Raw genomic sequence first — 43317 nt, 5'->3', positions numbered from 1 at the left:
TGCCGGACGGCGCGATCGAATGCCTGGGACGGATGGATCACCAAGTCAAGATCCGCGGCTTTCGCATCGAGTTGGGCGAAATCGAAACGGCGCTGGCGGCGCAAGATGGCGTGCGCGAAGCGGTGGTGTTGGCGCGCGAGGATGCGCCGGGCGAGCAGCGGCTGGTGGCGTATCTGGTCACGCACGAGGACATGCTAGATAGCGTGGCGGACACGGCGCGGCTGCGCGCCGCGCTGGCGCACACCTTGCCGGACTACATGATTCCGGCGCATTTCGTGCTGTTGCCGCGGATGCCGCTGACGCCGAACGGCAAGGTCGAGCGCAAGGCGCTGCCGGCGCCGGACCTCGCGTCCAGCGAGCTTGCCTATGTCGGCCCGCGCACGCCCGAAGAGGAAATCCTGGCCGGGATCTGGGCCGAGGTATTGCAACGCGGCGAGCACGAACAGATCGGCGTGCACGAACACTTCTTCCACATCGGCGGCCATTCGCTGCTGGCCACGCAAGTGATGGCCAAGCTGCGCGCCGCCTTCCAGCTGGAACTACCGCTGCGCGCGCTGTTCGACGCCACCACCATTGAAACGCTGGCGCAACGCATCGTGCAAGCGCGCCGGGAACAAGGCGCCGGCGGCGTTCCCGCCATCGCGCCGGCCGATCGGAACGCCCCGCTGGCGTTGTCGTTCGGCCAGCAACGCCTGTGGTTCCTCGACCAGTTCGAATCCGGCAGCGCGCTCTACAACCTGCCCGCCGCGGTGCGTCTGAGCGGCAGCCTCGATGGCGACGCGCTGGAACGCAGCCTCAACGAGATTGTGCGGCGCCACGAAGCGCTGCGCACCCGTTTCGCCAGCGTCGACGGCAACCTGCGGCAAATAATCGCCGCCGGCGCCTGCGCGCTGGCGCACACCGACCTGAGGGGCCTGCCGCACGCCGAACGCGAGGCCAAGGCCCGCTGGCTGGCGCAGGACGAGGCGCAAACGCCGTTCGACCTGGACGGCGGCGCGCTGCTGCGCGCCCGCCTGATCCGGCTGGAGCCGGCGCAACATATTGTGCTGCTGACGATGCACCACATCGCCTCCGACGGCTGGTCGCTGGGCGTCCTGGTGCGCGAACTGGTCGCGCTGTACACGGCCTACTCGCAGCAGCAGGCGTCGCCGCTGCCGGAACTGGCGATCCAGTACGCCGACTTCGCGCAGTGGCAGCGGCAATACCTGCAAGGCGAGGCGCTGGAACAGCAAGTGTCCTACTGGAAAAACCAACTGGGCGGCGCGCCGACCCTGCTAACGCTGCCGACCGACCGTGCGCGTCCGGCATCGCAAAGCTATCGCGGCGCTAGCCTGCCGTTCGTCATTTCGCAAGCGACCACGGCGGGCCTGCACGCGCTCAGCCGGCAGGCGCGGGCGACGCTGTTCATGACCCTGGCTGCGGCCTTCAATGTGTTGCTGGCCCGCCATGCCGGGCAAAGCGACATCTGCATCGGCACGCCGATCGCCAATCGCCAACGGGCCGAACTGGAGCCGCTGATCGGCTTCTTCGTCAACACGCTGGTGCTGCGCACCCAGGTTGACGGCAACGCCGCGTTCAGCGAGCTGCTGCAACAAGTGCGCGCCACCGCGCTGGGCGCGTACGCGCACCAGGACCTGCCGTTCGAGCAACTGGTCGAGGCCTTGAACCCCGAGCGCCACGCCAGCCATGCGCCGCTGTTCCAGGTGATGCTGGTGTTGCAAAACGCACCGTTGAGCGGACTGGCGCTGCCGGGCCTGACCCTCGAAGCGTTGCCAGCCGCGGAGGCGCCGGCCAAGTTCGACCTGACCTGGAATGTGCGGGAAGAGGGCGGGCAATTGCTGAGCGCGTTCGAATACAGCACCGACCTGTTCGACGCGACAACGATAGAAAGGATGGCGGGGCGTTTGACGCGCCTGCTGGACGCGGTCGTGGCCGAGCCGGACATGCGCGTGGCCGACCTGCCGCTGCTGCCGGACGCCGAGCGGCGCCAGTTGCTGGTGGATTGGAACGACACGGCGCGCGTCTATCCCCGGGATACGCTGCAGGGCATGGTCGAAGCCCAAGCGGCGCGCACGCCGGACCGGGTGGCCGTGGCGTTCGAAGGGCGGGAACTCAGTTATGCCGAACTGAACGGGCGCGCCAACCGCCTGGCACATTACCTGCGCGAGCAGGGCGTCGGCCCGGACCGCCTGGTGGGCATCTGCGCCGAGCGCTCGCTGGACATGGTGACCGGTTTGCTGGCGATCCTGAAAGCCGGCGGCGCCTATGTGCCGCTGGACCCGGGGTATCCCACCGAACGCCTCGCCACTATCCTGAAAGACGCCGCTCCAGTGGTGCTGCTGGGTGAGCGGCGGGTGCTGGAACGCCTGGCGCATGCCGGCCCGGCTTTCTGTCTCGACACCCAGGACACCGCGCTGGCCGCCTATCCGGCCGAGAATCCGCCGGCGCGCGCGCTGCCGCGCAACCTCGCATATGTAATCTACACCTCCGGCTCGACCGGCAAACCGAAGGGCGTCGGCATCGACCAGGCCGGTATCGTCAACCGCTTGCAATGGATGCAGGAAGCCTACGCCTTGACGGCGGCCGACCGGGTCTTGCAAAAGACACCATTCAGTTTCGACGTCTCGGTCTGGGAATTCTTCTGGCCGCTGGCCCATGGCGCCACGCTGGTCGTGGCGAAACCGGGCGGACACCAGGAGCCGGCCTATCTGGCCGAACTGATCGAGGCACAAGGCGTCACGACGCTGCACTTCGTACCGCCGATGCTCGACGTGTTCCTGCAAACACTGGCAACGCCGACGCAGGCGGCGCGTTGTCGCAGCCTGCGCCTGCTCATTTGCAGCGGCCAAGCCTTGCCGCTGGCCTTGCAACAGCGTTGCCTGGCGCAACTGCCCCAGGCCGCCCTGCACAATCTGTACGGCCCGACCGAAGCCTCGGTCGACGTCACGTTCTGGCGTTGCCGGGACGATGCGGAACTGGCCTGCGTACCCATCGGCGCGCCGATCGCCAACACCCAGATCTATATCCTGGACCGGCAATTGAATCCGGTGCCGGCCGGCGTGGCGGGCGAGCTGCACATCGGCGGCGTCGGGCTGGCGCGCGGCTACCTCAATCGCCCCGACCTGACGGCCGCGCAATTCATTCCGCACCCGTTCAGCGCGCAGCCCGGCGCGCGGCTGTACAAGTCGGGCGACCTGGCGCGCTACCTGCCCGACGGGCAGATCGAGTACCTGGGCCGGCTCGACCACCAGGTCAAGCTGCGTGGCTTGCGCATCGAATTGGGCGAAATCGAAGCGGCGCTGACGGCGCAAGACGGCGTGCGCGAAGCGGTGGTGCTGGCGCGCGAGGATGCGCCGGGCGAGCAGCGGCTGGTGGCGTATCTGGTCGCGCACGAGGACAGGCCAGGGGCGGACGTGGCGGACACGGCGCGGCTGCGCGCCGCGCTGGCGCGGACCTTGCCGGACTATATGATTCCGGCGCACTTCGTGCTGTTGCCGCGGATGCCGCTGACGCCGAACGGCAAGGTCGAGCGCAAGGCGCTGCCGGCGCCGGACCTCGCTTCCAGCGAGCTTGCCTATGTCGGCCCGCGCACGCCCGAGGAGGAAATCCTGGCCGGCATCTGGGCCGAGGTATTGCAACGCGGCGAGCACGAACAGATCGGCGTGCACGAACACTTCTTCCATATCGGCGGCCATTCGCTGCTGGCCACGCAAGTGGTGTCGAAGCTGCGCGCCGCCTTCCAGCTGGAACTGCCGCTACGCGCGCTGTTCGACGCCACCACCATTGAAACGCTGGCGCAACGCATCGTGCAAGCGCGCCGGGAACAAGGCGCCGGCGTTCCCGCCATTGCGCCGGCCGATCGGAACGCCCCGCTGGCGTTGTCGTTCGGCCAGCAACGCCTGTGGTTCCTCGACCAGTTCGAGTCTGGCGGCGCGGTCTACAACGTGCCCGCCGCGGTGCGTCTGAGCGGCAGCCTCGATGGCGACGCGCTGGAACGCAGCCTCAACGAGATTGTGCGGCGCCACGAAGCGCTGCGCACCCGTTTCGCCAGCGTCGACGGCAACCCGCGGCAAATAATCGCCGCCGCCGCCGCCTGCGCGCTGGCGCACACCGACCTGAGCGGCCTGCCGCACGCCGAACGCGAAGCCAAGGCCGGCTGGCTGGCGCAGGACGAGGCGCAAACCCCGTTCGACCTGGACGGCGGCGCGCTGCTGCGCGCCCGCCTGATCCGGTTGGAGCCGGAGCAACATATTGTACTGCTGACGATGCACCACATCGCCTCCGACGGCTGGTCGCTGGGCGTCCTGGTGCGCGAACTGGTCGCGCTGTACACGGCCTACTCGCAACAGCGGGCGTCGCCGCTGCCGGAACTGGCGATCCAGTACGCCGACTTCGCGCAGTGGCAGCGGCAATGGCTGCAAGGCGAGGCGCTGGAACAGCAAGTGTCCTACTGGAAAAACCAACTGGGCGGCGCGCCGACCCTGCTAACGCTGCCGACCGACCGTGCGCGTCCGGCATCGCAAAGCTATCGCGGCGCCAGCCTGCCGTTCGTCATTTCGCAAGCGACCACGGCGGGCCTGCACGCGCTCAGCCGGCAGGCGCGGGCGACGCTGTTCATGACCCTGGCGGCGGCCTTCAATGTGTTGCTGGCCCGCCATGCCGGGCAAAGCGACATCTGCATCGGCACGCCGATCGCCAATCGCCAACGGGCCGAACTGGAGCCGCTGATCGGCTTCTTCGTCAACACGCTGGTGCTGCGCACCCAGGTTGACGGCGATGCCGCGTTCAGCGACTTGCTGCAACAAGTGCGCGCCACCGCGCTGGGCGCGTACGCGCACCAGGACCTGCCGTTCGAGCAGCTAGTCGAGGCGCTGAACCCGGAGCGCCACGCCAGCCATGCGCCGCTGTTCCAGGTGATGCTGGCGTTGCAGAACGCACCGATGAGCGGGCTGGCACTGCCGGGCTTGACCATCGAAGTACTGCCCGGTGCGGAGGCGCCGGCCAAGTTCGACCTGACCTGGAATGTGCGGGAAGAGGGTGGGCAATTGCTCAACACCTTCGAATACAGCACCGACCTGTTCGACGCGGCGACGATGCAGCGTATGGCGGGGCATTTGACGCGCCTGCTGGAAGCGGTGGTGGCCGAACCCGGCACGCGCGTGGCCGACCTGCCGCTGCTGCGGGACGCCGAGCGGGACCAGTTGCTGGTGGCGTGGAACCAGACCGGACAAGCGTATCCGACCGAACTGTGCGTCGAGCAGCTGTTCGAGGCGCAAGTGGCGCGCACACCGGAGCGGGTGGCGCTCAGCTGCGCCGGCGTGGAACTCAGCTACGCGCAATTGAACCAGCGCGCCAACCGCGTCGCCCACCTGCTGCGCCGCCGGGGCATCGGCCCGGGCGCGGTGGTCGGGGTGTGCCTGGAACGCAACGCGGACCTGATCGTCGCCCTGCTGGCGGTACTCAAAGCCGGCGCCGCGTACCTGCCGCTGGACCCGGACTACCCGCGCGAACGCATCGCCTTCATGCTCGACGACGCCGGCGTGGCGCTGGTGCTGGCGCATGCGCGCTTCCAGGACTTGCTGAGTACCTGCCAGGCGCCCATCGCCCTGGTCGACGAGCAGCTCGGCCAGGCGGAAGCGGGCGACAACCCGGCGCCGCTGGCCGGCGCGCGCGACCTGGCCTACGTCATCTACACTTCCGGCTCGACCGGCCAGCCGAAGGGCGTGGCCATCGAACACCGCGCCACCGTCACGCTGCTGCACTGGGCGCGCGACACCTTCACGCCGGAGCAACGCGCCGGCATGCTGGCCTCGACCTCGGTCTGCTTCGACCTGTCGGTCTTCGAGATTTTCGTCCCGCTCAGCTGGGGCGGGCGCATCTTGCTGATTGAAAACGCCCTGCACCTGCCGGCGCTGCAAGACAAGAGCGCCCTGACCTTCATCAACACCGTGCCCTCGGCGATGACCGAACTGGTGCGCATGGGCCAGGTGCCGGCCAGCGTCAAGGTGGTCGGCCTGGCCGGCGAACCGCTGCAAAACGCGCTGGTGCAAAGCATTTACCAGGCCGGCGTGGACAGTGTTTACAACCTCTACGGCCCGTCCGAAGACACCACCTATTCGACCTTCGTGCGGCTGGAGCGGGGCAGTACGCAAGCGGTCTCGATCGGCCGGCCGATCGCCAACACCCGCTTGTATATCCTCGACGCGCGCATGGAGCCGGTGCCGCTGGGCGTGGCGGGCGAACTCTACATCGGCGGCGACGGGCTGGCGCGCGGCTATCTGCACCGCGCCGAGCTGACGCGCGAGAAATTCATCGCCGACCCGTTCAGCGCCGACCCCGCCGCGCGCCTCTACAAGACCGGCGACCTGGTGCGCTACCGCGCCGACGGGCAGGTCGACTTCCTCGGCCGGCTCGACCACCAGGTCAAGCTGCGCGGCTACCGCATCGAGCTGGGCGACATCGAAGCGGCGCTGCTGGCGCACGGGCAGGTGCGCGAAGCGGTGCTGCAGGTGCGCGAGGACCAGCCGGGCGACCGGCGTCTGGTGGCCTACTTGGTGGCGGCGACGGCGGAGGCGCCGGGCGCGGCCGAGCTGCGCGCCTTCCTGCAGGACAAGCTGCCGGGCTACATGATCCCGTCGGCCTTCGTGCCGCTGCCGCGGATGCCGCTGACGCCGAACGGCAAGATCGACCGCAAGGCCTTGCCGGCGCCGCAAGGCGCGGCGCTGGCCAGCGCCGCGCAGTACCTGGCGCCGGCCAGCGCCACCGAAAAGCAGGTGGCGGCGGTCTGGCAAACGGTGCTGGGGGTGGAGCGGGTTGGCGTACACGACAACTTCTTCGACCTCGGCGGCCATTCGCTGCTGGCGATTCAGCTGGTGGCGCGCCTGCGCGACGCGGTGTCCATCGACATACCGTTGCATACGCTGTTCCAGGCGCCCGGCCTGGCTGAATTCAGCCAGCGCATCGACACCTTGCGCGCCCAGGCGGGCGGGCGGGTATCCGCTATCCCCCGGGTTTCCCGCGACGCGCCGCTGCCGCTGTCTTTTGCCCAGCAGGGTGTGTGGTTCATGCATCGCTTCGAAGGCGCCAATCCGGCCTATAGCATGCCGGCGGCGATCCGGCTGGAAGGCCACCTCGACACGGCGCTGCTGCAACTGGCCTTCAATGAAATCATCCGGCGCCACGAAGTGTTGCGTACCACCTTCCCCGAGGTGGACGGCCAGGCGACGCAAAAAGTGGGCGTGGCGTTCAACCTGGACATCCCACTCGTCGACCTGAGCGGCCGGCACGTCGATGCCGCCCAGGACGCCATGCGCCAGGCGATGAAGCAACTGGCGCTGCACCGATTCGACCTGGCCACGGGGCCATTAATCCAAGTCGCCTTGTTCCGCCTGGGAGCGCGCGAGCATGTGCTGTTCTTGAATCCCCATCACATTGTTTTCGATGGATGGTCGATGCACATCCTGATTCGAGAGATGGGCGCGCTGTACCAGGCATTGCTGGAAAACAAAGCATCGCCGTTGCCCGAGTTGCCCATCCAGTATGGGGATTTTGCACATTGGCAGCGGACCTGCTTACAGGGGGAGGAGTGGGCCTCGCAGTTGCAATATTGGCAGCGGCAACTGGCACACGCGCCGGTGCTGTTGGCGCTGCCGACCGACCGGCCGCGGCCCGAGGTGCAAACCTTCGAGTCCAGCATGGTGCATTTCGAAGTCAGCGCGGAACTGTTGACGCGCCTCAAGCATATTTCACAACAAGCCGGGGTGACGCTGTTTATGACCCTGCTGTCGGCCTTCGGCACGCTGCTCTCGGTCTACAGTCGCCAGAGCGACATCGTGATTGGTTCGCCGATCGCCAACCGGGTCCGCACCGAGGTGGAGTCGCTGATTGGATTCTTCGTCAATACCCTGGTGTTGCGCATCGATCTGGCCGGCGATCCGCTCTTTATGACGCTGCTCGAACGTGTCAAACGGGTCACGCTGGAGGCCTATGCGCATCAGGACGTGCCGTTTGAAAAGCTGGTCGACGTGCTGCGGCCGCAACGTAGCGTCAGCCATACGCCTATTTTCCAGGTCTGGTTCAATTATCAGAGCAACGTCGACGTCAATTTGACATTGCCGGATCTCCAGATGACCCCGCTGTACCTGGACGAGACCGTTGCGAAGTTCGATGTGATGTTGAATCTAACGGAAACCGGGTCGACGTTGGCGGGTTCGCTGGCATGTAACGCGCAGCTGTTCGATGCCTACACGGTCACGCAGTTGAGTGTCATGTTCGGCATTTCGCTGGAAGAAATTGCCAACCGGACCGAGCTTGCCGTCAGCGAGTTGGGAGCCGCGCTCGACAACAAAATGAGGGTAATCAATGCGGAGAAAAATACCCAACTTGCCAGCGCCGACAGAGAGCTACTGCATGGCTTGATCAATAAACGAAGGAACAAGCAAACTGTTGTTAAAAAATAATGATATTACACAATTGATATCAATGTAATAATATGCAACATTGATTTTCAGGGAACAGCGAGACTGCCGCGGCTGCGCAATTTCAGCGCCAGGCACCTCAAGAACAATATCCGTACTAGAGGGTTTGGCCGATGATTGATAAGAAAATGGACGATATTCAAGAGGCGGGGGAGCTGTACGCCCTCTCTCCTCAACAAAAACATCTGTGGTCGATACAAGAAAATGGCAGTCCGGCCTATCGTTCCCAATGTGCGATCGAAGTCAGCGGCGCGGTCGATAAAGATCGGCTAAGGAAGGCGGTGCGCGACGTGGTCAGTCGCCATGAGGTGTTGCGCACCCGCTTCATCGCCTCATCCGGTACGCGGTTTCCGCGCCAGATGGTGGCGGACGAGGCGGCGTTTGTCGCGCAGGAATACGACTTTTCGCTCGATCTCCCATCTACCGCGCCCAGCCTGGAGGCGCTGTGGCAGGAAATGGCAACGCTGCATGTCGACCTTGTGGACGGGCCGGCCCTGCACTATGCGATCGCCATATTGTCCGAACACAAGAGCTTGTTCTTGCTGTGCCTACCGGCCCTGTATAGCGACAAAACCGGGTTGGAAACATTGGCCCGTGAAATTTGGCATTCCTACGCGTCGCTGTCGCAAGGCGCGCGGCGGCCCGACGAGCCGGTTCAGTATGTCGACCTGTCCGAATGGCTGAACACGTTGCTGGAGTCGGATGAACGGGCGGCCGGCCGCGGATATTGGGCGAAACAGGGACAGTATGTCGACCTTCCCTTGCCGCTCGATCGGACGCCGTATGCGGCGGCGGCGTTTCAGCCCCGCGGCGTCGACTTTGCCATTGACGCGTCCTTGATGGCACGCATTGACGACATCGTCGGCGAAAAGAACACTTCCGTGGAGGCGTTTCTATTCGCGTGCTGGCAGTGCCTGGTCGCACGCCTGACGCTGTCGCAGCATATTCCAATCCGGCTGGGATCGAACGGCCGGCGGCACGCCGAAGTGGCGGAAGCGGTGGGCTTGCTTGGCAAATATGTGCCGGTCCATGCGCTGGTCGAATTTGATCAGCCGTTTTTGACGGTACTGATGGCGACGGCGCAGTCCTGTCGCGACGCCCACGAGTGGCAAGAGTATTTTCACGCCGCCGATGCCGCGCCGGGCGGCCGGACCTATCCGCTCTTCTTTGAGTTGACGACGTGGCCGCAAGACTTTCATGCCGCCGATCTGTCTTTTTCGTTTAAAAAACACTTCGCGTGTATCGACAGATTTAAAATCCTGCTGTCCTGTGCGCGTGCCGGGAAGCAGGTGAACGCGCAATTGGCCTACGATGCGCAGGCGTTTTCCGAGGATTACGTCAAAATTCTTACGAAACAATACCTGGCCCTGCTGGCGAGCGCGCTCCAAGATCCGCATGCGCCGGTATCGACACTGGTGGTAGTCGGGGAGGATGAGAAGCGCAGCTTGCTGGTCGATTTTAACGATACGGATCGCGACTATCCAAGCGGACCATGCCTTCATCAGCTATTTGAAGAACAAGCCGGCAGAACCCCGGCCAAGATCGCGGTTAGTTGCGGCGACCAGCAGCTCAGCTATGCCGAACTGAATGGGCGCGCCAATCAACTGGCCGGCCATCTGCGCGGCATCGGCGTCACGACGGAAACCCTGGTCGGCGTGTGCCTGGAGCGTTCGCTCGACCTGGTGGTCGCGCTGCTGGGCATCTTGAAGGCCGGCGGCGCCTATGTGCCGCTGGACCCGGCCTATCCGAGCGCCCGGCTGGCGTATATGCTGGAGCACGCGCGGCCGCGCGTATTGCTCACCCAGGACAGCCTGCTCAAGGGCTTGCCGGCCTGTTCGGCCCAGCTGTTTTGCATGGACCGCGACTGGCCGATGGCGGCGCGGCATGCCGGCGGCAATCCAGAGTATCCGGTCGAGGGCGAGCACATCGCGTATGTTATTTACACCTCGGGTTCGACCGGCAAGCCCAAGGGGGTGCAGGTGCCGCACCGCGGCGTCGTCAACTTCCTGCACACCATGCGGGAAACGCCCGGCGTCGCCGCCGACGACGTGGTGCTGAACGTCACCTCGCTGTCTTTCGATATCGCCGTGCTGGAAGTGTTTTTGCCGCTGGTGAGCGGCGCCCGCACCGTGCTGTGCCCCGGCGCCGTGGCGAACGACCCGCAACAGCTCGCCGCGCTGATCGAACGCGCGCAGGTCACGGTCATGCAGGCCACGCCAGTCACTTGGCGCATGCTGGCCGAGCATGGCTGGCCGCGGCAGGGACACCAGCTGAAGGTATTGTGCGGCGGCGAAGCCTTGCCGATCGATCTGGCCCGCCAACTGCTGACGCATGTGCCGGCCGTCTGGAATATGTACGGCCCCACCGAAACGACGGTATGGTCGACGCTGCATTGCTTCGAACAGAACGCGGCAAGCCTGTCGATCGGCCGTCCCGTCGCCAACACGCGCACTTATGTGCTCGACGAGCACCTCAACCCGGTGCCGATTGGCGTGACGGGCGAATTGCACATCGCCGGCGAGGGGGTGGCGCGCGGATATTTGAACCGTCCCGACCTCACCGGCGAACGTTTTATACCGGACCCGTTTTCCGCCACCGGCGGCCGCATGTACAAGACCGGCGATTTGGCCAGGTATTTGCCGGACGGCGCGATCGAATGCCTGGGACGGATGGACCACCAGGTCAAGATCCGCGGTTTTCGCATCGAGTTGGAGGAGATTGAAACCGCGCTGGCGCAGCACGCCGGCGTGCGCGAAGCGGTGGTGCTGGCGCGCGAGGACGCGCCGGGCGACAAGCGCCTGGTGGCCTATGTCGTGCCGCACACCGGCGATATGGCGGCGCCGGTGGCGGCCGACGACATCAGCTTCAGCCTGTTTTACTTCGGCGCGGATACCTATGCCGAGGACAATAAGTACCAACTGTATCTGGAGTCCGCTAAATTTGCCGACGAGCATGGGTTTGAAGCGCTCTGGACGCCGGAGCGGCATTTCCATCAAGTCGGCAGTCTGTACCCCAATCCGTCCGTGCTGAACGCGGCGCTGGCAGTGCTGACCAAGAACGTTAAGCTGCGCGCCGGCAGCGTGGTATTGCCATTGCACCATCCGGCCCGGGTGGCCGAAGAATGGGCGGTGGTGGATAACCTGTCGCACGGACGGGTGGGGCTGGCGATTGCCGCCGGATGGCACCCGCGCGACTTCGTCCTGGCGCCGGGGAATTTTGCACCGGCCGCGCGTCTGGCGGCCGTGCGCGACGGTATTCAAACGCTGCAAGCGTTGTGGGCGGGCGAGGCGGTGACGCTGGCCGACGGCGCCGGGAAATTCTCCGAGGTGCGGGTCTTCCCCCGTCCGGTGCAGCCGGAACTGCCGCTGTGGATTACCGCGGCCGGCAACATCGAGACCTTTCTGTATGCGGCCCAGATCGGCGCGAATGTCCTGACCCATTTGCTTGGCCAGACGGTGGAGGAAGTGGCCGAGAAAATCAAGCTTTACCGCACGGCCCTGCTGGCGCACGGGCACGACCCGGCCACCCGCACGGTGACGCTGATGGTGCACACCTTTGTCGGCGGCGACTTCGAGAGCACGCTGCGGCAGGCGCGCGGGCCGTTCATGAATTACATGCGCGCCCACTTGGGACTGATGGAGTCCCTGGTCAAGAGCTTGAATATTTCAATCGACAATCCTAGCGCGCAGGATCTCGAACATGCGGTTGAATTCGCTTTTGAACGCTACTCCAGGAGCGCGTCGCTGATCGGCACGCCTGAGACTTGTCTGCCAGTGGTGCACCGGCTCAAGGATATCGGCGTCGACGAGATCGCCTGCATGGTCGACTGGATGGATACGCCCGATGTGCTGGCCGGCCTGGCGTCGCTGCAAGTGCTGCGCGAGCGGGCCCGCATGGCGCGCCCGGTGAGCGCGGGCGCCCTGCAGCGGCACTGCCGCAACAGCTTGCCGGACTACATGGTGCCAAGTGCCGTGGTCTTGCTCGACCAATTGCCGCTGACGCAAAACGGCAAGATCGACCGCAAGGCGCTGCCGGCTCCCGAGGTGGACGGCGGCGACGTCGAGTACCTTGCCCCGCGCACTGCATTGGAGGAAAACCTGGCCTTGATCTGGCGGCAGGTATTGAAATGCCAGCGCGTCGGCATCCTGGACAATTTCTTCCATATCGGCGGCGATTCGATCCTGGCCATTCAAGTCATCGCCAGGTCGCGACAGGGCGGCTTGCATTTCACGCCCAAGCAGTTGTTCCAGCATCCGACCATTTTCGAACTGGCGCCGGTCGTGGAATTTGCCGCCGTTATCTCGGCGGACCAGGGCCGGGTGGACGGCGCCGCTCCTTTGACGCCGATCCAACACTGGTTCTTCGCGCAGGACCTTGCCGCGGTGGAACACTTCAACCAATCGCTGTTTTTCACGGTGCGGCAGCGCCTCGATGTGGCCGTGCTCAAGGAGGCCTTGGAGGCCCTGGTCGCGCAGCACGACGCCCTGCGGCTCGGCTTCGCCCGCAGCGGCGACGGGTGGCGCCAGGCGCACCAGGACAGCGTGGCGGACAAATTGCTCACCAGCGTAGACCTGGCGCATTTGAATTCGGCCGATCAATTGCTGGCCATGCAGGCCGGCGCGCAGCAAATGCAGGCCGAGTGCGACCTGGCCGCCGGCCCCTTGTTCCGGGTCGGCTATTTCCAATTGGGCGGGCAGGGCAGCCGCCTGTTATTGGTATGCCACCACTTGATCATCGACGGTATTTCCTGGCGCATTCTGCTGGAAGACCTCCAGACGGCGTATCTGCAACGATTGAAGGGGCAGCCTATCGCCTTGCCTTTGAAGACCTCGTCGTTCAAGGAGTGGGGCGAGCGCCTGACGGCCTATGCGGCCTCGGCCGCCTTGGCCGGCGAGGTCGACTTCTGGGCGGCGGCGTCAGCGCACACCGCGCTGCCGGCCGACGCCCTGGCCGACGCTCTGGCCGACGCTCCGGCCGAGGTCGCCGCCGCCGGGTCCAGCCGAACGCTGTCGGTGGAATTGAACGAACACGACACCGCGCTGCTTTTGAGCAGCGTGCCGGCGGCGTACCGCACCCAGATCAACGACGTGCTGTTGACGGCCCTGGCGCTGGCAATGACCGATTGGCTGGGGGGAAACGCGATCACCATCAGCGTGGAAGGGCACGGTCGCGAAGATCTGTTCCCGGATGCCGACTTCGGCCGCACCGTCGGCTGGTTTACCTCGCTGTTTCCGGTACGCCTGGAGCTTGGCGGCGGGCGCGATTACGGCACCGCCCTGAAAGCCGTCAAGGAACAACTACGCGCGCTGCCCAACAAGGGCATCGGTTATGGACTGTTGCGCTACCTGGCCAATGAACCGGCGTTGAGCGGCCAGCCGGCCGGCTCCCTGTGCTTCAATTACCTGGGCCAAACCGGCCAGGAATTGGACGAGGCGGCGCTGTTCGAGCCGGCGTCGGAGCCGCACGGGTCGGAGCGCGCGCGGGCGAACCGCGCACCGCACGATATGGAAGTGAATGCAATCGTGGTCCAGGGACGCTTGAGCGTGGGCTGGGACTATCGCGGCGAGCGTTTTGCGGCCGCCACCGTGGCGGCGCTTGCCCAGAACTATTTGGCGCATCTGCAAGGCTTGATCCGCCACTGCACCGAAGGCGCCGGCGGCTATACCCCTTCCGATTTCCCGCTGGTCAAACTGAAGCAGTCCTGGCTCGATGCGCGGCACGCGCAACACGACGCGCTGGAAGACATGTATCCGCTCACGTCGATGCAGCAGGGCGTGCTGTTTCACGCCATGATGGCGCCGGAATCGGGCGTCTACGTCCAGCAAATGCGCTGCACGCTGGACGCGTCGATGGATCTGCACGCGTTCGAGCAGGCGCTGCAGACCATGGTTGACCGGCACGCCGCCTTGCGTGCGGCCGTGATCTGGCAAGACGTCGACGTGCCGATGACGGTGGTGCATGCCAAACGCGGCATCGCCATCGCCCGGCAGGATTGGCGCGGGCTGTCCGACGGCGACAGGCAATTGCAGATGGAGCGCTTCCTGGCCGACGACCGGCGTCAAGGCTTCGACCTGAGCCAGGCGCCGCTGCAACGCTTCGCCCTGATCCGCCTGGAGGACGAGGCCTACCACTTTGTCTGGACGTGCCATTATCTGTTGTTCGATGGCTGGTCATTTGCCGCGCTGCTGCAGGAACTGCTGGCCAATTACACCGGCCTGGTGGAAGGGCGGCCTCACACCCGGGAGCCGGTACGCCCGTTCCGCGACTATGTCGCCTGGCTGCAGCAGCAAGACCTCGCCAAGGCGGAAGACTATTGGCGCGCCGCCTTGGCCGGATTCGCCGCGCCGACGCCGCTGTCGATAGAGCGCCGCAACCCGCAGCGCTCCGGCTACGCCGAGCGCCAGCACAGCTTTGGCGCGGCCTTGACCCAATCGCTGTCCGCCCTGGTGCAGGGCCATGGCATTACGATGAACACCTTCACCCAGGGTGTGTGGGCCATTCTATTGAGCCGCTACAGCCAGCAAGACGATGTCGTGTTCGGTAGTACCGTGTCCGGGCGTCCGGCCGAGATTCACGGCATCGAGTCGATGATCGGGCTGTTTATCAATAGTTTGCCGGTGCGAACACGGGTGCCGCGCGAGGCCAATTTCATCGACTGGCTGAAACAGCTGCAAGTCCAGAACGTTGAAATGCGCCAATTCGAGTTCGCGCCGTTGACGCGGATTCAGTCGTGGAGCGAGATCCCATCCGGCCTGGCCTTGTTCGACAGCCTGTTCGTGTTCGAGAATTTCCCGGTCGACGAATCGCTGGCCCGGGCCGGCCACAAGCTGGCGATCAGCCAGGTGCGGGTGTCCGAGCAAACCAATTTTCCGCTGACCCTGACGGTGGTTGGCGGCGCCCGGCTGTCCGTCAGCTTCAGCTACGACCGCGGTCGCTTCGACGATGCGGCAATCGAACGCCTGGTCGAAAATTTCAAGACCCTGGTCGAGAGTATCGCCGCCTTGCCCAACGCGCGCATCGAAGAGTTCACGGTGTTGTCGCCGGCCGAGCGGGACCAGTTGCTGGTGGCGTGGAACCAGACCGGGCAAGCGTACCCGACCGAACTGTGCATCCAGCAGCTGTTCGAGGCGCAAGTGGCGCGTACACCGGAGCGGGTGGCGCTCAGCTGCGCCGGCGTGGAACTCAGCTACGCGCAATTGAACCAGCGCGCCAACCGCGTCGCCCACCTGCTGCGCCGCCAGGGCATCGGCCCCGGCGCGGTGGTCGGGGTGTGCCTGGAACGCAACGCGGACCTGATTGTCGCCTTGCTGGCGGTACTCAAAGCCGGCGCCGCGTATCTGCCGCTGGACCCGGACTACCCGCGCGAACGCATCGCCTTCATGCTCGACGACGCCGGCGTGGCGCTGGTGCTGGCGCATGCGCGCTTCCAGGACTTGCTGAGTACCTGCCAGGCGCCCATCGCCCTGGTCGACGAGCAGCTCGGCCAGGCGGAAGCGGGCGACAACCCGGCGCCGCTGGCCGGCGCGCGCGACCTGGCCTACGTCATCTACACCTCCGGTTCGACCGGCCAGCCGAAGGGCGTGGCCATCGAGCACCGCGCCACCGTCACGCTGCTGCACTGGGCGCGCGACACCTTCACGCCGGAGCAACGCGCCGGCATGCTGGCCTCGACCTCGGTCTGCTTCGACCTGTCGGTCTTCGAGATCTTCGTTCCGCTCAGCTGGGGCGGGCGCATCCTGCTGATTGAAAACGCCCTGCACCTGCCGGCGCTGCAAGACAAGAGCGCCCTGACCTTCATCAACACCGTTCCCTCGGCGATGACCGAACTGGTGCGCATGGGCCAGGTACCGGCCAGCGTCCAGGTGGTCGGCCTGGCCGGCGAACCGCTGCAAAACGCGCTGGTGCAAAGCATTTACCAGGCCGGCGTGGACAGTGTCTACAACCTCTACGGCCCATCCGAAGACACCACCTACTCGACCTTCGTGCGGCTAGAGCGGGGCAGTACGCAAGCGGTGTCGATCGGCCGGCCGATCGCCAACACCCGCTTGTATATCCTCGACGCGCGGATGGAGCCGGTGCCGCTGGGCGTGGCGGGCGAACTCTACATCGGCGGCGACGGGCTGGCGCGCGGCTATCTGCACCGGGCCGAGCTGACGCGCGAAAAATTCATCGCCGACCCGTTCAGCGGCGACCCCGCCGCGCGCCTCTACAAGACCGGCGACCTGGCGCGCTACCGCGCCGACGGGCAGGTCGACTTCCTCGGCCGGCTCGACCACCAGGTCAAGCTGCGCGGCTACCGCATCGAGCTGGGCGACATCGAAGCGGCGCTGTTGGCGCACGGCCAGGTGCGCGAAGCGGTGCTGCAGGTGCGCGAGGACCAGCCGGGCGACCGGCGTCTGGTGGCCTACCTGGTGGCGGCGACGGCGGAGGCGCCGGGCGCGGCCGAACTGCGCGCCTTCCTGCGGGACAAGCTGCCTGGCTACATGATCCCGTCGGCCTTCGTGCCGCTGCCGCGGATGCCGCTGACGCCGAACGGCAAGATCGACCGCAAGGCCTTGCCGGCGCCGCAAGGCGCGGCGCTGGCTAGCGCCGCGCAGTACCTGGCGCCGGCCAGCGCCACCGAGAAGCAGGTGGCGGCGGTCTGGCGAACGGTGCTGGGGGTGGAGCGGGTTGGCGTGCACGACAACTTCTTCGACCTCGGCGGCCATTCGCTGCTGCTGTTGCAGGCGTACAGCAAATTCGGCGAACTGGCGAAGAACGGCGCGACGCTTTCCCTGGTCGACCTGTTCGCCTATCCGACAGTCAGGGCGCTGGCCGATCACATCGACCAAAACCAGGGCGGCCGGCAAGTGACGGCGGAAAAAATCCAGCAGCAAGCGGCGAAGCAAAAGCAATCCTTGAGAAAAAATAGAGAAAAACACAATGGATCACACAATGTTCGATAAAAACACAGACATGGAAACGCCGGCCGACGCGATTGCGATCATCGGTCTCAGCGGCCGCTTTCCGGGCGCCGCCAATGTGCGGCAATTTTGGGAAAACCTGCGCGCAGGCAAGGAGTCGATTCGCTTCTTCAGCGACCGCGACATGGCCGAGGCGGGCGTCGACGCGGCCCTGCTCCAGGACCCCGGGTATGTCAAGGCGGGCGCCGCGCTCGATGGCGCCGAGGATTTCGCCGCGTCCTTTTTCGGTTTCACGCCCAAGGAAGCCGAACTGACCGATCCGCAGCACCGCGTTTTCATCGAATGCGCGTGGGAAGCGATGGAGGACGCCGGCTATGTCGCCGAGCATTTCCAGGGCCGCATCGGCGTCTACGCCGGCACGGGGCTGAACACCTATATGATCGCGAACCTGTTGCCGAACTACCGTTTGCTGGAATCGATGGGCGTACTGCAATTGGTGATCGGAAACAAAGCCGATTTCATGCCGACCAAGGTGTCCTACAAGCTGAACCTGAACGGCGCCAGCGTAAATGTGAACACCGCCTGTTCCACCTCGCTGGTGGCGGTCCACATGGCTTGCCGCAGCCTGCTCAACTACGAATGCGACATGGTGTTGGCGGGCGGCGTGACCATCGAAGTGCCGCAGCAGAAGGGCTATCTGTACCAGCAAGGCGGCGTCTTGTCGCCGGACGGCCATTGCCGTGCCTTCGACGCGAAGGCGCAGGGCACGGTCAGCGGCAGCGGCGCCGGCGTGGTGCTGCTCAAGCGCCTGGAAGAGGCGCTGCAGGATGGCGACCATATTTACGCGGTGATCCGCGGCTCGGCGATCAACAACGACGGCGCGCAAAAAATCGGCTATACCGCGCCCAGCGTCGAAGGCCAGAAGGAGGTCATCGCGCTGGCGCTGGCCATGGCCGAAGTCGAGCCGGACAGCATCAGTTACGTGGAAGCGCACGGCACCGGCACCGCGCTGGGCGATCCGATCGAAGTGAGCGCCTTGACGCAAGCGTTCCGCATGGGTACCGATCAAAGCAATTTTTGCGCGATCGGCTCGGTGAAAACGAATATCGGCCACTTGGACGCGGCCGCCGGCATCGCCAGCCTGATCAAGACCGCGCTGTGCCTGGAGCACCGTGAGCTGGTGCCCAGCCTGCATTACGAGCAGGCCAATCCCAGCATCGATTTCGCCAGCACGCCGTTCTACGTCAATACCGCGCTGCGCCCGTGGACGGCGGGCCGGGACGGCGCGCCGCTGCGCGCCGGGGTCAGTTCCTTCGGCATCGGCGGCACCAATGCGCACGTGATATTGGAACAGGCGCCGCGGGGCGCGCGCGCCGACAGCCGCCGGCAATGGCAGTTGCTGCTGTTGTCGGCGCAGAGCGGGACGGCGCTGGAAGCGGCGACCGACAATTTGCAGCGGCATCTGCGCCACGGCCCCGGCGCCAAGCTGGCGGACGTCGCCTATACGCTGCAGACGGGACGCCGGGCCTTCCCGCACCGGCGCATGGTGGTGTGCAAGGACAGCGGCGATGCCGCCACCGCGCTGGAGCTGCGCGACCCCAAGCGCAGCCTGTGCGGCGTTGCCGCGGCGCGCGAGAGCGGCGGCGCCGACGTGGTCTTCATGTTCCCGGGCATCGGCGACCAGAGCGTCAACATGGCGGCCGGCCTGTACCGGGAGGTGCCGGTGTTTCGCGAAACCATCGACGCTTGCGCCGCCATCCTGCGCCCGCTGCTGGGCCTGGACTTGCGCGAGCTGCTGTATCCGCAAGGCGGCGCGCAGGAAGAGGCGGCGCACGGCACTATGGACCTGCGCAAAATGTTGAACCGCCCGGCCCAGGGCGCCGCCGCGCAAGAGCCGGAGCGCGCCGGCCCGGCGTGGATGCGCAAGACCAGCCTGGTACATCCGGCGCTGTTCATGGTCGAATACGCTTTGGCCAAAACCTACATCGATCTGGGCGTGCGGCCGGCGGCGATGATCGGCCACAGCCTGGGTGAATATGTGGCGGCCTGCGTGGCCGGCGTGATGTCGCTGGAAGATGCGCTGACGGTCGTGGCCCGTCGCGCCAGCCTGATCCAGGACCTTCCCGAAGGGCGCATGCTGGCCGTCGCGCTGGCGGCCGCGGCCTTGCAGCCGATGGTCGCCGACGGCCTGTCGGTCGCGGCAATCAACGGGCCGGCGGCGTCGGTCGTGGCCGGGCCGGGCGCGCTGATGGGCGCGCTGGAACAGCATCTGAAGAACCGGGGCATTGCGCACCTGCCGGTGCAATCCTCGCACGCCTTCCATTCCAGCATGCTGGCGCCGTTGCAGGCGCCGTTGCGGGCTTTGTTCGCGTCGATCGAACTGAAGGCGCCGCTGCTGCCCTACATTTCGAACTTGAGCGGCACCTGGATCAGCGCCGAGCAGGCCACCGATCCGGACTACTGGGTCAAGCATACCTGCCAGACGGTGCGCTTCGGCGACGGCATCCAGACGCTGTGCGACGGCGCGGCCGCCACCTTTATCGAAATGGGACCGGGCCAGACCCTGTCCAGCTTCCTGCAGCAACACCCGGCGGCGCAGGCGCGCGACAACATCGTCGCGCTGCCGTCCTTGCCCGGCGCGCACGGCGGCGCCGCCGACGCCTTCGTGCTGACGCACACGATCGGTACGCTCTGGTGCCTCGGCCATCCGATCGACTGGGCCAGTTATCACCGCGATGAAACGCCGGCGCGCGTGTCCCTGCCGACGTATCCGTTCGAGCGCGAACGCTATTGGATCGACGCGCTCAACGCGCCGGCGCGCGCCGATGCGCCCGCGCCGCAACAGGGCGCGGGCTTGCTGTATCAGCCGGTCTGGTCGAGCAGCCGCATCGGCGCCGACGCTGCGCGCGCCGTCGAAAGACGCCATTGGCTGGTTTTCCAGGACGAGGGGCCGATCGCCGCCGCGCTGGTGCAGCGGCTGTTGCAGCGCAATCAACTGGTGGTACTGGTCGGTCGCGGCGAGCGCTTCGAGCGCCGGGGCGACGCTTCCTATACCGTGCGCGCCGGCAGCCTGGACGACTACGCGATGCTGGCCGCCGCGCTGAAGGACGGCGCGGTGACGCCGCACAATGTGCTGCATCTGTGGGCGCTGGCGCAGCGGGACGACGTCGGCGAGACCTATGCCAGCCTGCTTTGCCTGGCCAGGACGTTTGGCGCCGCCGAAGCGGATGCCGGCGCGACCTTGCAGCTGGCGGTGGTGACGGAGGGACTCCACGCGGTCACCGGGGAGGAACAGGCGGCGTCGGAAAAAGCGCTGCTGCTGGGACCTTGCCGGGTGCTGCCGCTGGAGTTTCCGAATATCCGCTGCTGCAATATCGACGTGGCGATCTCCGCCGCGGCGCAAGCCGGCGAACGGATGATCGACGGCATCATGCATGAATTCGACAGCGGCCTGCCGCGGGACATTGCGGCGTACCGCGGCTACCTGCGCTGGACGCGCGCCTACCAGGCCCTGACGCCGCTGGCGGCGGCGCCGCCGGTGCCGCGGCAAGACGCGGTCTACCTCATCGGCGACTATCGCGCCGGCGACCTGTCGCACCTGCTGGCCGGCTACCTGGCGCGGCAGGGCGGCGCGACGCTGCTGTTGATGGTGCAGGCGGCGTTGCCGCCGCGCGATGAGTGGGCGCGCCACCTGGCGGCGCCGCAGGAGCGGGCGGCGCTGTGCGAAACCATGCGCGGCGTGCTGGAAATCGAAAACCTGGGCGCGCGCGTCGAGCTGTTCGATGGACTCGGCCAGGGCGGCGACGCGGCGGCGTACCGGCAGGTCGCGGCGCGCCACCCGCGCCTGGCCGGCGTGCTGCACGCGCTGCCATCGTTCGGCTACGGCCTGATCCAGTTCGAGAACGCCGCGCTGGGGGCCGCCGTGGCGGCGCAAACGCAGCGCGCGCGCGCCCTGACGCTGGCGCTGGAGCAACTGGCGCCGGACTTCGTCGCGTTCTTTTCATCCAACCTCGGACTGGCCGGCGCCGCCGGCCAGCTCGACGCCTGCAGCGCCAACGCCTATATCCAGAGTTGCGCCGACCAGTTGTTCGCGGCGCGCCGCAAACCGGTCCTGTCGGTATCCATCGACGTGCGGGGCCTGGGCACGGCGGACGACGCCTCGGCGGCCTTTCCACCGGCACTCTCGGGCGCCATCGAGGCGGGCCGGCAACGCTATGCGATCGACCGGGAACAACTGGACGCGGTGCTGGCGGACGTCTTGCACGCCGGCAAAGCCCAGCTTGCCGTCAGCGCAAGCGAACTGGGCGCGGTGATCGACGGGCTGCGCGGCGCCACGCTGCCGGCCTTGCTGCAGCAGGTCAAGCAGGCCGGCGCCGTCCGCTCGCACGGCCAGCGGCCGCCCTACGCCGCGCCGCAGACGGACATCGAACTACAGGTCGCGGCGATCTGGGAAAACCTGCTCGGCTCGAAGCAGATCGGCCTGGACGACAATTTCTTCAACCTGGGCGGTAATTCACTGCTGGCGGTGCAGTTCATTTCGCGGGTGCGCGAGGCGTATCAGATCGACCTGTCGCTGAAGAGCCTGTTCCAGGCCGCGACGGTGGGCGAAGTCTCCGGCGTCGTCGAAGGCATCCTGCTGCGGGAAATCGAAGCCTTGTCCGACGACGAGGTCGGGCGGCGCATGCGGCAAGCGGCCGAGCCGGCCGACGCCGAAGCCGACCACGACCGCGGCCGCACCAGCGTCGAGCCGAGCCGCTACGAATTGCCGAACAAGCTGGTGGTGCAGCAATTCAACCAGGTGGAAACCGACCACTTCTACCATGACATTTTCGAGTCGAAGGTGTATTTCAGGAACGGCATCACGCTCGATGACGGCGCCGTCATTTTCGACGTCGGCGCCAACATCGGCCTGTTCTCGCTGTTCGCCCACCATCAATGCAAGGATGCGCGGATCTACGCATTCGAACCGGCGCCGCCGGTTTTCGAGCTGCTGCAAATGAACCTCAAGGCGTATGCGGTCAACGCCACCTTGTTCAAATGTGGCGTCGCCAATCTGAGCCGCAAGGAAAAGCTGACCTTCTATCCGCACAGCACCGGCATGTCGTCTTTCCACGCCGACAAGGAAGATGAAAAAGACGTGCTGCGCGCGATCATGCACAACCAACTCGACGAAGGCATGCCCGGCATGCAACAGGTGATGGCCCACGTCGACGAGATCCTGGAAGAACGCTTCAGGGATACCTCGTACGAATGCGAACTGGTCACCTTGTCGGACATCATCGGCAGCCATCGCGTGGAACGCATCGACCTGCTCAAGATCGATGTGCAGAAAAGCGAGCTGGAGGTGCTGGAAGGCATACAGGCGCAGCACTGGCGGATCATCCGCCAGCTGGTCATCGAGGTGCACGACCTGGATGGCCGCGTCGAGCGCGTGCGCGCCTTGCTGGAGGCGCGGGGTTATCGCGTCGTGGTGCAACAGGAACTGCTGTATCGCACCTCCAGCATTTCCAATCTGTATGCGATCCGGGCATAAAAGTAGATAAAAGCAGTTGAACGTAGTCGATCGTTGAGCGTTTCAAGAACAATGGGAGAACGGAAGATGAATGTAGTCGGTGTGATAGGCGGCGGCGTGATGGGCGTGGGGGTGGCGCAGAACCTTGCCGAATCCGGTTTCGAGGTGATCTTGATCGACCTCGCCGACGCGGTGCTGGAGCGCGCCAGGACGGACATCAAGAACAACCTGCGTTTCCAGGGATTGTTGAACCAGTCCGGGCGTCGCAGCGACGTCGGCGAGACCATGCAAAGGATCGCCTTCACGACCTCGTACGAGGGCTTGGCGCGGGCCGATTTCGTGATTGAGAACGTGGTCGAGAAATGGGAAGTCAAGAAGCAGGTATATCCGCTGCTGGAACAGCATTGCCCCGCGCATTGCGTCTTTGCCGCGAACACCTCGGCGATTCCGATTACGCGCATCGCCGCGGTCACCCGGCGCGCGCCGCAGGTGATCGGCATCCATTTCATGAACCCGGTGCCGATGAAAAAGACCGTGGAAGTGATCAAGGGCTTTCATACGACCGAGGCGACGATCGAGATCACCGCCGGCCTGTTGCAGCGCATGGGCAAGGACTTCGTGTTGGTCAACGATTCGCCCGGCTTTGTTTCGAACCGCGTGTTGATGCTGACGATTAACGAAGCGATCAACCTGGTCCAGGAGCAGGTCAGCTCGGCGGAGCAGGTCGACCAGATTTTCAAGTCTTGCTTCGGCCACAAGATGGGGCCGCTGGAAACCGCCGACCTGATCGGCCTCGACACGATCCTGTATTCGATCGAGGTGCTGCAAGAGTGTTTCGCGGACAGCAAATATCGACCCAGTCCGCTGCTCAAGAAAATGGTCGACGCCGGCCTGCACGGGCGCAAGAGCGGGCGCGGTTTCTATCACTACCCTACGCACTGAGAGCCGCAATGAACGGTATTTATATGGAAGACGGAACGCACATGAATGAAATCAAGGAAACACTGAGAACGTTTATCGGCGGCTTTGTCCGCAGCAAACAGTTCAAGGACAGCGACAATATTTTCGAGGCCGGATTTGTCAACTCGATGTTCGTCATGCAATTGATCCTCTTCATCGAGAAGGAGTATGCGCTGGCGGTCGACAACGCCGACCTTGAATTGAAAAATTTCAGCAGCGTTGACGCGATGGGCGCCTTTGTTTCAAGCAAGCTGGGCACGCCACATGCCCAAGCTTCCTGAGGCCATGAGCATGCTTGCGGAAAAAAGCGCGCCGGCGCGGCGCCAGCACCTGCGCGAGGTCATCGCCAAGGCCGTCGGCGCGCAGGCCGGCCAATTCGACCTGGACCAGAAAATTCCGGCCGGCCTGATCGCCGAATTGGCGGCGGAGGGCATGCTGGGCGCCCATGTGCCGGCCGAGTACGGCGGCGCACCGGTCGACGCGCGCCAGTTCGGCGAGCTGTGCGAAGACATCGGTTACGCCAGCGCCTCCGTGTTGAGCCTGCTGACGGTGCATACGATGGTGTCGGCGGCGATCGCCAAGTGGGGCAGTGCGGCCCAGAAAGACCGGTGGCTACCGCGCCTGGCCAGCGGCGCCACCATCGGCGCCTTCGCCTTGAGCGAACCGAACGTCGGCAGCGACGCGAAAAACGTCGAAACCAGCATGCGCCGCGAAGGCGATGCCTTCATCGTCAGCGGCACCAAGAAGTGGATTTCTTTCGCCCAGATCGCCCAGCTGTTTTTGGTGATCGGCAATTGCGAGGGCCGGGTGACGGCGCTGCTGGTGGCGCGCGACACGCCGGGCCTGACGGTCGAGCCTATCCACGACATGCTGGGCTTTCGCGCCGCGATGCTGGGTCAATTGCACCTGGACGAATGCGTGATCGGCAAGGAAAACCTGATCGGCAGCCTCGATTTCGGTTACGCGCAGGTGGTCGGCTCGGTGCTCGATCAAGGCCGCTATTGCATCGCCTGGGGCTGCGTCGGGCTGGCGCAGGCCTGCCTGGACGCCTGCCTCGACTATACGGAGCAGCGCCAGACCTTCGGCCAATACCTGAAGGAGCACCAGCTGGTGCAGCGCAGCATGGCCGACATGATCACCAACGTCCAGGCCGCGCGCTTGCTGTGCGAGGACGCCGCGCGGCTGCGCGCCGGCGGCGACCCGGGCATGATCATGGCGACCGCCACCGCGAAGTACTTCGCGGCGCGGGCGGTTGAAAGCGCCGCCAACGACGCGGTGCAGATCCACGGCGCGAACGGCTGCGGCAGCGAGTATCCGGTGCAGCGTTACTTCCGCGACGCGAAAATCATGAACATCATCGAAGGCAGCGCTCAGATGCAGCAGATTCTGATTGCCCAGCACGGCTATCGGCGCTAACGGCCGCGGCAAACCAAGCGAGAACCTTATGCAAAGAGACCAAATGGCGGCGCCGGACGCACGGCGCGGCAAAGTGAAGTGCCTGGTGTGGGACCTGGACCACACCTTATGGCAGGGCGTGCTGTCGGAAGGCGACCAGGCCACGCCGGCGCCCGGGGTGGCGCAGATTATCGAGAGCCTGGACCGGCGCGGCATCCTGCAGTCGATCGCCAGCAAGAATGACGCCGCCTTTGCGATGGCGCGCCTGCGGCAACTGGGGCTGGCCGACTATTTCTTGTATCCGCAGATTAATTGGGGGCCGAAAAGCGCGTCGATCCAGCAAATCGCCGAGCGCCTCAACATCGGCGTCGACGCGATCGCCTTTGTCGACGACCAGGCTTTCGAGCGCGACGAAGTGGCGTTTTCGCTGCCCGCCGTGCTGTGCCTGGACGCCGCCGACTTGGGCGGCCTGCTGGAACTGCCGGAATTGACGCCGCGCTTCCTGACCGACGAATCGCGCACCCGCAGGCTGATGTATGTGCACGACGCCGCCCGCGGCGCGGAGGAAGACAGCTTCGCCGGTCCCAAGGAGGAATTCCTCGCCGCGCTGAACATGACGTTCTCGGTGGCGCCGGCGCTGGAAGTGGACTTGCACCGGCTGGAGGAATTGACGGCGCGCACCAACCAGCTCAATACCACCGGCTATATCTATTCGTACGAGGAACTAAATTTTTTCCGCACCTCGGACCGCCACGAATTGCTGGTGGCGGCGCTGGAGGACCGCTATGGGCCGTATGGAAAGATCGGTTTGACCTTGATTGAAAAATCCGACACGGTTTGGACCATCAAGCTGATGCTGATGTCGTGCAGGGTGATGTCGCGCGGGGTCGGGACCATTCTGCTGAACTCGGTGATGAACATGGCGCGCGCGCGCGGCGTCAAATTGCGCGCCGAAATGATCTTGAACGAGCGCAACCGCATGATGTACGTGACCTACAAGTTCGCCGGATTCCTTGCGCTGGAAAAGCATGGCAACACCGAGATTCTCGAACACGATTTGCAGGGGATTGCCGCCGTGCCAGGCTATGTGCAGCTCCACTTGGCGCCGGCGCTGTCCGGAGTTTGATTAAAGAATCAGAACCCCACTATTGTAAAGACTATATGGACAAGAAAATTTTGCCGGCGGGCAGTGCCGCCGATATGCAGGCCAGGCGCTCGAATCTTTCCGACGAGAAGCGGAAACTGTTGGCGCTGCGCCTCAAGGGCGCGGCCGCGGGACCGGCCAAAGCGGCCGGCATCGCCCGGCGCGGCGCCAGCGGCCCCCAGCAATTGTCGTTCGCCCAGCAGCGCCTGTGGTTCCTGGATCAATTAATGCCGGGCAATCCGTACTACAACGTGCCCTCGGCCCATTTCATCGAGGGCGCGCTGCGTGTTGCCGTCCTGGAAAAAAGCATCAACGAGATCGTGCGGCGCCACGAAGCGCTGCGTACCACCATCGTCACCGAGGGCAACGAGCCGCTGCAGCTGGTCCAGCCGTTCGCGCCGACCACGCTGGCGCTAATCGATTGCCAGGGTCTCGGTGCCGCTGAACGCGACGCGCACATCGCCGAGCTGGTCCAGGCGGAAGCGGCGGCGCCTTTCGATTTGTCCCAGTCGGTACTGCGCGTCAAGGTGGTGCGGCTCGGCCCCGAGCTGCATCTGCTGCTGCTGACGATGCACCATATCGTCACCGACGGCTGGTCGAACGGCGTTTTCATGCGCGAGTTGATGGAACTGTACCTGGCGTTTTCGATGGGTCTGCCGTCGCCGCTGGCGGAGTTGCCGATACAATACGGCGACTTTTCACAATGGCAGCGCGAGCGCCTGCAGGGCGGCCTGGAGCACACCCAGGTCGGCTACTGGAAACAGCAATTGCGCGACGCGCCGCTGCTGCTGCAATTGCCGATCGATCGCCTGCGCCCGGCGACCCAGTCCTTCCGCGGCGCGGTGCAGAACATCCGGCTCGACGCCGAACTGACCCGGGCCTTGCGCAGCCTGAGCGAGCAAAGCGGCGGCACGCTCTTCATGACGCTGCTGGCCGGTTTCAGCGCGCTGCTGTTCCGCTACAGCGGCCAGCGCGACATGGTGATCGGCACGCCGACGGCGAACCGCAACCACACCTCGATCGAGCCGCTGATCGGCTTTTTCGTCAACACGCTGGCCTTGCGCATGCAGGTCAGCGGCGAACTGAGTTTTTCGCAATTGCTGGCGCAGGTGCGCGACGTCACCTTGCAGGCCTACGACCACCAGGACGTGCCGTTCGAAAAATTGATCGACGAGCTGGGGCTGGAACGCGACATGAGCCGCAATCCGCTGATCCAGGCCACCTTCGCGTTGCAGAACGCGCCGGCGGTATCGGCGCAGGTGCCGAACCTGAGCATCCGGCCGTACGACACGCCGGTGGAAGCGGTGCGCTTCGACATGGAGGTGCACCTGTTCGAGGACGCCGGCGAACTGTCCGGCTGTTTCGTCTACTGCACCGATCTGTTCGACGCCGCCACCATGGCGCGCATGGTCGGGCATTATGAAAACCTGCTGCGCGCCGCCGTTGCGCAACTCGACCGGCCGCTGTCGACGCTGGCGCTGCTGAAGCCGGAGGAAAGAAAACAACTGCTGAGCGACTGGAACCAGACCGACGCCGACTACCCGCGCGAGCACTGCGCGTACCAGTTGTTCGAGCAGCAGGTGCTGCGCACGCCGGCGGCGGTTGCCGCCGAATGCGCCGGCGCGACGCTGAGCTACGCCGAACTCAACGAGCGCGCCAATCGCGTCGCGCGCACGCTGCGGGCGCGCGGCGTCGGGCTGGAGAGCCTGGTCGGCGTGTGTTTCGAACGTTCCCTCGACCTGGTCGTCGCGCTGCTGGCGGTATGGAAGGCCGGTGCCGCCTACGTGCCGCTGGACCCGGCCCATCCAACCGAGCGCCTGGCGTTCATGGTCAAGGATTCGCAATCGTCGCTGGTGCTGACCCAGGCTTCGCTGCGCGCCGCGCTGGCCGGCTGCGGCGTGCCGTTGTGGTGCCTGGATACCGAGCGCGACGGCCTGGCCGACGCCGCCGGCGCCAACCTGGAGCCGCTGGCGCGGCCGGACAACCTGGCCTACGTGATCTATACATCCGGCTCGACCGGCCTGCCGAAGGGCGTGGCGATCGAACATCGCGGACTGGTCAACTACCTGAGCTGGTGCGGCAAGGCCTACCACGTCGAGGCGGGGTATGGCGCGCCGGTGCATTCATCGATCGGCTTCGACGCCACCATCACCAGCCTGTACGCGCCGTTGCTGGCCGGCCAGCGTGTCATCCTGGTGCCCGACGGCGACGAAATCGCCGGCTTGATCGAGGTCCTCAACGCCGACCACCGCTTCAGCCTGATCAAGATCACGCCGGCGCACCTGGACTTGCTCAACCACGCGCACGGCTTGCACAGCAAACAGCCGCAGACCTTTGTTATCGGCGGCGAGGCGCTGCTGGGCAGCACCCTGGCCACCTGGCGTTTGCGCGCCCCGGCGAGCCGCTTCGTCAACGAGTACGGCCCGACCGAAACCGTGGTCGGCTGCTGCGTCTACGACGTGCCGGCCGGCGCCGGGCTGAACGGGCCGGTGCCGATCGGGCGGCCGATCGCCAATACCCGGCTGTATATCCTCGACGGGCATGGTGAGCCGGTGCCGGTCGGCATCGCCGGCGAGTTGCACATCGGCGGCGACGGCGTGGCGCGCGGCTATTTGCACCGGCCCGAACTGACCAAGGAAAAATTCATCCCCGATCTGCTGAGCGGGCGCCCGGGCCAGCGCCTGTACAAGACCGGCGACCTGGCGCGCTACCTGCCGGACGGCACCATCGAATTCCTCGGCCGCCTGGACCACCAGGTGAAGATCCGCGGCTACCGCATCGAGTTGGGTGAAATCGAGGCGGCGCTGCTGAGTCATCCCGACGTACTGGAGGCCGTCGCGCTGGCGCGCGAAGAGCGCGCCGGCGACAAGCGCCTGGTGGCCTATGTGGTGGCGCGCGATGTCGCGCAACAGTCCGGCGGACAGGCGCGGCGCGCCGTCGGCGGCGCGGCGCGCGACGAGATGGTCTTGCAATGGCAGCAGGTGTTCCAGGACAGCTACGGCAAATCGGCGGCGCGCGACCAGGCGGTGCCGGACTTCGCCGGCTGGAACAGCAGTTATACCGGCCTGCCGATCGCCGACGCGGAAATGCGGGAGTGGGTCGACAACACCGTCGCGCGCATCGCCGGCTTGCGGCCGGTACGCCTGATGGAGATCGGTTGCGGCACCGGTTTGCTGTTGAATAAACTGGCGCCGTCGTGCGACTACTACCTCGGCACCGACTTCTCGCGCGAAGCCTTGCACCACACCCAGCGCATGCTGGAAGCCTCGCCCGTGCGCGCGCACATCGAACTGCTGCACCAGCCGGCCCACGATTTCCGCAAACTGGAGGGCAAGTCCTTCGATACCGTGGTGCTCAATTCGGTAATCCAGTACTTCCCGAATCTGGACTATCTGCTGGACGTGCTGAAAAACGCCGTCGACGCGGTCGCCGCGGGCGGCCAGATTTTCATCGGCGACGTCCGTAGCCTGCCGCTGCTGGAGGCCTTCCATGCGTCCGTGCAGGCCTTCAAGGCGAGCCAGCCCTTGAGCCGGGAGGAGGTCGGGGCGCGGGTACGGCAGCGCGCGGCGATGGAGGAGGAACTGCTGATTCATCCGCATTTTTTCTATTCGCTGCAGCAGAAATTTCCGCAGATTAGCCACGTCCAGGTGCTGGTGACGCGCGCCCGCTACCATAACGAGCTATCCAAGTTCCGCTACGACGTCGTGCTGCACGTCGCACGGCCGGTACAGCGGGTCGCCGCCATCGACTGGCTCGATTGGCGCGCCGCTCCGCTGACCAGCGACTATATTAAGCGGCAACTGCTGCTGGACCGGCAGCCGACCGTCGCCATCAGGAACATCGCCAACGCCCGTCTGCAGCACGAGGTTCGCCTGCTCGGCTGGCTGCATGGCGCCGACGCCGGCCAGCCGATGCCGGCGCCTGCGGCCAGCGGCGACGCGGCCATCGATCCCGAGCTGCTGTGGGCGCTGGGTAGCGAGCTAGATTACCACACGGAAATTCGTTACGCCGCGACGGCAGAGGGCGAGTTCGACGCCATTTTCACCCGCCGCTCCGGGGAGGAAGCTTTGCTGTGCTTCGACGATGCCGTGGCGACGGCCACGCCGCCGGCCGGCGGCTGGTCGAACAATCCGCTGCAAAACGCCTTCAAACGGCAACTGGCGGTGGCGTTGCGGCAGCATATCAAGACCAAGCTGCCGGCGTTCATGCTGCCGTCGGCCTATGTCGTGCTCGACGCGCTGCCGCTCACGCAAAACGGCAAGGTCGACCGCGATCTGCTGCCGCCTTCGGCTGGCCTGGGGGGCGAGCCGGACGGCGCGCATATCGCGCCGCGCACTGAAACCGAACGGGTCCTTGCCGCCCTGTGGTCCGAGCTGCTGGGGGTGGAGCGGGTCGGTGCGGAAGATAATTTCTTCGACCTGGGCGGACACTCCTTGTTGACCACGCAAGTCATTGCCCGCGTGCGCGACTTGTTCAAATTGAACCTGCCACTGAGCATACTGTTCCAGCAGCCGACCGTCGCCGCGCTGGCGCAGGTCATCGACGCCGCTGTGCGCGACGGCATCACCGACGTGCCGGCCCCCAACGCACGCGTCAACCTGGCCGCGGAAGTCGTGCTCGACGCGGCGATTCAACCGCTCTCGGCGTTGCCGCAGATCGCCAACCAGGCTGTCGCCAAGGCGATTTTCCTGACCGGCGGTTCCGGCTTCCTGGGCGCCTATCTGCTGCACGACCTGCTGCGCGGCAGCGACGCCCGCCTGTACTGCCTGATACGGGCGGACGGCGAGGAAGAGGGTTTGCAGCGGATCAAGGACAACCTGGCCACTTATGGCTTGTGGTATGCGTCGCTGGCCGCCCGTATCTGCCCGGTGCCGGGCGACTTGGCGGCGCCGCTGCTCGGCCTCACGCCCGAGCGCTTCGCCGCGCTGGCGCAGCAAATCGACGTCATTTATCACAACGGCGCATGGGTCAACTTCACCTTCCCGTATCAAAGCCTGAAGGCGTCGAACGTGGCGGGGACCCAGGAAGTGATCCGGCTGGCCAGCCAGACCCGCAGGAAGCCCTTGCATTTCATCTCGACGGTGTCGGTGTTCCCGGCAACCAAAGACGCCGCCCTCACGATGCTGGAATCGGACCCGCTCAACAATTGGGAAGGCCTTTCCAGCGGTTACTCGCAGAGCAAATGGGTGGCGGAAAAACTCGTCAGCCTGGCGGGCGAGCGCGGGCTTCCGGTCAGCATTTACCGGCCCGGCACCATCACCGGCGACAGCAAGACCGGCACCTGCAATACCAGCGATCTGATTTTCCGGATGCTCAAGGGTTGCGTGCAGCTCGGGCTGGCGCCGCAGACCGACGCGATGGTGGGCATGGTGGCGGTGGACTACGTCAGCGCGGCGATTGTGCATCTGTCGCGCCAGCAGGCGTCGCTGTCGCGGGCCTTCCATATCGTCAATCCACGCTATGCGCCGTTGAACGAGCTGGTCGGCATCGTGGTTGCCCTGGGATATACGATCGACATGACGACGTACGCGCAGTGGCGCGCCGAACTGCTGCGCCGCACCCGGCAGCCGGCCGACAATGCGCTGCATCCTTTCCTGCCGATGTTTACCGAGCAGTCGTCCGATGAACGGGAGCCGCAGTTCGATTGCCGCTACACGCTCGACGGGCTGGCCGGAACGGGTATTGCCTGCCCCGAGGTGGACGAGCAATTGATGCGGACGTATTTCCACTACTTCAATCAAAGCGGTTTCCTGAGCCGGGAGGGCGCTGCGGAGCCGCGCTAAGGAAAGCAGTCGAATCGGCTGCGGCGCACGCACTTGCCGCAGCCGCTAGTCACGTTCTGCCATCAAGACCGCAGATGTACTCGCCAGGCCAACACAGCACGCCAACTATGAAATTGCATTATGAAAATGATTAACTACCTGTTCCGCCAGTCTTGGAAGTTGCTGCTTTTCTCGACCGTGTGCGCGATCATCAGCGGTATCAGCGGAGCCGGGCTGGCCGCGGTGATTGGCAGTGAGATCAATGGCAACGTCCCCGGCGCAACGCTGGCATGGTTGTTTGTGGCACTGGGCCTGATCTCCTTGTTTACCAGAACCTGTTCCGCTTTTTCCTTGATGCATCTGGTGCAAACCGCGATTCTGCGGCTGCGGATAAATATCAGCGGCCGGTTGCTGCAAACCTCGTTTAAAAAACTCCAGGAACTGGGCAAGCCGGCGCTGCTGGCGATTTTGACGAACGATATTAGCACTTTGATCAACGCGTTTCATTTGCTGCCGATTACCTTTGGCAACGCAATTCTGATCGTCATTTGCCTGGGATACCTGGCCTGGGTGTCATTGCCGGTATTTTCGGTGATCGCGGTGATTCTGGTTACCGGTATCTTTCTTTACCATTGGCTCGAACGCAAGCCCTTGCAATCGATGGCGGAACTGCGCGAACACATGGATATCCTGTACCGAAATTTCCGCAGCCTGATCGACGGCAGCAGGGAGCTGCAATTGAATGCGCAGCGCGGCACCTTATTCGTTGACAAGGTCATCGCGCCGGCCGCGCTGGACAACAAACGCCTCTTCATCGCGGCAATGAAGGGCTATATTTTCGCCGACAATATCGGCACCTTGATGTTTTATTGCGGCTTTGGCGCGCTGCTGTTCGTCGTGCCGTTTTGGATGGCGCCGGATACCGATACCCTGACCAAATTCACCATCGTCCTGCTGTTCCTTATCGGGCCGATTTCCCAGTTGATGGGGGCGCTGCCGGTACTGCGCAACGCCGAGATTTCCCTCAAGAAAATTCAGCAGCTGGAAGGCAGCCTGGCCGCCGAGAATATGCAGAAGTTACCGCGCGACCCCTTCGCCCACGGCTTGCCTTTGCATCTGGAATTGCGTGGCGTCTGCCACCATTATTCCCTGGCCGGCGAGAGTAACCGTTTTATGCTCGGGCCGCTCGACCTGAGTATTCGGCAGGGCGAAACCTTGTTCGTGGTGGGCGGCAATGGCAGCGGCAAAACCACGTTGGCGATGCTGCTGCTTGGCTTTTACCAGGCGGAGCAGGGAAATATCCTGTTGAACGGGAAAGCGGTGAACGCGGAAAACCTGGGCAACTACCGCGAATACTTTTCCGCGATATTCTCCGACTTCCATTTATTCGAGCAATTATTGCTGGCGGATCAGGACGAGTTGAGCGAGCGCGCGGCGCACTACGTCAGGGAATTCGGCTTGGCGAACAAGGTCAACGTGGTGAATGGAAAGTTCACCACGATTGATCTTTCCACGGGTCAACGCAAGAGATTGGCCATGGTATCATCGTATCTCGAAGATCGCCCCGTATATCTCTTCGACGAGTGGGCGGCCGACCAGGACCCGGTGTTCAAACGGGTCTTCTACACCGAGCTGTTACCCGAGCTGAAAGCGCGCGGCAAGACCATCATCGTCATCACGCACGATGACACTTACTTCTCCTATGCCGACCGCGTCATCAAAATCGAACATGGACAAATTCAATCTATCGATAACGGCATGGCAATCCATGCAATGAGTGGGAGTTACTCTTGAAAAAACTGGTGTATAGCGGATTGGTCCTGACCGTGCTGGCGCTGGGCGCCGGCTTTGCCAACAGCAAATATCTAAATGCCGGAATCAAGGTGAAGACGGTGGCGGTCGAGCGCGGGGCAATCACGACTTTCGTGTCGGCGCCAGGCAACGTCATCAACCGTGAAGAATTGACGGTGAATACCCCGGTCGCGGCGCAACTGCTGAAGGTCCACGTCGCGGAAGGGGATAAGGTTGAAAAGGGACAGGTTCTGGCCGAGTTCGACGATCGCGAAAATGCGATCCAGATCGGCATGGCGCGCGCCACGCTGACCTTCGCCGAGCAAACCCAGGTGGAGGCGCGCGGCGCGCTGCTGCGCATCCGGCAGATATTCGAGGTCGGCGGCGAATCGCGCAACGCCGTCGAGGCGGCGCAACAGCGGGTCCAGGGCGCGCAGAAAGATATCGAGTTGGCCAAGGCGGAACTGCAAAAAATCCAGCTGCAGCGCAGCCAGCTTCAAATCGTTGCGCCCAGGGCCGGTGTGATCACCGCCAGCCAGGCCCGCGCCGGCGTCTGGAGCAAGCCCGGCGACAGCTTGTTCAAGTTGGCGCCGGACGGCGTGCGCGAAATAGAGATCAGGCTCGATGCGGCCGACGGCGCCGCCGCCACGCCGGGAAAAAGCGTCGCTGTCACCAGCGATGCTTTCGCCGATCGCGGCTGGAACGAGAAGGTTACCTGGGTGGCGCCGGTGACCAACAAGGACAGCATGGCCAATTCCCTGAGCGTGCGCATCAGTCTGGGCGCGGACGCCCCGGCGCTGGTACTGGGCCAGCAAGTCGACGTGAAAATTTCCACCGCGACGCGCGGCCAAATCCTGAAAATACCCTCGGGGGCGATCACCCTGATGCAGGGCAAACCCATGGCGGCGGTGGTGGAGAACGACAGCGTGCATTTCGTGCCGATCGAGGTTGGCATCGGCGATATCACCCATACCGAAGTGGTGCGGGGTCTGAGCGCGGGACAGCGGATCATCTTGGCACAGGGCAAGCCATTGAAGGAAGGCGACAAACTGCATCTGGATGCGGAGCGGGAGCGGCAATGATTGTTTTGCGGGATGTCTATAAGTCCTATATGTTGGGCGAAGTGCCGATTCCGGTCTTGAAGGGAATTTCCTTGCAGATAAAACGCGGCGAATTCGTCGCGATCATGGGGCCTTCCGGTTCCGGCAAATCGACCTTGCTCAATTTGATAGGCTGCCTGGACAACGTCGACCAGGGCGACTATACGCTGGCCGGCGTGCCGATCGCCGGGGCGTCCGAAGACGCGCTGGCCGAAATACGCAGCCAGCGCCTTGGATTCGTCTTCCAGATGTTCAATCTGATACCGCGCATTAACGCATTGAGGAATGTCGAACTGCCGCTGGTGTATTCCGCGACGCCGCCGACGCAGAGGAAGCAACGCGCCAGGGAGATGTTAGAGGCGGTCGGCCTGGCCAACCGGGCCGACCATGCGCCGTCGCAACTGTCCGGTGGACAGCAGCAGCGCGTGGCCATCGCCAGGGCGCTGGTGAACCGCCCGGATGTGTTGATTGCCGATGAACCCACTGGCAGCCTCGATTCGCAAGCGGGGGAGGGAATCATGCAGTTGTTCGACCAGTTGAACCAGAGTGGTATCACCATCGTGATGGTGACCCATGAAGAAGATGTCGCGGCGCACGCCGGGCGCGTGATCCGCTTGCGCGACGGCGTGATTGAACAGGATGTGCGCCGATGAATATATTTTCCTCCAAACGCTGGCGCTTTTTCCTCGACGGTATTGGCCAGTCGAGCCTGGCGCTGAAGGACAATCGCCTGCGGACGGTGCTGAGCATACTCGGTATTACGATAGGCATTGCCGCGGTGATGGCAATCGGCACCGTCAGCAAGGGCGGGCATTTCCTGGTGCTGAATGAGTTGCGCACCTTCGGCTTGAATTCGGTCTGGATTTATCGCGCCAACGCCGAAAAAGATCCGAACCGTATCGTCCGCCAAGGCACCGGCATCGAAGTCGGGGATCTGAGCGTGCTGGGCGCCTCGTGCTGCTCGGCGGTGCGTCGGATTTCCCCGCTTGTCTACAATATCGGGCAGGTCCGCCGGGTGATCCGGGTCGGCAATCGCTTCAGCAACGCGGAGGTGTCCGGTGTCGGCGCGGAATTCGCCGCGATCAATAACGACGTCCTGACGGCCGGTTATTTCCTGCGGACGGAAGACGTCGCGCGCCGGCGCGCGGTGGCGGTGATCGGCACGACCGCGCGCGACGATCTGTTCGGTCCGGCGGCCGATCCCATCGGCAAGGAATTTCATATCGGCGATAAAAAATACACGGTCATCGGCTTGCTCGAACACAAGAAAAGGGATTTCCTGGCCAGCATTCGGTCGATCGAGGACGCCAACAACCGGATTCTCTTGCCGTATACGACGTTTCATGTGCTGAGGGGCAACCAGGATGTCCACGCGGTCCAGGCCGAAGCGACCGAACCGGAATATGCCGACCTGGCCGTGGCGCAAATTACCGGCGTGCTCGATCGCCTGCATAACCGCCGCTTCGCCTACAAATCGGAGACCATGGAAACGTATATCGGCACCACGGACCGTATTTTGCGGGGCGTCTCGCTGATCGGTATCTTGGCCGCCTCGATTTCCCTGCTGGTCGGTGGCATGGGCATCATGAATGTCGTCAGCAATTCAGTTCTGGAGCGTACCAAGGAAATTGGCTTGCGCAAGGCCATCGGCGCTTCCCAGGCCCACATCATGTTCCAGTTCCTGATGGAGTCGGTGATCATTAGTACCATCGGCGGCGTGTTGGGATTAACACTAGGGGCGGTGCTCAGTCTGATATTGACCTGGGTAACAGGATTGCCATTGATCCCCTCGTGGTCGCTGGTGATCACGGCATTGGTCGTTTCGATCATGGTCGGGGTGTTGTCGGGTTATTACCCGGCGCGCCGCGCGGCGCGCTTGCGTCCGGTGATCGCGCTGCGCTATGAGTAGGGTATTCGGCGGCCGGCGCGCGCTTGGCCGGGATAGTTGACACAAGATGCTAGAACTCGACGTGGAAGATATTCATCTGTGGTGCGTTTTCTATGAGCAGATACACGACCCGCTGTTATTGGCCCGGTACGACGCCCTGTTGTCGCCCGCTGAACGCGAACGCATGCAGCGTTTTCATTTTGCCAAAGACCGGCATTGCTTCCTGGTGAGCCGTGTCCTGGTACGCACCGCGTTGTCGCGCTATTCGAGCGTCGCGCCGCAACAGTGGTCGTTTCACGCAAGTCCGCATGGCAAGCCGCGGATCGCCAACGGCGAACTGGATGCGCAAGACCTGTCATTTAACCTGTCGCATACGCAGGGCATGGTGGTACTTGGCCTTACCCGGCGGATGGCGCTGGGCGTCGACGTTGAAAATATGGTCCACCGCGCGGCCCCGCTGGATGTCGCCGAGCGTTTTTTTTCGCGCGCTGAAGTCGCCCAGCTGCATGCGCTGCCGGTCGCGCAAAGGCAGGAGCGTTTTTTTCGATTATGGACACTCAAGGAGTCGTATATCAAAGCGCGTGGCCTGGGCTTGTCGATTCCGCTGGACCGGTTCGGGTTTGATTTCACAGAGGAGGGCGTCGCGAAGATGTCGATTGATCGGGAATTAAACGATGATTCGGCCGGCTGGCGTTTTTGGCAATGCCGGCCAAGCGCCGACCATCTGCTCGCGGTCTGTTCGGCACATGGCGGACGGGCGGGGCGGAAGCTGGTGGTAAAAAATATCGTTCCCTTGACCGGGGCGGAGAGTTTGATCGCAATTGTATAGTTCAATGAAAACCACTCGGGCGTACCGAGCCAGATACCTACATGATGAATAAAAAAATACTGAGCAAATTTCTGTGCCTGAGCCTCGGCGCCGGCGCGCAAGGCATGGCATGCGCGGCTCCCGCCATCGATTATCCAACCGGCTTTACCGATGCGATCCGGCTAGCCCAGGCGCGGCGCGTCGAGTTGAAAATCGCAGGAATCAATGTTGACAGCACGGATGCGCGGATCGACGAAGCCAAGGGAGCCAACTTGCCTTCGCTTAACGCCTATTCGACGGTCCAACGCATCAAGTCATACCAGGATTTTAGCGGGGTGGAGGTGGAAGCGGTGGTCAACAACGTTACCATTCCCGTGGACGTCAGGAGCGTCACTCCGGGGTATCAGATCCATGCCGGCCTGGAACTGAGCCAGGCCCTGTATTCCGGCGGCTTGAATCAGGCGCGGATTGACGAGAGTTTAGCGGTAAAGCGCGGCGTCCAGGCGCAGCAAGAAATAGTTCGGAAAAAAATTGTCCTTGAAGTCAGCGGCGCCTATTGGGACTTGTATAAGGCGCAGCTCAAATATGCGCTGATGGAGCGACGTGTCGAACACGCGAAGGAAGCGGTAACGTTGGCCCAGGATCAGCTCAGCAAGGGCCGGATTGCGCAAATCGAGCTAACCACCAAAGGCTTGTTAGTGGAAACAGCGGAAATCGAGCTGCGCAATCAGGCGCGCCGCATCGGCGACGGCCGGCGCCGCTATGTCCGTGCCGTGGGCGGGGACGCCGTGGCCGAGCGTAATGGCACTTCTCCGCCGCTGAATGGCAGAACGGAGGAGATCGAAGCGCTGCTGGCCGATTTTCGACCTGCGCCGTCGCCCGAAGTGCTGATTGCCCAAGCCGACCTGGACGGCGTGAAAGCGCGCGCGCTGCAGGTGGGGTCGGAATATAAACCAACGATCGACCTGTTCGCCCGCTACAACGGTATCGGACGCGACAACGGCAACATGGGCGATGCGGTATCCCGCTACGGCAGGGATAATTTGAGCATTGGGGTGCGCTTCAAATGGAATTTGTTCGACGGTTACCGCAGCAATGCGCGCGCTTTGAAGGCGTCCTTGGAAACCGAACAGGTGCGCCTCAAGTTGGAGCAGACCCGGCGCGAACTGGAGAATGATTTTCAGGACAAGCAGTCGCTTGAAGCGGAGCTGCAAGACCAGCTTTCACTTGCCATCAAACAAGCGGATGTGGCGCAAAGCGAACTCAAGATCGCCAACAAGCGTTGGGAAAACCGCCTGATTTCCATGGTTGACCTGCACGGCGCGCAATTGCGGGTAGAGGAGGCACAGGATAAAATCAAGGTCGCACAGATCGACGTACTGATCGCGCGGCTTGCCGCCACACTGGCGAAGACAAACTAGGGGTTGGTGAAGTGGCTATGAGAATTGCCCATTGCCTGCCTCTAAGAGTACAGGCAATGCGCATCAACCCGTGGTCGAACAGCGTTGTTCAGAATGTCATCGACGGCGGGGTTGCTTAATTCGATGCGAAGCGTTTTTCCGCGTGTTTTTCCGGCAAACCGTCTTGAAACAGCGTATCGAACATTATGACCCTGGCCTCTAAGCCGGATATGAAATACTCGTCATGCGTTGAAATCAGCATGGTACGGCTAGTCCGCGAGGCTTTCACAAGGCCGATCAACACTTCGCGCGCCGCCAGATCCAAGCCATTGCTCGGTTCATCGAATAGCATGACGAGCGGCTCGCCGATCCACGCGGCGGCCAGCATGGTTTTCTTTTGCGTGCCAAGCGACATGTCCGAAATCCGGGTGTCGAGGTGCTCCGCCAAGCCGAGGCTTGCCGCGATTCGGAAAACCTCCGCGCTGATCTGGCATTGCTTGGCGTACGCGACAAACTTCAAAAATTCCCGGCCTGTCATGAACGGATACACCGGACATTCGTCGGGAACGTAAGACAGGCAGGCCTTGGCAAGCAGGGGGAATTCCCGCATGGAGTGCGGGCCGATCTGAATTTCTCCGCTGTCTGGTTCGACTATGCCAGCCAACATGCTCAACAGTGTCGACTTACCAATTCCATTCGGCCCGCGTAGAGCGAATACGCCATGGCCTAAGCGATCAGTAGCGTTGTTCAGAACATGTTTATGTCCAAACGACTTACACAGCTTGTCAAAATGCAGCACGATTCGCCCCTAAAGATGCACAAATAATGTCAGCACGGCCCATAGCGCGGCGCTTACTGAGCTTAAAAAAACGGCTTGGCGTTCCGCATTGACTTGTGGCAAGCGGAGTATCCCTATCAGCGCGACGTAGCTTGCGCTGGCAAGGAGTACGGCGGCAAGCAATCGGGCGTGATGAAATACGATCACGCTGCCGAGCACCGCGGCGAAGGGCATGCCCAGCAGCATCAGTAGCGCCGTGTCAAACTTGCGTTCCCATTTGTCGGGCAGCGGAAGCGCGGCGACGATGGGCCTGGCGGCGCTATGCGCCATGTGCAAGTCGCGATACAAGCCGCTGATCACCAGCGCAATGCAGGCTAGCGCAATGACCGCCAGCGGAACAATGCGTTCGTCATATTCCCACACTGCCATCAGTCCCAGCGCCAGCGCCGCGATGCCGATTGCGACGACGACTTTTCCCAGCGTTTCCGCAAGGGATTGGCGCAGCAGGAAATGTAATGGGATAAAGGCCGCCGGATGCACACGTGACAGTGACGCCATCGAGAGGGCTTTGGAAAAACTATTCTGCAAGGCGCGCACGAACGGGATACGGGCGGGGGCCGGGACCACGGACGCCCACAGGCCGACACTGGCCAGTGTCAATCCCAGCAGGATCAACTGTGCCGTTGGGCTGCTGCCCGGTGCCCAAGCCAGCAGGATATTGGCGAATGCAATGCAGGTCCAGGCGGTATATTGTCGATGCAGGGCTTGAAGTTGGGTGATGGTCATCAGCACCAAAAAAACCAGGATGAACAGACAGTGGAGGAGCCATGCGAATGCGCTCTGATCCTGGACGAAGAACCAGCATACTGCCGCAATCGGCATGAGGAATAGGGGACTGTTTGCGGTCGACACGATGAGCAAGTCGACCGTACTCCGCTGCTTGCGCGTCAACGGAAGGGACTGCGCATACTGCATGAATTCGCCACCGCCGACTTGATCTCGTTGCATCATTATCCAGATCACCGCGAGCGCCTGCATGGTGCAGATATATGTATAGCGCCACGCAAAGCTATCTTCCGGCGACATTAACAGCAGCACCGGAAAGGCCAGCGATTTAACCTGGGATAGCAGCGAAACACCCATAGGCGCAAGTACGGCGAGAGTCAGCAGGAGTGCCTGCCAGCGTCGCAGCAACAGGCGGCCGGTAGCGAGGCCGTACCATCGCAGCCGGCTGCGCAAGAGAATTTCGATCATTTATTTGCGTGAGGCGGGAGGCGAAGGTGCTGTTCCAGCACTGGAGCGGATGGTGGCTTCATAAATGGCGATTGCGTCCGTTAGCGACTCTTTTTTTCTTCAGCGGCGAGATACTCGGCCAAATCGGCAATGGTTGAAAAATCCCAGGCCAGCGTCGGGGATAGTTTCAAATTCAATAAATCGGACAGTTCGCCGGAGAGGGTGAAGGCTTCAACGGACTCCAAACCGAAGTCGGACAGTCGGTCGCTTACGCTGATCTTGCTGGGTTTCACTCCGAGCAAGCAAGCCGTGCGCTCGACAATCCAGGACTGAATCGATTCGACAGTATGCTCCGATGCGAGCGCGGTATGTACCTCAGCCATAGATCTCCACCATGATGTTTTGTAATGTGATGTGAAAGCGCGGGTGCTACGAAGGGTGTTGCATAGCTCTGCCGAAGGGCTGAACTATCTAATGTAATGATAAAAATGCATGGTATAGCATTTAACAACGCTGATCAAGCGAAATCCTGAGGCCGGCGGCGCGCTTCGCCGAAGGGGGATCAGCTTGTTGCTCATATTGAAATTGTTTACTATTATATAATATACTCACATATCCAGAGGCGGCAATTCGGTGAAAGAGTGAATGCTTGCTACAGTGAAATAGAATGTGCCAAGCCGCATGTAGATGCTGTCTGCAAGGCCATACAAGGGTGCAAATATGGAAAACAACGTGGTACATCGCGCGGCGGAAGACCTTGAAAAACACTTGGGCGACCCTCGACGGGAAGAGAATCCATTTTCTTATCGTCAGGCACTTCTTGACGATGAAAAGGAGAGCTTTCCTGAGACGCTATACGAGGCGCTGAATACTTGGGGGGTGGCTTCTTACTATATTCCCCCCGCCATTGGCGGCCGCCTGCACTCGTTTCAGGAGCTGGTCGCAATAGTGAAGGTCGTCGCCAGACGAGATCTGACCGCCGCGATTGCGCACACCGCGATCTACCTCGGATCGGCGGCTGTTTGGCTGGCCGGTACACAAGCCCAGAAGGAGGGGCTGGCGAGAACTGTCCAGGGCGGCGGTCCGGTGGCCTTTGGCTTGACTGAAAAAGAACACGGCAGCGACCTCCTTGCCTGTGAAGTCAGCGCAGTAAGCGTGGACGGCGGCTTTCTGCTCTCGGGGCAAAAATGGTTGATTAATAACGCCCAACGCAGCGCGGCGATGGTGGTGTACGCAAAAACCTCCGCGCAGGGCGGGCCCAGGGGATTTTCCTTGTTTGTCCTGAATAAAGAGCAGCTGGATAAAAATAACTACGAGTACATCCCTAAATTAAAAACCCACGGTATCCGCGGAGCGGATATCTGCGGAATCACGTTTGATCGCTGTTTCGTTGCATCGGATGCGATCATTGGAATGCCCGGGTCCGGGCTTGAGTTGACGCTCAAGTCATTGCAGGTGACCCGGACAATGTGCGCCGCATTGGCCCTCGGCTGCGCCAACACGGCATTGTTAACGACCCTCGATTTTTCCCTTTCGCGCTCCCTATACGGAGGCAGCATAACGGACATTCCAGCCGTGCGAAGAAAACTGGTGAATGCCTTTCTCGACATGCTGATTAATGACTGCGTGACGACTGCCGCGGCCCGCGGGCTGCATATCGTGCCTGAGCAGTTCAGCACCTGGTCGTCTGTGGTGAAATATTTTGTTCCCGTTACGACTGAAAACATGATGCATGATTTGTCGTCGCTGTTGGGGGCGCGGTATTATCTCAGGGAAGGAAACGAGGCAATCTTCCAGAAAACCTTACGCGACAGTGCGATCATTAGTCTTTTCGACGGAAACACGGCGGTCAATCTTCAAAATATCGCTTTGCAACTGCGTTTTTTGCTGAGTGGCTCAGGTGGGGGCACCAAGGGGAATGAGGGACTCGCCGACCGTCTCGACAAGGTATTTTGCCTGGGGACCGAATTGCCGGCATTCGACGCCGCCAAACTTGCATTGTTTAATCATGGGCAGGATGACGTGCTACAAGGCTTGCCGCGATGCGTAGAGCTTCTGCATACCCTTAAAGAACAGTGACTATTCAGCCTGAGCGTACAGCGTAGAAAGTTGTTGTAAACGAATCGTGGATAACGCATCATGCGTGCATGCCACCAAAACCGCCCC

Annotated in this window: 18 protein-coding genes; 15 read left to right on the top strand and 3 right to left on the bottom strand. The window is 63.3% G+C overall.

Annotated features, from left to right (window positions below):
- Positions 1-14 precede the first annotated feature (14 nt).
- The 14 genes from ACFDR9_RS10780 (at position 15) to ACFDR9_RS10715 (ending at position 39161) form a co-directional block, all read left to right on the top strand.
- Positions 15-8459, top strand: a complete 8445-nt coding sequence (locus tag ACFDR9_RS10780; RefSeq protein WP_409030998.1) for an amino acid adenylation domain-containing protein — start codon at positions 15-17, stop codon at positions 8457-8459.
- A gap of 131 nt (positions 8460-8590) precedes the next feature.
- Positions 8591-17422 carry an amino acid adenylation domain-containing protein gene (locus ACFDR9_RS10775; RefSeq protein WP_409030997.1) on the top strand — a complete coding sequence of 2944 codons (8832 nt, stop codon included), beginning with the start codon at positions 8591-8593 and terminating at the stop codon, positions 17420-17422.
- Positions 17412-22913, top strand: coding sequence for an FkbM family methyltransferase (locus tag ACFDR9_RS10770; protein WP_409030996.1), 5502 nt, complete (start codon positions 17412-17414; stop codon positions 22911-22913). Before ACFDR9_RS10775 ends, ACFDR9_RS10770 begins: the two co-directional genes overlap by 11 nt.
- 66 nt (positions 22914-22979) lie before the next feature.
- The gene (locus ACFDR9_RS10765; RefSeq protein ID WP_409030995.1) at positions 22980-23834 is read left to right on the top strand and encodes a 3-hydroxyacyl-CoA dehydrogenase family protein; all 855 of its coding nucleotides are present in this window, start codon (positions 22980-22982) and stop codon (positions 23832-23834) included.
- A gap of 41 nt (positions 23835-23875) precedes the next feature.
- A complete protein-coding gene (locus ACFDR9_RS10760; protein WP_026133505.1) occupies positions 23876-24133 on the top strand; it encodes an acyl carrier protein in 258 nt (85 codons plus the stop codon).
- Entirely contained in the window at positions 24117-25268 is a 1152-nt protein-coding gene (locus tag ACFDR9_RS10755; RefSeq protein ID WP_409030994.1) for an acyl-CoA dehydrogenase family protein, read from the top strand. Before ACFDR9_RS10760 ends, ACFDR9_RS10755 begins: the two co-directional genes overlap by 17 nt.
- A gap of 28 nt (positions 25269-25296) precedes the next feature.
- The gene (locus tag ACFDR9_RS10750; protein WP_409030993.1) at positions 25297-26373 is read left to right on the top strand and encodes an HAD-IIIC family phosphatase; all 1077 of its coding nucleotides are present in this window, start codon (positions 25297-25299) and stop codon (positions 26371-26373) included.
- A 35-nt stretch (positions 26374-26408) separates the two neighbouring features.
- A complete protein-coding gene (locus ACFDR9_RS10745) occupies positions 26409-32174 on the top strand; it encodes an amino acid adenylation domain-containing protein (RefSeq protein WP_409030992.1) in 5766 nt (1921 codons plus the stop codon).
- A gap of 120 nt (positions 32175-32294) precedes the next feature.
- Complete coding sequence (locus tag ACFDR9_RS10740) at positions 32295-33947, top strand: cyclic peptide export ABC transporter (RefSeq protein WP_409030991.1); 1653 nt, start codon at positions 32295-32297, stop codon at positions 33945-33947.
- On the top strand, positions 33944-35026 hold the full coding sequence (locus ACFDR9_RS10735) for an efflux RND transporter periplasmic adaptor subunit (RefSeq protein WP_017879285.1): 1083 nt from the start codon (positions 33944-33946) through the stop codon (positions 35024-35026). Before ACFDR9_RS10740 ends, ACFDR9_RS10735 begins: the two co-directional genes overlap by 4 nt.
- The gene (locus ACFDR9_RS10730) at positions 35023-35697 is read left to right on the top strand and encodes an ABC transporter ATP-binding protein (RefSeq protein WP_035789060.1); all 675 of its coding nucleotides are present in this window, start codon (positions 35023-35025) and stop codon (positions 35695-35697) included. The genes ACFDR9_RS10735 and ACFDR9_RS10730 overlap by 4 nt, the downstream gene beginning before the upstream one ends.
- Complete coding sequence (locus tag ACFDR9_RS10725; RefSeq protein WP_017879283.1) at positions 35694-36953, top strand: ABC transporter permease; 1260 nt, start codon at positions 35694-35696, stop codon at positions 36951-36953. The genes ACFDR9_RS10730 and ACFDR9_RS10725 overlap by 4 nt, the downstream gene beginning before the upstream one ends.
- A 46-nt stretch (positions 36954-36999) precedes the next feature.
- Entirely contained in the window at positions 37000-37761 is a 762-nt protein-coding gene (locus ACFDR9_RS10720; RefSeq protein ID WP_409030990.1) for a 4'-phosphopantetheinyl transferase family protein, read from the top strand.
- A 41-nt stretch (positions 37762-37802) separates the two neighbouring features.
- Entirely contained in the window at positions 37803-39161 is a 1359-nt protein-coding gene (locus ACFDR9_RS10715) for a TolC family protein (protein ID WP_409030989.1), read from the top strand.
- A gap of 115 nt (positions 39162-39276) precedes the next feature.
- Here ACFDR9_RS10715 and ACFDR9_RS10710 read toward each other — a convergent pair whose 3' ends face one another.
- The 3 genes from ACFDR9_RS10710 to ACFDR9_RS10700 form a co-directional block, all read right to left on the bottom strand.
- Positions 39277-39939 (bottom strand): ATP-binding cassette domain-containing protein, encoded by a 663-nt coding sequence (locus ACFDR9_RS10710; protein WP_409030988.1) that lies wholly within the window; start codon positions 39937-39939, stop codon positions 39277-39279.
- A gap of 9 nt (positions 39940-39948) precedes the next feature.
- The gene (locus tag ACFDR9_RS10705) at positions 39949-41172 is read right to left on the bottom strand and encodes a hypothetical protein (protein WP_409030987.1); all 1224 of its coding nucleotides are present in this window, start codon (positions 41170-41172) and stop codon (positions 39949-39951) included.
- Between the two features lie 80 nt (positions 41173-41252).
- Entirely contained in the window at positions 41253-41534 is a 282-nt protein-coding gene (locus ACFDR9_RS10700; protein ID WP_409030986.1) for an acyl carrier protein, read from the bottom strand.
- Between the two features lie 337 nt (positions 41535-41871).
- Between ACFDR9_RS10700 and ACFDR9_RS10695 the strand changes: the two genes are divergently transcribed.
- Positions 41872-43230: an acyl-CoA dehydrogenase family protein gene (locus ACFDR9_RS10695; protein WP_409030985.1), complete on the top strand. Its 1359-nt coding sequence runs from the start codon at positions 41872-41874 to the stop codon at positions 43228-43230.
- Positions 43231-43317 lie beyond the last annotated feature (87 nt).

Origin of the sequence: Janthinobacterium sp. CG_23.3, assembly GCF_046115965.1 — a bacterium.
In the GTDB taxonomy this organism is placed as follows: domain Bacteria; phylum Pseudomonadota; class Gammaproteobacteria; order Burkholderiales; family Burkholderiaceae_D; genus Janthinobacterium.
The sequence above is the reverse complement of the archived record's forward strand: the minus strand, read 5'-3'. Positions and strand labels throughout refer to the sequence as shown.

Bases quoted from the DNA above. Each gene is read 5' to 3' on its own strand.
- ACFDR9_RS10775 (WP_409030997.1), top strand. From the start codon at position 8,591: ATGATTGATAAGAAAATGGACGATATTCAAGAGGCGGGGGAGCTGTAC.
- ACFDR9_RS10770 (WP_409030996.1), top strand. From the start codon at position 17,412: ATGTTCGATAAAAACACAGACATGGAAACGCCGGCCGACGCGATTGCG.
- ACFDR9_RS10765 (WP_409030995.1), top strand. From the start codon at position 22,980: ATGAATGTAGTCGGTGTGATAGGCGGCGGCGTGATGGGCGTGGGGGTG.
- ACFDR9_RS10760 (WP_026133505.1), top strand. From the start codon at position 23,876: ATGAATGAAATCAAGGAAACACTGAGAACGTTTATCGGCGGCTTTGTC.
- ACFDR9_RS10755 (WP_409030994.1), top strand. From the start codon at position 24,117: ATGCCCAAGCTTCCTGAGGCCATGAGCATGCTTGCGGAAAAAAGCGCG.
- ACFDR9_RS10750 (WP_409030993.1), top strand. From the start codon at position 25,297: ATGCAAAGAGACCAAATGGCGGCGCCGGACGCACGGCGCGGCAAAGTG.
- ACFDR9_RS10745 (WP_409030992.1), top strand. From the start codon at position 26,409: ATGGACAAGAAAATTTTGCCGGCGGGCAGTGCCGCCGATATGCAGGCC.
- ACFDR9_RS10740 (WP_409030991.1), top strand. From the start codon at position 32,295: ATGAAAATGATTAACTACCTGTTCCGCCAGTCTTGGAAGTTGCTGCTT.
- ACFDR9_RS10730 (WP_035789060.1), top strand. From the start codon at position 35,023: ATGATTGTTTTGCGGGATGTCTATAAGTCCTATATGTTGGGCGAAGTG.
- ACFDR9_RS10725 (WP_017879283.1), top strand. From the start codon at position 35,694: ATGAATATATTTTCCTCCAAACGCTGGCGCTTTTTCCTCGACGGTATT.
- ACFDR9_RS10720 (WP_409030990.1), top strand. From the start codon at position 37,000: ATGCTAGAACTCGACGTGGAAGATATTCATCTGTGGTGCGTTTTCTAT.
- ACFDR9_RS10715 (WP_409030989.1), top strand. From the start codon at position 37,803: ATGATGAATAAAAAAATACTGAGCAAATTTCTGTGCCTGAGCCTCGGC.
- ACFDR9_RS10705 (WP_409030987.1), bottom strand. From the start codon at position 41,172: ATGATCGAAATTCTCTTGCGCAGCCGGCTGCGATGGTACGGCCTCGCT.
- ACFDR9_RS10700 (WP_409030986.1), bottom strand. From the start codon at position 41,534: ATGGCTGAGGTACATACCGCGCTCGCATCGGAGCATACTGTCGAATCG.
- ACFDR9_RS10695 (WP_409030985.1), top strand. From the start codon at position 41,872: ATGGAAAACAACGTGGTACATCGCGCGGCGGAAGACCTTGAAAAACAC.